The sequence below is a fragment of the Burkholderia sp. TSV86 genome (assembly GCF_001522865.1).
In the GTDB taxonomy this organism is placed as follows: Bacteria; Pseudomonadota; Gammaproteobacteria; order Burkholderiales; family Burkholderiaceae; genus Burkholderia.
Window position 1 is genome coordinate 57,672 of record NZ_LOWB01000024.1, and the last position, 57,671, is coordinate 115,342.

General features: G+C 65.5%; 50 protein-coding genes and 1 tRNA gene (2 of these 51 cut by a window edge). 29 read left to right on the plus strand and 22 right to left on the minus strand.

The window, feature by feature from the left end; all coding sequences use genetic code 11:
• From WS68_RS04465 to WS68_RS04480, 4 genes are all read right to left on the minus strand, one after another.
• A protein-coding gene (locus WS68_RS04465; protein WP_059569705.1) for an NUDIX hydrolase crosses the window boundary here: on the minus strand, window positions 1-583 show its 5' portion. It extends 275 nt beyond the left edge of the window; the window shows 583 of its 858 coding nt (coding positions 1-583); it begins with the start codon at window positions 581-583; the stop codon falls past the left edge of the window.
• A 14-nt stretch (window positions 584-597) separates the two neighbouring features.
• The gene (locus WS68_RS04470) at window positions 598-1,212 is read right to left on the minus strand and encodes a LysE family translocator (RefSeq protein WP_059569651.1); all 615 of its coding nucleotides are present in this window, start codon (window positions 1,210-1,212) and stop codon (window positions 598-600) included.
• A gap of 46 nt (window positions 1,213-1,258) precedes the next feature.
• Window positions 1,259-1,825, minus strand: coding sequence for an adenine phosphoribosyltransferase (locus WS68_RS04475; RefSeq protein WP_059569652.1), 567 nt, complete (start codon window positions 1,823-1,825; stop codon window positions 1,259-1,261).
• Window positions 1,826-1,930: 105 nt separating this feature from the next.
• A complete protein-coding gene (locus WS68_RS04480; RefSeq protein WP_059569653.1) occupies window positions 1,931-3,940 on the minus strand; it encodes a monovalent cation:proton antiporter family protein in 2,010 nt (669 codons plus the stop codon).
• 395 nt (window positions 3,941-4,335) lie between these two features.
• On the opposite strand from WS68_RS04480, the gene kdsD reads away from it, so the two are divergent.
• The 11 genes from kdsD to WS68_RS04535 all read left to right on the plus strand — a co-directional run bounded on the left by kdsD (window position 4,336) and on the right by WS68_RS04535 (window position 13,560).
• Window positions 4,336-5,319, plus strand: a complete 984-nt coding sequence (gene kdsD / locus WS68_RS04485) for an arabinose 5-phosphate isomerase KdsD (RefSeq protein WP_059569654.1) — start codon at window positions 4,336-4,338, stop codon at window positions 5,317-5,319.
• Window positions 5,319-5,876, plus strand: coding sequence for a KdsC family phosphatase (locus tag WS68_RS04490; protein ID WP_059569655.1), 558 nt, complete (start codon window positions 5,319-5,321; stop codon window positions 5,874-5,876). The genes kdsD and WS68_RS04490 overlap by 1 nt, the downstream gene beginning before the upstream one ends.
• Window positions 5,877-5,880: 4 nt before the next feature.
• Window positions 5,881-6,495 carry an LPS export ABC transporter periplasmic protein LptC gene (lptC, locus tag WS68_RS04495; protein WP_059517791.1) on the plus strand — a complete coding sequence of 205 codons (615 nt, stop codon included), beginning with the start codon at window positions 5,881-5,883 and terminating at the stop codon, window positions 6,493-6,495.
• A gap of 18 nt (window positions 6,496-6,513) precedes the next feature.
• On the plus strand, window positions 6,514-7,179 hold the full coding sequence (gene lptA, locus WS68_RS04500; RefSeq protein ID WP_059569656.1) for a lipopolysaccharide transport periplasmic protein LptA: 666 nt from the start codon (window positions 6,514-6,516) through the stop codon (window positions 7,177-7,179).
• The gene (lptB, locus tag WS68_RS04505; RefSeq protein WP_059517787.1) at window positions 7,176-7,952 is read left to right on the plus strand and encodes an LPS export ABC transporter ATP-binding protein; all 777 of its coding nucleotides are present in this window, start codon (window positions 7,176-7,178) and stop codon (window positions 7,950-7,952) included. The genes lptA and lptB overlap by 4 nt, the downstream gene beginning before the upstream one ends.
• Before the next feature lie 147 nt (window positions 7,953-8,099).
• Window positions 8,100-9,596, plus strand: coding sequence for an RNA polymerase factor sigma-54 (locus WS68_RS04510; RefSeq protein ID WP_059569657.1), 1,497 nt, complete (start codon window positions 8,100-8,102; stop codon window positions 9,594-9,596).
• Window positions 9,597-9,747: 151 nt separating this feature from the next.
• Complete coding sequence (gene hpf / locus WS68_RS04515; protein ID WP_059517783.1) at window positions 9,748-10,104, plus strand: ribosome hibernation-promoting factor, HPF/YfiA family; 357 nt, start codon at window positions 9,748-9,750, stop codon at window positions 10,102-10,104.
• A 232-nt stretch (window positions 10,105-10,336) separates the two neighbouring features.
• Entirely contained in the window at window positions 10,337-10,846 is a 510-nt protein-coding gene (gene ptsN / locus WS68_RS04520; RefSeq protein WP_059517781.1) for a PTS IIA-like nitrogen regulatory protein PtsN, read from the plus strand.
• A 120-nt stretch (window positions 10,847-10,966) separates the two neighbouring features.
• Window positions 10,967-11,935: an HPr(Ser) kinase/phosphatase gene (gene hprK / locus WS68_RS04525; RefSeq protein WP_004195225.1), complete on the plus strand. Its 969-nt coding sequence runs from the start codon at window positions 10,967-10,969 to the stop codon at window positions 11,933-11,935.
• Window positions 11,936-12,007: 72 nt separating this feature from the next.
• A complete protein-coding gene (rapZ, locus tag WS68_RS04530) occupies window positions 12,008-12,901 on the plus strand; it encodes an RNase adapter RapZ (protein ID WP_059569658.1) in 894 nt (297 codons plus the stop codon).
• Window positions 12,902-12,927: 26 nt separating this feature from the next.
• Window positions 12,928-13,560, plus strand: a complete 633-nt coding sequence (locus WS68_RS04535; RefSeq protein WP_059569659.1) for an LON peptidase substrate-binding domain-containing protein — start codon at window positions 12,928-12,930, stop codon at window positions 13,558-13,560.
• 233 nt (window positions 13,561-13,793) lie between these two features.
• Here the strand turns inward: WS68_RS04535 and mutY are convergent, their stop codons facing one another.
• The gene (gene mutY / locus WS68_RS04540) at window positions 13,794-14,900 is read right to left on the minus strand and encodes an A/G-specific adenine glycosylase (RefSeq protein ID WP_059569660.1); all 1,107 of its coding nucleotides are present in this window, start codon (window positions 14,898-14,900) and stop codon (window positions 13,794-13,796) included.
• A 4-nt stretch (window positions 14,901-14,904) separates the two neighbouring features.
• On the minus strand, window positions 14,905-15,732 hold the full coding sequence (mutM, locus tag WS68_RS04545) for a bifunctional DNA-formamidopyrimidine glycosylase/DNA-(apurinic or apyrimidinic site) lyase (protein ID WP_059569661.1): 828 nt from the start codon (window positions 15,730-15,732) through the stop codon (window positions 14,905-14,907).
• A 484-nt stretch (window positions 15,733-16,216) separates the two neighbouring features.
• On the opposite strand from mutM, the gene WS68_RS04550 reads away from it, so the two are divergent.
• The 8 genes from WS68_RS04550 (at window position 16,217) to hisC (ending at window position 23,425) form a co-directional block, all read left to right on the plus strand.
• Window positions 16,217-18,037 (plus strand): tetratricopeptide repeat protein, encoded by a 1,821-nt coding sequence (locus tag WS68_RS04550; RefSeq protein ID WP_059569662.1) that lies wholly within the window; start codon window positions 16,217-16,219, stop codon window positions 18,035-18,037.
• Window positions 18,038-18,057: 20 nt separating this feature from the next.
• Complete coding sequence (gene lolB / locus WS68_RS04555; protein WP_059569706.1) at window positions 18,058-18,672, plus strand: lipoprotein insertase outer membrane protein LolB; 615 nt, start codon at window positions 18,058-18,060, stop codon at window positions 18,670-18,672.
• A gap of 32 nt (window positions 18,673-18,704) precedes the next feature.
• Entirely contained in the window at window positions 18,705-19,586 is an 882-nt protein-coding gene (gene ispE / locus WS68_RS04560) for a 4-(cytidine 5'-diphospho)-2-C-methyl-D-erythritol kinase (RefSeq protein WP_059569663.1), read from the plus strand.
• A gap of 53 nt (window positions 19,587-19,639) precedes the next feature.
• Window positions 19,640-19,716 (plus strand) — tRNA-Gln (locus WS68_RS04565).
• 42 nt (window positions 19,717-19,758) lie between these two features.
• Window positions 19,759-20,715, plus strand: coding sequence for a ribose-phosphate pyrophosphokinase (locus WS68_RS04570; protein ID WP_059569707.1), 957 nt, complete (start codon window positions 19,759-19,761; stop codon window positions 20,713-20,715).
• A 162-nt stretch (window positions 20,716-20,877) separates the two neighbouring features.
• On the plus strand, window positions 20,878-21,489 hold the full coding sequence (locus tag WS68_RS04575; protein WP_059569664.1) for a 50S ribosomal protein L25/general stress protein Ctc: 612 nt from the start codon (window positions 20,878-20,880) through the stop codon (window positions 21,487-21,489).
• Window positions 21,490-21,612: 123 nt separating this feature from the next.
• On the plus strand, window positions 21,613-22,221 hold the full coding sequence (pth, locus tag WS68_RS04580) for an aminoacyl-tRNA hydrolase (protein WP_059569665.1): 609 nt from the start codon (window positions 21,613-21,615) through the stop codon (window positions 22,219-22,221).
• 136 nt (window positions 22,222-22,357) lie between these two features.
• Window positions 22,358-23,425, plus strand: coding sequence for a histidinol-phosphate transaminase (gene hisC / locus WS68_RS04585; RefSeq protein WP_059569666.1), 1,068 nt, complete (start codon window positions 22,358-22,360; stop codon window positions 23,423-23,425).
• A gap of 163 nt (window positions 23,426-23,588) precedes the next feature.
• On the opposite strand, the gene WS68_RS04590 is transcribed toward hisC, so the two are convergent.
• From WS68_RS04590 to rsmD, 3 genes are all read right to left on the minus strand, one after another.
• Window positions 23,589-23,843, minus strand: a complete 255-nt coding sequence (locus tag WS68_RS04590; RefSeq protein ID WP_059569667.1) for a YfhL family 4Fe-4S dicluster ferredoxin — start codon at window positions 23,841-23,843, stop codon at window positions 23,589-23,591.
• A 57-nt stretch (window positions 23,844-23,900) separates the two neighbouring features.
• Window positions 23,901-24,401, minus strand: a complete 501-nt coding sequence (gene coaD / locus WS68_RS04595) for a pantetheine-phosphate adenylyltransferase (protein ID WP_059569668.1) — start codon at window positions 24,399-24,401, stop codon at window positions 23,901-23,903.
• Window positions 24,402-24,533: 132 nt separating this feature from the next.
• Complete coding sequence (gene rsmD / locus WS68_RS04600; RefSeq protein ID WP_059569708.1) at window positions 24,534-25,163, minus strand: 16S rRNA (guanine(966)-N(2))-methyltransferase RsmD; 630 nt, start codon at window positions 25,161-25,163, stop codon at window positions 24,534-24,536.
• A 249-nt stretch (window positions 25,164-25,412) separates the two neighbouring features.
• Here rsmD and ftsY point away from each other — a divergent pair, with 249 nt between their 5' ends.
• Window positions 25,413-26,681: a signal recognition particle-docking protein FtsY gene (ftsY, locus tag WS68_RS04605; RefSeq protein ID WP_059569709.1), complete on the plus strand. Its 1,269-nt coding sequence runs from the start codon at window positions 25,413-25,415 to the stop codon at window positions 26,679-26,681.
• Window positions 26,682-26,835: 154 nt separating this feature from the next.
• Here ftsY and maiA read toward each other — a convergent pair whose 3' ends face one another.
• Window positions 26,836-27,483, minus strand: coding sequence for a maleylacetoacetate isomerase (gene maiA, locus WS68_RS04610; protein WP_059569710.1), 648 nt, complete (start codon window positions 27,481-27,483; stop codon window positions 26,836-26,838).
• Between the two features lie 625 nt (window positions 27,484-28,108).
• Here maiA and ybiB point away from each other — a divergent pair.
• Together ybiB and leuA are read left to right on the plus strand one after the other, a co-directional pair.
• Entirely contained in the window at window positions 28,109-29,089 is a 981-nt protein-coding gene (gene ybiB / locus WS68_RS04615; protein WP_059569669.1) for a DNA-binding protein YbiB, read from the plus strand.
• Window positions 29,090-29,483: 394 nt separating this feature from the next.
• Window positions 29,484-31,124 carry a 2-isopropylmalate synthase gene (gene leuA / locus WS68_RS04620; protein WP_059569711.1) on the plus strand — a complete coding sequence of 547 codons (1,641 nt, stop codon included), beginning with the start codon at window positions 29,484-29,486 and terminating at the stop codon, window positions 31,122-31,124.
• Window positions 31,125-31,623: 499 nt separating this feature from the next.
• On the opposite strand, the gene WS68_RS04625 is transcribed toward leuA, so the two are convergent.
• Together WS68_RS04625 and WS68_RS04630 are read right to left on the minus strand one after the other, a co-directional pair.
• Window positions 31,624-32,010: a nuclear transport factor 2 family protein gene (locus tag WS68_RS04625; protein WP_059569712.1), complete on the minus strand. Its 387-nt coding sequence runs from the start codon at window positions 32,008-32,010 to the stop codon at window positions 31,624-31,626.
• A gap of 40 nt (window positions 32,011-32,050) precedes the next feature.
• A complete protein-coding gene (locus tag WS68_RS04630; protein ID WP_059569670.1) occupies window positions 32,051-32,623 on the minus strand; it encodes an acyloxyacyl hydrolase in 573 nt (190 codons plus the stop codon).
• Between the two features lie 371 nt (window positions 32,624-32,994).
• Here WS68_RS04630 and rpoH point away from each other — a divergent pair, with 371 nt between their 5' ends.
• From rpoH to WS68_RS04660, 6 genes are all read left to right on the plus strand, one after another.
• Window positions 32,995-33,930 carry an RNA polymerase sigma factor RpoH gene (gene rpoH, locus WS68_RS04635; RefSeq protein ID WP_059569671.1) on the plus strand — a complete coding sequence of 312 codons (936 nt, stop codon included), beginning with the start codon at window positions 32,995-32,997 and terminating at the stop codon, window positions 33,928-33,930.
• A 397-nt stretch (window positions 33,931-34,327) separates the two neighbouring features.
• The gene (gene cydP, locus WS68_RS04640) at window positions 34,328-34,606 is read left to right on the plus strand and encodes a cytochrome oxidase putative small subunit CydP (protein WP_059569713.1); all 279 of its coding nucleotides are present in this window, start codon (window positions 34,328-34,330) and stop codon (window positions 34,604-34,606) included.
• On the plus strand, window positions 34,593-36,188 hold the full coding sequence (locus WS68_RS04645; protein WP_059569672.1) for a cytochrome ubiquinol oxidase subunit I: 1,596 nt from the start codon (window positions 34,593-34,595) through the stop codon (window positions 36,186-36,188). The genes cydP and WS68_RS04645 overlap by 14 nt, the downstream gene beginning before the upstream one ends.
• Before the next feature lie 37 nt (window positions 36,189-36,225).
• Window positions 36,226-37,362 (plus strand): cytochrome d ubiquinol oxidase subunit II, encoded by a 1,137-nt coding sequence (cydB, locus tag WS68_RS04650; RefSeq protein WP_059569673.1) that lies wholly within the window; start codon window positions 36,226-36,228, stop codon window positions 37,360-37,362.
• A 100-nt stretch (window positions 37,363-37,462) separates the two neighbouring features.
• Complete coding sequence (gene cydX, locus WS68_RS04655; protein WP_059569674.1) at window positions 37,463-37,576, plus strand: cytochrome bd-I oxidase subunit CydX; 114 nt, start codon at window positions 37,463-37,465, stop codon at window positions 37,574-37,576.
• 382 nt (window positions 37,577-37,958) lie between these two features.
• Window positions 37,959-40,448, plus strand: a complete 2,490-nt coding sequence (locus WS68_RS04660; protein WP_059569675.1) for a family 20 glycosylhydrolase — start codon at window positions 37,959-37,961, stop codon at window positions 40,446-40,448.
• 238 nt (window positions 40,449-40,686) lie between these two features.
• Here WS68_RS04660 and nagE read toward each other — a convergent pair whose 3' ends face one another.
• The 10 genes from nagE to WS68_RS04710 all read right to left on the minus strand — a co-directional run bounded on the left by nagE (window position 40,687) and on the right by WS68_RS04710 (window position 56,424).
• Complete coding sequence (nagE, locus tag WS68_RS04665; RefSeq protein ID WP_059569676.1) at window positions 40,687-42,471, minus strand: N-acetylglucosamine-specific PTS transporter subunit IIBC; 1,785 nt, start codon at window positions 42,469-42,471, stop codon at window positions 40,687-40,689.
• A 114-nt stretch (window positions 42,472-42,585) separates the two neighbouring features.
• Complete coding sequence (gene ptsP / locus WS68_RS04670) at window positions 42,586-45,255, minus strand: phosphoenolpyruvate--protein phosphotransferase (RefSeq protein ID WP_059569677.1); 2,670 nt, start codon at window positions 45,253-45,255, stop codon at window positions 42,586-42,588.
• A gap of 17 nt (window positions 45,256-45,272) precedes the next feature.
• A complete protein-coding gene (locus WS68_RS04675; protein ID WP_059569678.1) occupies window positions 45,273-46,280 on the minus strand; it encodes an SIS domain-containing protein in 1,008 nt (335 codons plus the stop codon).
• Window positions 46,273-47,376, minus strand: a complete 1,104-nt coding sequence (nagA, locus tag WS68_RS04680; RefSeq protein WP_059569679.1) for an N-acetylglucosamine-6-phosphate deacetylase — start codon at window positions 47,374-47,376, stop codon at window positions 46,273-46,275. The genes WS68_RS04675 and nagA overlap by 8 nt, the downstream gene beginning before the upstream one ends.
• A 428-nt stretch (window positions 47,377-47,804) precedes the next feature.
• The gene (locus WS68_RS04685; RefSeq protein WP_059569680.1) at window positions 47,805-51,020 is read right to left on the minus strand and encodes an error-prone DNA polymerase; all 3,216 of its coding nucleotides are present in this window, start codon (window positions 51,018-51,020) and stop codon (window positions 47,805-47,807) included.
• A gap of 6 nt (window positions 51,021-51,026) precedes the next feature.
• Entirely contained in the window at window positions 51,027-52,685 is a 1,659-nt protein-coding gene (locus WS68_RS04690) for a Y-family DNA polymerase (protein ID WP_059569681.1), read from the minus strand.
• Window positions 52,618-53,328 (minus strand): translesion DNA synthesis-associated protein ImuA, encoded by a 711-nt coding sequence (imuA, locus tag WS68_RS04695; protein ID WP_059569682.1) that lies wholly within the window; start codon window positions 53,326-53,328, stop codon window positions 52,618-52,620. The genes WS68_RS04690 and imuA overlap by 68 nt, the downstream gene beginning before the upstream one ends.
• Before the next feature lie 297 nt (window positions 53,329-53,625).
• Window positions 53,626-54,420: an ABC transporter ATP-binding protein gene (locus WS68_RS04700; protein WP_059569683.1), complete on the minus strand. Its 795-nt coding sequence runs from the start codon at window positions 54,418-54,420 to the stop codon at window positions 53,626-53,628.
• A gap of 1 nt (window position 54,421) precedes the next feature.
• Complete coding sequence (locus WS68_RS04705; RefSeq protein ID WP_059569684.1) at window positions 54,422-55,318, minus strand: ABC transporter permease; 897 nt, start codon at window positions 55,316-55,318, stop codon at window positions 54,422-54,424.
• A gap of 134 nt (window positions 55,319-55,452) precedes the next feature.
• Complete coding sequence (locus WS68_RS04710; RefSeq protein WP_059569685.1) at window positions 55,453-56,424, minus strand: ABC transporter substrate-binding protein; 972 nt, start codon at window positions 56,422-56,424, stop codon at window positions 55,453-55,455.
• Between the two features lie 959 nt (window positions 56,425-57,383).
• Between WS68_RS04710 and WS68_RS04715 the strand changes: the two genes are divergently transcribed.
• Window positions 57,384-57,671, plus strand: the 5' portion of a protein-coding gene (locus tag WS68_RS04715) for a hypothetical protein (RefSeq protein WP_156429334.1). 48 nt of this gene lie beyond the right edge of the window; only the first 288 of its 336 coding nucleotides appear in the window; it begins with the start codon at window positions 57,384-57,386; its stop codon lies off the right edge, out of view.

The following is a 57,671-nucleotide window of genomic DNA, read 5'->3' on the forward strand; positions in this document are numbered from 1 at the left end:
GCACGTGCGCAACGCGGCCGGGAATCGCGCGCGCCGCAAGCTCGGGCGCAATGCCCGCCTCTTCCCAGCACTCCTTCGCGAGCGTGTCCTCGATGCCCAGGCCCCAGCCGATGCCGCCCGCGACGACGTTGTCGAGCATTCCGGGGTCGGTCGCCTTTGTCGCGCTGCGCCTGCCCAGCCACATTCGAAACGGCTCGGCGGGCGCATATTCTACGACGCCGTTCAAATGCACCGCGTATGTCAGCGTACCGAAGAAGCGCGACGCCGCACGCTCGATGTACGCGAGCGGCGGATCGTCGAAGCGGTTGCGGATCGCATAGATCTCGTCGCGCCAACCGACGATCGCGCCGTCGGCCGCGAGCGCGCCGATCGGCCCTGCCAGCGCCATGCTGCGCGCGTCGACGCTGTCATAGCGCGCGGCAAGCTCCACACGCCCCGCCGGAAACTCGAACACGTCCGGCCAGCGCGCGAGCCGCGCGACATCGCAGCGGCGCAGCCAGCCGATCTGCCGCCCGGCGATCCAGAACGGTATGTGCGCCGATGGATCGAAACGGCGCGCGGCGGCGATGCACGGAAAGGTCATCATCGCGCGCCGCGTCAATCGTTGAACGCCACGCGCAGGCCGAGCGCGACAAACGTCGCGCCGGCGAGCCGGTCGAGCCAGACGCCCGCACGCGGCCGGCGCTTGAGCCATCCGCCGATCGCCCCCGCGCCAAGGCCGAACGCAGAGAACACGATGGCCGCCTGGGTCATGAATAGCACACCCAGCTCGAACATTTGCAGCGCAACGGGCTGCGTGCCGCCCGGATCGACGAACTGCGGCAGGAACACGACAAAAAACAGCGTCACCTTCGGATTCAGCATACTGCCGATCACACTCTGGCGGAAGATCGCCGCAACCGGCTGCGGCGCGCGTTCGTGCGCGGCCGCGAGCCCCTTGCTCGCCAGCGCCTTCACGCCAATCCAGATCAAATACGCGCCGCCCGCGAGCTTGAGCAGATGGAACGCGACGGGCGACGAACTCAGCAGCGCGGCGATCCCGAACGCGGCAAGCGTCGTGTGAAACAGCACCCCGGACGCGAAGCCGAGCGCTGCGACGACAGCAGCCATCCGGCCCTGCGAGATGCCGCGCGCAAGCACCTGCAGGTTGTCCGGACCGGGCGCAATCGTGATCGCCAACGAAGCGGCGAGAAACAACATGAAATTCGGCATCGCAAGCTCGCTTGATGATTCGAAGCAGACGCGGCGCGCAACGCGCTCAGTGCCCGGAAAATTCGGTGACCGTATAAAGCGGCAAACCCGCGCCGCGCAGCCGAGCCGAGCCGCCGAGATCCGGCAGATCGACGATCGCCGCGCCCTCGACGACCTGCGCGCCGAGCCGCTCGAGCAGGTTCTTGCCCGCCATCATCGTGCCGCCCGTGGCGATCAAGTCGTCGACGATGATGATCCTGTCACCGGCCTTGCACGCGTCCTCGTGAATCTCGACGGTCGATGTGCCGTATTCAAGCGCATACGACTCCGAGCGCGTCTTGTACGGCAGCTTGCCGACCTTGCGGATCGGCACGAAACCGACATTGAGTTCGTATGCGACGATCGGCGCGATGATGAAGCCGCGCGCATCCAGCCCCGCGACATAGTCGAGCTTCGCGTCGACATAACGCTCGACGAACAGATCGACGAGCACGCGCAGCGCCTTCGCGCTTTGCAACAACGGCGTGATGTCGCGAAACATCACGCCCGGCTGAGGCCAATCGGGCACCGTGCGGATCCGGCTGCGGATGAATTCGACGGGACCGGGCTGCGCGTCGTGCGACGAGGCAATCATGAAACTCTCCAAAACTGAATGAATGGCGCGAATGACGTCGGGCCGCGCGCGACGCGGGGCTCGATCCGGACGGTGGCCCGAACCCGGCGAAAAAATCGCGCGGCGTCAAACCGCCGCGGCCGGCCCGCTGTCGCGCCTGAGCCGCGACAGCCGCTCCTCGGCGATCGCGAGCGACTCCGGCAAGCCGCGCAGCACGACAATGTCGCTCGCGCGCAGCAACGTGCCCGGATCAGGCTCGACGCCGCGAATCCCATGTCGGCGGATCGCCGTCACCTCGAGGCCGAGCGCGAACAGACCCAGATCGGCAAGCGAGCGGCCGACCGCCTCCGAACGCGCGTCGACGGGCACCGATTGTAGCCGCACCTGCTCGTGATCGTCGTCGTCCGCATCGTCCGCGCCGTGGAAGTAGCCGCGCAGCAGGCTGTAGCGCGCATCGCGCATCTCCTCCACGCGCCGCACCACGCGCCGCATCGGCACGCCCATCAGCACGAGCGTATGCGACGCGAGCATCAGGCTGCCTTCGACGATCTCCGGGATCACCTCGGTCGCCCCCGCCGCGAGCAGCTTCTCGAGATCGGCATCGTCGACCGTGCGCACGATCGCGGGCAGCGTCGGCTCCAGTTCGTGAACGTTGTGCAGCACGCGCAGCGCGGACGGCGTGTTCGCATACGTGATCGCCACCGCCGCCGCGCGATGAATGCCCGCCGCGACGAGCGACTCGCGCCGCGCCGCGTCGCCGAACACGACCGATTCGCCGGCGGCCGCCGCCGCGCTCACGCGGTCCGGATCGAGGTCAAGCGCGACATACGAGATCCCCTCCTGCTCCAGCATCCGCGCCAGGTTCTGCCCCGCGCGGCCGTAACCGCAAATGATCACGTGGCCTTGCTGCTTGAGGCTTTGCGTCGCGATTCGCGTCATTTGCAGCGACTGCTGCATCCATTCGGTGGACGACAGCCGCATCACGATCCGGTTCGCGTTCTGGATCAGGAACGGCGCGGCAAGCATCGACAGCAGCATCGACGCGAGAATCGCCTGCAACAGCGTGGGATCGACGAGATGCCGATCGAGAATCAGATTCAGCAGCACGAAGCCGAACTCCCCGGCCTGCGCAAGCCCGAGCCCGGTGCGCATCGCGACGCCCGGCGCCGCGCCGAACGCACGCGCGAGCCCGGTGATCATCATGCTCTTCAACAGAATCTGGCCGACGAAGAAACCCAGGACCACGAACGGATGCCGCCAGATCACGCTCGGATCGAGCAGCATGCCGGTCGTCACGAAGAAAAGGCCGAGCAGCACGTCGCGAAACGGCTTGATGTCCTCCTCCACCTGATGGCGGTATGGCGTCTCGGCGATCAGCATCCCGGCGATGAACGCGCCGAGCGCGAGCGACAGCCCGAAGCGGTCGGTGACGAACGCGGCGCCGAGCGTGACCAGCAGCAGATTCAACACGAACAGCTCCTGCGAGCGCCGCCTCGCGACAACGTCGAGCCAGCGGGTCATGAAGCGCTGGCCGACGATGAGCAGCAGCGCGAGCGCGACGACGATCTTCACCGACGCAAGCCCGAGCGACATCGCGAGATCCTTCGACGACTCGCCGCCGAACGCGGCGATCACGATGAGCAGCGGCACCACGGCAAGATCCTGGAACAGCAGCACGCCAAAGATGTTGCGGCCGTGCTCGGTCTCGATCTCGAGCCGCTCGGCGAGCATCTTCGAGACGATCGCCGTCGACGACATCGCCAGCGCGCCGCCGAGCGCGATGCAGCCTTCCCACGTGATGTGCACCCAGCGCTCGAAGATCGCGCCGAGCACGAGCGCGACCGCGATCGTGCCGACCACCTGCGCGAGCCCGAGCCCGAACACGAGCCGGCGCATCGCGCGCAGCTTCGCGAGCGAGAACTCGAGGCCGATCGAGAACATCAGGAACACGACGCCGAATTCGGCGAGATGCTCGGCGCGCTCGAGGTCGGCCGCGAAGCCCGCCGCGTGCGGGCCAACGAGGATGCCGACGGTCAGATAGCCGAGCATCGGCGGCAGATTCAGCGACCTGAACACAACGACGCCCACCACTGAGGCGAGCAGCAGGAGAAGCGTCATTTCGAGCGGAGAAATCACGGGCGAAGCGTCCTCGTTCGTCGGCGGCGCGGTACAAGCGCCGGTTGGGCCGGGAGATGACTACGGGAGATGGGCGCCAAGGCCTGCTCTTGCTGATGACGGGCTGCGCGCACCGAGCGCGGCGACCGAACAAAGCCCCGGCGGGGCCACCGAAGGCAGCCCCGCGGGGTGCCCAAGGGCCGGCTTCGAAGCGACGCGAATGCTCGACGCATTCACAACGGGCATGACGCGGCGATCGACCTTTGCGCTCCGCGGGACGCCCCCGCAGGCGCCGTGGCCGGCTCCGCGAGCGGATTTTCGAATCCGCCGCGAATGTGCGCTGCCAGCCCGTTATCAGCGTGAACAGGCCCCAGGGGCCCGGCACGGCGAACAAACGCCTTTGCTATACTCCGCGCATGATAGCGAAAATCAATGATGATCGGGCGCTCGCGCTCGCTCGCGACGTGCTCGACATCGAGGCGAACGCCGTTCGCGCACTCGCCGATCAGCTCAACGGAGATTTCGTCAGCGCAGTCGGCTTCCTGCTGAATTGCCGGGGCCGCGTGGTCGTCTCCGGCATAGGCAAATCGGGGCATATCGCCCGTAAAATCGCCGCGACGCTCGCGAGCACCGGCACGCCTGCGTTCTTCGTGCATCCGGCCGAAGCAAGTCACGGCGATCTCGGCATGGTCACCGCGGACGACGTGTTCATCGCGATCTCGTATTCCGGCGAATCGGCCGAGCTCGTCGCGATCCTGCCGGTCGTCAAGCGGCTCGGCGCGAAGTTGATCGCGTTGACCGGCCGTCCCGCATCGAGCCTCGCCAAGCTCGCCGACGTCCATCTGAACGCGGCCGTCGCGAAAGAAGCCTGTCCACTGAATCTCGCGCCGACAGCCAGCACCACGGCCGCGCTCGCGCTCGGCGACGCACTCGCCGTCGCGGTGCTCGACGCGCGCGGCTTCGGCCCCGACGATTTCGCGCGCTCGCATCCCGGCGGCGCACTCGGCCGGCGTCTGCTGACCTACGTGCGCGACGTGATGCGCACCGGCGACGAAATGCCGCTCGTCACGCTCGACGCGACGCTCTCCGACGCCCTCTTCCAGATCACCGCGAAGCGCATGGGGATGACGGCCGTCGTCGACGGGCAACGCCGCGTCGCGGGCATCTTCACCGATGGCGACCTGCGTCGCGTGCTCGAGCGCGACGGCGATTTCCGCCGGCTGCCGATCGCCGACGTGATGACGCGCCACCCGCGCACGATCGCGCCGAACCATCTGGCCGTCGAGGCGGTGGAGCTGATGGAGCGCCACCGGATCAACCAAATGCTCGTCGTCGACGAAACGGGCGTGCTGGTCGGCGCGCTCAACATGCACGACCTGTTCTCGAAGAAGGTGATTTGATGTCCACGTCCCCCGCGTCCCCTTCATCTCCCGCGTCCACGGCCGAGCGCGCCGGTCGCGTGAAGCTGATGATTTTCGACGTAGACGGCGTTCTCACCGACGGCAGCCTGCACTTCACGGCCGCCGGCGACGCGATGAAGTCGTTCAACTCGCTCGACGGCCACGGCGTCAAGCTGTTGCGCGAAGCCGGCATCGCAACGGCGATCATCACGGGCCGCCGCTCGGACATCGTCGCCGCGCGTGCGGCCGAGATGAAGATCGCGCATCTGTTTCAGGGCGTCGAGCACAAGCCCGCCGCGTTTGCCGAACTGTTGCAGAAGACCGGCATCGCCGCCGAAGCGTGCGGCTACATGGGCGACGACTGGCCCGATCTCGCGGTGATGCTGCGTTGCGGTTTCGCGGCCGCGCCGGCGAATGCCCATCCGGAGGTGATCGCGCGCGCGCATTGGGTGGCCGAGGCGCGGGGCGGACACGGCGCGGTGCGCGAAGTGTGCGATGCGGTCCTGCGCGCGCAGCATCGCTACGACGCGCTGCTCGCAGCCGCTTGTGGAGTCTGAACGAATGGACGGCAAATCCCGGCTGACTTCGCTGATCCCACTCGTCGCGATGGCGGCGCTCGCGGGCGGCACGTACTGGCTGCTGCAAGCGACGCTGCCCCCGCCCGGCGAAGAGATCAAGCATTCGAAATCCCATACGCCCGATTATTTCGCCAACAACTTCTCCGTTACCGAACTCGACCAGACGGGCTCGACCCAATACCGGTTGACGGCCGAGGGGCTGGTTCATTACGAAGACGACGAAACCAGCGATCTGACGCTGCCCGCGCTGCGCGCGTTCCAACCGGGCAAGCCCACCGTGACCGCGACCGCCAAACGCGGCGTCGTCAACGGCGACGTCTCGATCGTCGATCTATACGACAACGCGCAGATCGTGCGCGCGGCAGGCCCGAACGATCCGCCGATGCAGGCGGATTCCGAGCATTTCCGGGTGTTGGTCAACGACGATGTGATCGAGACCGAAAAGCCGGTTAAACTTCAGCGCGGCCTGTCGATCGCAAACGCCACGGCCGGCATGAAGTACAACAACGTCACCCGGGTCATCGAGCTGTATGGCAACGTGCGCGGCATGATCGCCGCGTCCGACACGTCGGGCGGCGCGCGAAGCCAACCCAAGTAACTCACCATGCGGAACTGCATGAACGAATCGTTCCCCTGTTTATTGCCGAACGGCGCCCATCGCGCCGCTCGCGCCGCACTCGCGGCAGCGCTCGTCGTGCTGCCGCTCGCGGGCGTGGCGCCTGCGGCGCACGCCGAAAGAGCCGACCGCGACAAGCCGATCAACGTCGAGGCGGACAACCTGACCTATGACGATCTGAAGCAGGTGACGGTCGCCACGGGCAACGTCGTCATCACGAAGGGCACGATCATCATCAAGGGCGATCGCGTCGAAGTGCGCCAGGACCCGCAAGGCTATCAGTACGCAACCGCGACGGCGTCCGGCAAGCGGCACGCGTCGTTCCGCCAGAAGCGCGAAGGCCTCGACGAATACATCGACGGCGATGCCGAGCGCATCGACTACGACGGCAAGCAGGATCTCACGACGCTGACGACGAACGCGACCGTGCGCCGGCTGCAAGGGCAGTCCACCGTCGCCGACACCGTGCACGGCAGCGTGATCACTTACGACGGCCAGCGCGATTTCTACACCGCCCGAGGCGGCAAGGACGTCATCGCGCCGGGCAACCCCGGCGGCCGCGTGCGCGCGATGCTGACGCCGAAAAGCGGCGGCGCCGCGCCGCTCGTCGGCGGCCCGGCCAAACTCGCGCCGTCGACCGATCTGCAGGGAGCGCCCGCCCAATGAACGCCCTCCCGAACCGTCAGCCGGCTGGCACGTCGAGTTCGCTCGTCGTGCGCAACCTGAAAAAGCGCTATGGCTCGCGCACCGTCGTCAAGGACGTGTCGCTCGACGTGAAAAGCGGCGAAGTGGTCGGCCTGCTCGGCCCGAACGGCGCCGGCAAGACCACGTCGTTCTACATGATCGTCGGCCTCGTGCCGCTCGACGCGGGCGATATCTCGCTGAACGGCAGCCCGATCAGCCTGATGCCGATCCACAAGCGCGCATCGCTCGGCCTGTCGTATTTGCCGCAGGAGGCGTCGGTGTTCCGCAAGCTGAGCGTCGAGCAGAACATCCGCGCGGTACTCGAATTGCAGCACGGCGACAACGGTAAGCGGCTCACGAAAGACGAGATCGGCGCGCGCACCGAGGCGCTCCTCGACGAGCTGCAGATCGCGCACCTGCGCGAGAATCCGGCGCTGTCGCTGTCGGGCGGCGAGCGCCGCCGTGTCGAGATCGCGCGCGCGCTCGCGAGCAACCCGAGTTTCATCTTGCTAGACGAGCCGTTCGCGGGCGTCGATCCGATCGCGGTGCTCGAAATCCAGAAGATCGTGAAGTTCCTCAAGCAGCGCAACATCGGCGTGCTGATCACTGATCACAACGTGCGCGAAACGCTCGGCATCTGCGATCACGCGTACATCATCAGCGACGGGTCGGTTCTCGCCTCCGGCGCGCCGCAGGAAATCATCGAAAACGAAAGCGTGCGGCGCGTCTACCTCGGCGAGCACTTCCGCATGTGAGCGGCGCGGAATCCCCCGCCCGCCCTTTCGCACGCCGCCGCGCTTCGCGCGGTGCGCGCTCCCGCGCCCCTTCCGCCGCCGCGCGTCATTCGATTGCCTCAATGCGCCGCCCTCGTGGCAAACTGCCGGTATGACTCCCTCTTTGCCATGAAAGCCAGTCTCCAACTCCGCCTGTCGCAGCATCTCGCGCTCACGCCGCAACTGCAGCAATCGATCCGGTTGCTGCAGTTGTCGACGCTTGAACTGCAGCAGGAAGTCGCGATGGCGGTCGCGCAAAATCCGCTGCTCGAAAACGACGACTGGATCGCGAGCCCGCTGCGCGTTGCGGCCGACGGCTCGTTGATCGCGCACACGCCCGCCCCGTCCGCGCCGGATCCGCAACCCGGCCTGTCGAACGGCACCAGCTCGACGAGCGAGCACACCGAACCTGCGGGCGTCGATGAATACGATAACTATTCGTCCGACAGCAGCGACACAAGCCCGTGGAATCTCGACGAATTCGGCCGCTCGAGCGCCGCCTCCGACGACGACGATCTGCCACCGCTGCAAATCCACGAAACGACGACGTCGCTGCGCGATCATCTCACCGCGCAATTGCGCGTCACGCAGGCAAGCCCACGCGATCGCGCACTCGTAACGTTCCTGATCGAATCGCTTGACGACGACGGCTATTTGACGGCATCGCTCGACGAAATACTCGCCGATCTGCCGGCGGAACTCGAAGTCGACGCCGACGAGCTGAACGCGGCGCTCGCGCTGCTGCACAGCTTCGATCCGGCGGGCGTCGGCGCGCGGTCCCCGGCCGAGTGCCTGAAGCTGCAATTGCTGCGGCTCGATCCGTCCCCGACACGCGCGCTCGCGCTCGACATCGTGTCGCAGCATCTGGAGCTGCTCGCCGCGCGCGACTTCACGCGCCTGCGCAAGCAATTGAAGACGGGCGACGACGAGCTGCGCGATGCGCACGCGTTGATCCGCTCGCTCGAACCGTTCCCCGGTGCGGCATACGGTAAGGCCGAAGCGGATTACGTGGTGCCCGACATCATTGTGAAGAAAACAGGCCAAGGCTGGCAGGCCGAACTCAATCCGGACGTGGTGCCGCGGCTGCGGATCAATCATCTGTACGCGAATATTCTGCGCAATAGCCGCGGTGATCCGGGCACGGGTTCGCTCAAGCAGCAATTGCAAGAGGCGCGCTGGCTGATCAAGAACATCCAGCAGCGCTTCGAGACGATTCTTCGCGTTGCACAAGCGATTGTCGAGCGTCAAAAGAATTTCTTCGCGCACGGCGAAATTGCCATGCGCCCCTTGGTTTTGCGGGAAATAGCTGATACGCTGGGCCTACACGAGTCGACTGTCTCCCGTGTGACAACCGGCAAGTACATGTTGACCCCGTTCGGGACGCTCGAATTCAAGTACTTCTTTGGATCGCACGTATCGACGGACACCGGGGGCGCCGCGTCATCCACTGCGATCCGCGCCCTCATCAAACAACTGATAGGAGCCGAAGACCCTAAATCTCCTCTTTCGGACAGCCGCATAGCCGAGCTGCTGGCGGAACAGGGGTTCGTGGTCGCGCGCCGCACGGTTGCCAAGTATCGCGAAGCCCTGAAAATCCCCGCGGTGAATCTGCGCAAGTCTCTGTAGCCCGTCGTGCTCGGCGGGCATTTTCCGGCCGCCGCACCGTCGACGGCAAAGCCGGCCGATCCATCCGCTCGCCACCGCGAGCACCGGCATACGCGATCGGCAGGCGCTGCCGCCTCTACGCGGAAGGTGGTCATCAGCATGGAGAAGCACTATGAACCTGAAGATCAGTGGACACCATCTCGAAGTTACGCCTGCTATTCGCGAATACGTGATCACCAAGCTCGACAGGGTGCTACGACATAGCGATCAGGTCATCGATGGCGCTGTGATCCTCACGGTCGACAATCACAAGGAAAAGGACAGACGGCAGAAAGCGGAAATCACGCTGCATCTAAAAGGTAAGGATATCTTCGTCGAAAGCGCGAACGGCGATATGTATGCAGCGATCGATCTGCTGATCGACAAGCTCGACCGGCAAGTCGTCAAGCACATGGAGCGCTTGCAAGCGCACGTTCACGAACCGATCAAGCATCATCAGTCGGCCGAAATCGAGTTGCCTCCACAATGACCGACGGCGCATCCGCGCCAACCAAGCGGCCCGCCTCGCGCGGGCTTTTTCATGAGCCGAACGCCGCCGCACGATGCGCGCGGGCCGTATCCGGCAAGCGACGGCCCGTGTTTGGCACGATGCGCGGCACCGCTTACAGTGCTCTATAATGTCCGAATTATCATCGGGGGCGTGAACCGGTTCGCCGCGTTTTCTCCAGTCTCCGTCGCCTAACGCCGTCTTTTTGACCGATATGGAAAATCAGTCCGCCGCGAGGAGACCCCAGGCCGCCCTCATGCTTGCCAACATGAATCGCCTAGCCAAAATCCTGCCTCCGGAGAATGTCGTCGTCGACCTCTCCGTCACCAGCAAGAAACGCGTCTTCGAACAAGCCGGCCTGATCTTCGAGAATCAGAACGGTATCGCCCGCAGCACCGTCACCGACAATCTCTTCGCACGCGAGCGCCTCGGCTCGACGGGCCTCGGCGAAGGTGTCGCGATTCCGCACGGCCGGATCAAGGGGCTCAAGCACCCGCTCGCCGCGTTTGTACGGCTCGCGGAACCGATTCCGTTCGAAGCGCCGGACGGTCAGCCCGTCTCGCTGCTGATCTTTCTGCTCGTGCCGGAGCAGGCGACACAGCAGCATCTCGAAATCCTCTCCGAAATCGCCCAACTCCTGTCCGACCGCGACACGCGAGAGCGTCTGCACACCGAAACGGACCGCGACGAGTTGCATCGGCTGCTGACTCAGTGGCAACCTTGAGGGAACGGTTCGCGCCCCATTGCCGCGGCATGCGCCGCCAGACCGAGTCGCCCACCGCCGGGCCCGCGCCGCAACCGCCGTTGCGGCATCGGCGTGCCGATCCCTTGGAGTGACGGACTCATGGATACGTCCAGCATCAACGCCCAGAGCATCTTCGACGACAACGCCGCCATGCTGAAACTCAGCTGGCTGACGGGGCATGAAGGCTGGGAGCGCGGATTCTCCGCCGACACGGTCGCGAACGCGACGTCGAGCGCCGATCTCGTCGGCCACCTGAATCTGATCCACCCGAACCGGATCCAGGTGCTGGGCGAAGCGGAAATCGACTACTACCAACGCCAGACTGACGAGGATCGCTCTCGCCACATGGCCGAGTTGATCGCGCTCGAACCGCCGTTTCTCGTGGTCGCGGGCGGCGCAGCTGCGCCGCCGGAGCTTGTTTTGCGCTGCACGCGCTCGTCGACGCCGCTTTTCACCACGCCGATGTCGGCCGCCGCCGTGATCGACAGCCTGCGCCTCTACATGTCGCGCATCCTCGCGCCGCGCGCCACGCTGCACGGCGTGTTCCTCGACATCCTTGGCATGGGCGTGCTGCTCACCGGCGATTCGGGGCTCGGCAAGAGCGAACTCGGGCTCGAATTGATCAGCCGCGGGCACGGGCTCGTCGCCGACGACGCCGTCGATTTCGTTCGCCTTGGCCCCGATTTCGTCGAAGGGCGCTGCCCGCCGCTGCTGCAAAATCTGCTCGAAGTGCGTGGCCTCGGCCTGCTCGACATCAAGACGATCTTCGGCGAAACCGCGGTGCGCCGGAAAATGAAGCTCAAGCTGATCGTTCAGCTCGTGCGCCGGCCGGACGGCGAATTCCAGCGGCTGCCGCTCGAAAGCCAAACGGTCGACGTGCTCGGCCTGCCGATCAGCAAGGTCACGATTCAAGTCGCGGCGGGCCGCAACCTCGCGGTGCTCGTCGAGGCGGCGGTGCGCAACACGATCCTGCAATTGCGCGGCATCGATACCCTGCGCGACTTCATGGACCGCCAGCGCCTAGCCATGCAAGACCCGGACAGCCAGTTCCCCGGCAAGCTCGTCTAACCCGCGCCGGCTGCGCGACGATGCGCGCACGCGAGCCGGTGCTATGATGAAACGTCACGATTCCCTCTGCTCATGCGCATTGTCCTCATCACCGGCATTTCCGGCTCTGGCAAGTCCGTCGCGCTGAACGCGCTCGAGGACGCAGGCTACTACTGCGTCGACAACCTGCCGCCGCGCGTTCTGCCCGAGCTTGCCCGCTATCTGGCCGACGAAGGCCAGCACCGGCTCGCCGTGGCGATCGACGCGCGCTCGAGCGCATCGCTCGACGAAATGCCCGGCTTGATCCGGGCGCTGTCGCACGCGCACGACGTGCGCGTGCTGTTTCTGAATGCCAGCACGCAGGCGCTGATCCAGCGCTTCTCCGAGACGCGCCGCCGCCACCCGCTGTCGGGCTCGCCGTCGCAGGACGCGGACATCGGCCTGCTATCGTCGCTGGAGGAAGCCATCGAGCGCGAGCGCGACCTCGTCGCCCCGCTCGCCGAGTTCGGTCATCAGATCGACACGAGCAATCTGCGCGCAAACGTGCTGCGCACGTGGGTCAAACGTTTCATCGAACAGAAAAACGACGATCTCGTGTTGATGTTTGAATCGTTCGGCTTCAAGCGCGGCGTGCCGCTCGACGCCGATTTCATGTTCGACGTGCGCGCGCTGCCCAATCCGTACTACGATCACGAGTTGCGCCCGCTTACCGGGCTCGACAGACCGGTCGTCGCGTTTCTCGACGCATTGCCCGTCGTCCATCAGATGCTGGACGACATCGAATCGTTTCTCGTCAAATGGCTGCCGCATTTTCGCGAAGACAACCGCAGCTATCTGACGGTCGCCATCGGCTGCACGGGCGGCCAGCACAGGTCGGTGTTTCTTGCGGAGACGCTTGCCGCCCGTCTTTCGCAACAGGCCAATGTGATCGTGCGGCATCGTGACGCGCCCGTCGATGTGGACGCGTCGTCGCGGCTAGTCACCTAGCGCCGCTCCTGCACCCCGGCCCCGCCATGTCCTCCCTGTCGACCACGCTAATCGATTTGCCGCTTTTCCCGCTGCATACGGTGCTGTTCCCCGGCGGACTGCTGCCTCTGAAAGTGTTCGAGGCGCGTTATCTGGACATGGCGCGCGCGTGCCTGCGCGACAATGCGCCGTTCGGCGTATGCCTGCTGAAAAGCGGCCCCGAAGTCGCTCAGGAAGGCGAAATATCGGTGCCGGAAACGATCGGCTGCATGGCGCGGATCATCGAATGCGACACCGGCGAATTCGGCATGCTCTACCTGCGTACGCTCGGCACGCAGCGCTTCGAGCTATTGTCGCACCGGGTCGAATCGAACGGCTTGCTGGTCGGAATCGCCGAGCCGATGCAAGACGATCTCCCGCTCGACGGCGACGAGGCGCTTGCCCGCTTCGGCGCGTGCTCGGAAGCGCTTGAGCGGATCATCGAGGCGCTGCGCAAATCCGGGACCGAGCTGCCGTTCATCGAGCCGTTTCGTTTCGACGACCCTACTTGGGTGTCGAATCGGCTTGCCGAAGTGCTGCCGCTCGATTTACGCGCGCGGCAAAAGTTGATGGAATTTCCCGATGTCGGCGCACGCATCGACGCGGAGCATCGGGAATTGCGTCGGCATGGATGGCTGTAGGTAACGCCGGGATCGCCATTCCAGGAGTGCCCGCCGCGCCCTGCCGCCCTGCTATCCCCGCCAGCACCGGTAAGGTCATGCCTCGGCGCTGCTTGCCGATGCCCTTCGGCGCAGGCAAGACCAGCCACTCAGGTCAGCCCGCCCGAGCAGCCTTTTTCGTTTCGACCCGGCCCGACGCCGGATAAACACCCAAGCAAAGCGTGCCTAAGCGGCATTGCCGCCATCGCACCACCCTAAAGCAACGACCCGGCCAACCCGTCAAGCAGCTTGCGCACCGGCGCGGGCACGCCGTAAGCATCGAGCTTGTCGAGCGGCACCCATGCGGTCTCGTCGTCGGCCGCTTGCGGCGCGTCCGCCGCCGTGCCGTCGAGTTGCGCGAGCCGCGGCTCGATCTCGAGCTTGAAGTGTGTAAACGTATGGGTGAGCGGCGCGAGCGGCACCGGCTTCGCGCCGCCGAATTCGCGCGCGCGGCGCGCGAGCGCCGCATCGCCGTCCGCCTCGGGCAGGCTCCATAAGCCGCCCCAGATACCTGCGGGCGGACGCCGCTGCAACAGCACCGCGTCGCCGTCACGCAGCACCAGCATCCACGTGCGGCGCGTGGGCACCGCCTTCTTCGGGCGCGCGGCCGGCAGCTCGCGCTGTCTGCCAGTGCGCTGCGCGGCACAATCGCCCGCGAACGGGCAGCGCGCGCAATCAGGCTTGCCGCGCACGCACAGCGTCGCGCCGAGGTCCATCAAACCCTGCGTGTAAGCGGTCACGTCGGCCGGGTTGGCCGCATCCGGCAACAACGCCTCGGCAAGCGCCCACATCTCGTTCTCGACACGCTTGTCGCCCGGAAAACCCTCGACGCCAAACACGCGCGCGAGCACCCGCTTCACATTGCCGTCGAGGATCGTCGCACGCGCGCCAAACGCAAACGACGCGATCGCCGCGGCCGTCGAGCGGCCAATGCCCGGCAATTCGGCAAGCGCGTCGGGCGTCCCAGGAAATGCGCCACCATGCTGCTCGATAACCGCCTGCGCGCAACGATGCAAATTGCGCGCGCGCGAGTAGTAGCCAAGCCCGGCCCATAACGCCATCACGTCATCGATCGGCGCGGCCGCGAGCGCGGCGACGTCCGGATAGCGCTCAAGAAAGCGCACATAGTACGGCACGACCGTCGACACCTGCGTCTGCTGGAGCATGATCTCGGACAACCAGATCCGGTACGGATCACGCGTGTTCTGCCACGGCAGATCGTGACGGCCGTGCTTGCGCTGCCATTCGATCAGCGTCGGCGCAAAGCTCCGGTGAAGCGGCGTGACGGCGGGGGCTGGGGGAAGAGTGCGAGGTGGTTTCAAGATTTCAATGCTGGCAATTCGGACAAAAATAGGTCGACCGCTGACCCTGGACGATCTGCCGGATCGGCATGCCGCAAACCCGGCACGGCTTGCCCGCGCGGTCATAGACGAAACAGTCGAGTTGGAAGTAGCCGCTCTCGCCGCTGCTGCCGACGAAGTCGCGCAACGTGCTGCCGCCCCGGTCGATTGCATCGGCAAGCGTGGCGCGCACGGCGTCGGCCAAACGCTCATAACGCGGCAACGACACACGCCCGGCCGCGACAGTCGGCCGGATGCCCGCGCGAAAGAGGCTCTCGGACGCGTAGATATTGCCCACGCCGACGACGATATCGCCCGCGAGCAGCGCCTGCTTGACCGACACTGTACGCCCGCGCGTGCGCACATGCAGCAGCGTGCCCGAAAAAGCTTGAGAGAACGGCTCGACGCCCAGACTCGCGAGCAGCGGATGCGCGCTCACGTCGCCAGCGTCGCGCGGATGCCAGAGCACGGCGCCAAAACGGCGCGGATCGCGAAAGCGCAACACGAATTCGTCAAAAATCCAATCGACGTGATCGTGCTTTTCAGGCGCTGGCGGCTTGCCGGTCGGCAGCACGCGCAGCGTGCCCGTCATGCCGAGATGGACGATGAACCATCCCGCATCGACTTCGAACAACAGATATTTGCCGCGACGCGTAACGCCGCGCACCTCGCGCGCCTTCAGCAGATCGGCAAGATCGGCTGGCACCGGCCAGCGCAACATCGCGGTGCGCACGTCGACGCGCCTCACGCATCGGCCTGCGACGAACGGCTCGATACCGCGGCGGGTAACCTCGACTTCCGGCAACTCTGGCATGGCTGACTGATCTCTATCTCACTGAGCAAAGGCTGCTGACATTCACGACGGCATGCACGCGCAGGCCGCGGCGATGCCCGCTCGCGCGGCGCCGAGCCGCCGCATCCGCCTACTTGTGGCACACGAGCCGCCGGAAATCCCGCCACCGCGACGGACGGCGCAAATGCCCGCGGGATGCGGCACGAATACCGCCGTCACATCCCGGCGGCAAGCGCGAACCGAAAACGGCCACTGCAAGCATGCCCGAAATCGCCCGTATGACGGCACGGCCCGTCGCGGCGAGGCCAGCTGGGCCGACGCCGTGGCATCGGACACCGTCCGCCGTCAAACCACCCGCCCGCGCGCGGAGGAAATTTTCCGCCGGGAACGGGCGGTTTCGGGCGTTCGCGCGCATGTTTCAGGCGTAACAGACGCTAGCAAATGGCAACAGTGCGCGTATTGTAGCGAGCGCGTTACAATCGACTGAAACATTGAACGGATTTCCATGACCTTGCCCTCGAAGCTGTTCCCGAAGCGCGTTGCCGCTGCGCGCAGCCCGCGCACCGCCCCGGTACGCCATGCGATCGGCGCCGCGCTCATCGCGGCGTGGACGTTGGCCGCGTTCCCCGTCCATGCGCAAGACCAGGCAGACGACGACGCATCGCAAGAAGCCTTCGCACCGACGTTGCCGGAAGAGCAGAAAAATCTGCCGAATGCCCTGTTGACAAGCCAGATCGTCTATCAGGTGCTCGCGGCCGAGGTCGCCCTGCAGCGCAATCTGCCCGCGCCCGCGTACCAGACTTACCTGGCGCTCGCGCGCGACACGCGCGATCCGCGCATGGCGCAGCGTGCGACCGAAATCGCGCTCGCCGCGCAGAGCCCGGCCGATGCGCTGTCCGCGGCGAATCTGTGGCGCGAGTATGCACCGAATTCGCAGCGCGCCGGGCAAGTCGACGCCGCTTTGCTCGTGCTCGGTGGCCGGCCCGCCGATGCCCAGCCAATGCTCGCGCAAGAACTCGCGCGCACGTCGCCCGACACCCGGGGCGACGCGATTCTCGCGCTGCAAGCGCTGCTGTCGCGCGGGCCGGACCGCGTCGGCGGCCTGACCGTTCTTCAGGATCTGCTGAAGAACGACATGAACCGTCCGCAAGCGCGGCTCGCGATCGCGCGGCAGTTGCTCGCGACCGACGACAAGGCCGGCGCGGTGCAGTCGCTGAAGGAAGCGCTGCGCATCAAACCCGACTATCTGCCCGCGACGCTGATGCTGTCGCAAATGGGGCCGGCCGAACGTGCGAGCGGCATCGCGTCGTTCGAAAAGTTCGTCCAGCAGAATCCGAAGTCACGCGACGGCCGTCTGGCGCTCGCCCAGCTCTATCTCGCCGACGATCGCCTGAGCGACGCGCAAACGCAATTCGACGCGATGCGCAAGAACGACTCGCGCGACCCGACGCCGCTGATGGCGCTCGCGCTCATCAAGATCCAGCAGAAGCATCTCGACGAGGCAAGCGCGTACCTGAAGGATTATGTGCGGGTCGCGCAGAAGAAATCCGGTGCGGACGTCGGGCAGGCTTACGTCTATCTCGCGCAGATCGCGCTCGACCAGAACAACGATGCGCTTGCCGCGCAATGGCTCGACAAGGTCGACGAAGCGAGCCAGCAATACCTGCCCGCGCAGGTCACGCGCGTGCAGTTGCTGCAAAAGCAAGGCAAGACCGATGAAGCGCGCAAATTGCTCGCGAACCTGCAGCCGTCCGACCCGCGCGATGCCGCAATGGTCGTGCGCACCGACGCATCGCTCCTCTTCAGTGCGAAGCGCTACAAGGAAGCGGCGGACCGGCTCGCGCAGGCCGTCAACGATTTCCCCGACGATGCCGATCTGCGTTACGACTACGCAATGGCGTGCGAAAAAATCGGCCAATACACGACGATGGAACAGCAATTGCGCCTGCTGATGCGTGTGCAGCCGGACAATCCGCAGGCGTACAACGCGCTCGGCTATTCACTTGCCGATCGCAATCTGCGCCTGCAGGAAGCGAGCAGGCTGATCGAAAAGGCCAACATGCTCGCACCGAACGATGCGTTCATCATGGACAGCCTCGGCTGGGTCAAGTATCGCCTCGGCGACACCGCCAACGCCAAGCAGATCCTGCAGCGCGCGTATGATCTGCAGCCGAACGCGGAAATCGGCGCACATCTCGGCGAAGTGCTGTGGAAAAGCGGCTCGCAGGACGAAGCGCGCGCCGCGTGGCGCGCCGCGCGCAAGCTCGAGCCAGACAACGACACGCTCGTGCAGACGCTCAAACGTTTTCAGGTGAACGGGCTTTGATCGCGCTGAAGCGCTTCGTCATGCCACGCACGGCGCGCGGCTTTGCACTCGCCGCATCGGTCTGCGCCGCGCTCGCGCTTGCCGGCTGCGCGTCGCCGCCGCGCACGAACGCGCCCGGCGCGGCCGCCACCGCTTCGGACGCACTGCGCACCGCGTCGAGCCGCGCATATGTGGGCCGCTTCGCGGTGCAATACCATGATGAACTCGGCACGGCGCGCAACGTCTACGGCAATTTCGACTGGCAGGAGCAAGGCGCGAGCGTGACGCTCGAATTGCGGAATCCGCTCGGGCAAACGCTCGCGATCGTCAAATCGGCGCCTAACGGCGCATCGCTCGAGCTGCCGAACCGCGAGCCGCAGTATGCATCGGACGTCGGCGAGCTGATGCAAAAAACGCTCGGCTTCTCGCTGCCGCTCGACGGGCTGCGCTACTGGCTGCAGCCGTCCCCCGCTCCCGCGACGCCCGCCGAAACCGTGCGCGACCCGCAAGACGGCACACGCATCAAGGAGATCCGCCAGGACGGCTGGACCATCGATTATCTCGCATACGCCGACGCGCCCGCAGTCGGCGTCAAGCGTGTCGACCTGATGCGGCAAGAGCCCGCCCTCGACATCAAGCTCGTGCTCGAGCACTGAGCGCGTGCATTTTTGTTCGAAAAAGTTTTCGCATGACCGATACCACCCGCTCGCTGCGCAACTGCCTCGCCCCGGCGAAACTGAACCTGTTCCTGCATATCACGGGCCGCCGTCCGGACGGCTACCATCAACTGCAAAGCGTGTTCCAATTGCTCGACTGGGGCGACACGCTGCACTTCACGTTGCGCGACGACGGCCAAGTGTCGCGCAAGACCGACGTGCCAGGCGTGCCGGCGCAAGCCGACCTCGTGGTGCGCGCGGCCTTGCTGCTTAAGGCGCACACCGGCGTCGCGGCCGGCGTCGACATCGAAATCGACAAGCGCCTGCCGATGGGCGCGGGTTTGGGCGGTGGCAGCTCCGACGCGGCAACGACGCTGCTCGCGCTGAACCGGCTCTGGCGCCTCGATCTGCCACGCGCGGAATTGCAGGCGCTGGCGGTCAAGCTCGGCGCGGACGTGCCGTTCTTCGTATTCGGAAAAAATGCATTCGCAGAGGGTATCGGAGAAGCACTCCAACAGGTAGAATTACCGCCTCGTTGGTTCTTGGTTGTGACACCACCGGTTCACGTTCCGACCGCAGCGATTTTTTCCGATAAATCGTTGACAAGGGATTCAAAGCCCGTCACAATTACGGACTTTCTTGCACAGCGTAGCAGCGTAGCAGGATGGCCAGACAGCTTTGGCCGGAATGATATGCAAGCTGTTGTGACAAGGCAGTACGCGGAAGTTGCAAAGGTGGTCGATTGGTTTTATAATCTGACCCCCGCTCGGATGACGGGCTCTGGCGCAAGCGTTTTTGCGGCGTTCGGCAGCAAAGACGAGGCAAAAGCGGCGCAAGCCAAATTGCCGGATGGCTGGAGCAGCACAGTTACCGAGAGCTTGAGTGAGCATCCACTCTACGCTTTCGCGTCATGAAGTTTCGCGGCATCGGATGGCCTACACTTCCGGTGTTGCTCAAAGTTGAGTGTAGGGGAGTCGCCAAGTTGGTCAAGGCACCGGATTTTGATTCCGGCATGCGAGGGTTCGAGTCCTTCCTCCCCTGCCAAACATTCCCGCATTTCCCGCCTAAGCCCGAAGCAGGTGCATGATGAGCAGCCATGACGGCCTGATGGTTTTTACTGGCAACGCCAATCCCGCGCTTGCACAGGAAGTCGTCAAAATTCTCGGTATTCCCCTCGGCAAAGCAATGGTCAGCCGTTTCTCCGACGGCGAAATCCAAGTCGAGATCCAGGAAAACGTGCGGGGCAAGGATGTTTTCGTCCTTCAATCCACGTGCGCGCCGACGAATGACAACCTGATGGAGCTGATGATCATGGTCGATGCGCTGAAGCGCGCATCCGCCGGCCGGATCACCGCCGCCATCCCCTACTTCGGCTACGCGCGCCAGGATCGCCGCCCGCGCTCCGCGCGCGTCGCGATTTCCGCGAAGGTCGTGGCGAACATGCTGGAAATCGCCGGCGTCGAGCGGATCATCACCATGGATCTGCACGCCGACCAGATTCAAGGCTTCTTCGACATTCCGGTCGACAACATTTACGCCACGCCGATCCTGCTTGGCGATCTGCGCAAGCAGAGCCATCCGGATCTGCTCGTCGTATCGCCGGACGTCGGCGGCGTCGTGCGCGCCCGCGCGCTCGCGAAGCAGTTGAACTGCGACCTTGCGATCATCGACAAACGCCGTCCGAAAGCAAACGTCGCCGAAGTGATGAACATCATCGGTGAAGTTGAAGGCCGCACGTGCGTGATCATGGACGACATGGTCGATACCGCCGGCACGCTCTGCAAGGCCGCGCAGGTGTTGAAGGAGCGCGGCGCGAAGCAGGTGTTCGCGTATGCGACCCACCCCGTCCTGTCGGGCGGCGCGGGCGACCGGATCGCCGCGTCGGCGCTCGACGAACTCGTCGTCACCGATACGATCCCGCTTTCCGCCGAGTCGCTCGGCTGCCCGAAGATTCGCGCGCTGTCGAGCGCCGGCCTGCTGGCCGAGACGTTCTCGCGGATCCGCCGCGGCGATTCGGTGATGTCGCTGTTCGCGGAATCGTAAAACGAACCGCCGCTGCAAAGCATGCGCAGAAAGCGAAGCGTCGAGCTTCGCTTTTTGCATAATCGGCCGGGACTGACGAACCCCCGGCCGTTCGTCGAAGGCCCTATGCAATAGCGGGGCCCTGTTTTACTGCCTGGTCGCGGGCAGTCATTGGAGAAAGTCATGAAAGTCGTCGCTTTCGAGCGCAAACAGCAAGGTACGGGTGCGAGCCGCCGCCTGCGTAACGCCGGCAAGACCACGGGTATCGTCTATGGTGGCGAAGCCGCGCCGCAAATGATCGAGATCGATCACAACGCGCTGTGGCACGCGCTGAAGAAGGAAGCCTTCCACTCGTCGATCCTCGATCTCGAAGTCGAAGGCAAGTCGCAACGCGTGCTGCTGCGCGACGTGCAATATCATCCGTTCCGTCAGCTCGTGCTGCACGTGGACTTCCAGCGTATCGACCCGAAGAAGAAGCTGCACACGAAGGTGCCGCTGCACTTCCTGAACGCGGAAACGAGCCCGGCCGTGAAGTTGTCGAGCGCGGTCGTGTCGCACGTCGTCACAGAAATCGACGTCGAGTGCCTGCCGGCCGACCTGCCGGAATTCCTCGAAGTCGATCTGTCGAAGATCGAAGCGGGCCAGTCGCTGCATGCGAAGGACATCGCGCTGCCGAAGGGCGTCACGCTGACCCCGCACGTCGACGCGGAAAACCCGGTGGTTGCCTCGGCGACGATTCCGGCAGGCGCCGTGTCGGAAGAAGCGGCGGGCGAAGGCGAAACGCCGGCTGCTTAAGCGCGCTTCAGCGCCTTCCCGTACCGTTTCACAACGGTCGACGACCCGCCGCGGCTTGCCCGGCGGGTTTTTCTTTGTTGCGACCCACCAGGGCGGCGGCGCGTCCTGACAGGCGAGTACATCATGATCAAGTTGATCGTCGGCCTCGGCAATCCCGGGGCAGAATACACGGCAACGCGCCACAACGCGGGCTTCTGGCTCGTCGATCAGCTCGCGCGCGAAGCCGGCGCGTCGCTGCGCGACGAGCGGCGCTTCCACGGCTGCTATGCAAAGGCACGGCTCTTCGGCGAAGAGGTGCACCTGCTTAAGCCGCAGACATACATGAACCGCTCTGGCCAATCGGTCGTCGCGCTCGCGCATTTCTTCAAGATCCTGCCGGATGAGATCCTGGTCGCGCACGACGAACTCGATCTGCCGCCCGGCGCCGTCAAACTGAAGCTCGGCGGCGGCAGCGGCGGACACAACGGCCTCAAGGACATCTCCGCACATCTGTCGTCGCAGCAATACTGGCGGCTGCGGATCGGTATCGGCCATCCGCGCGAGCTGATTCCCGAAAGCGCGCGCGCCGGCGCAAAACCCGACGTCGCGAACTTCGTGCTGAAGCCGCCGCGCAAGGAAGAGCAGGATGTGATCGACGCGGCGATCGAACGCGCGCGCGCGGTGATGCCGCTCATCGTCAAGGGTGAACTTGAGCGCGCGATGATGCAGTTGCACCGCAACGGCGGCGCGTGATAGGCCGCGGATATCCGCGTCAGCGCGCGGGTTTGGCGGGTTGCGCCGGTTTGGTCTTTTCCTGGGCTTGCCCATGCCGCGCGCACGGAGTGCGCATCGGTTAAGCTCGTTGTTTTATCGCGTCAGGAGCCCAGTAGTGAGCCGTTATTGGAGCGACATCGTTCATCGACTCGAGCCCTACGTGCCGGGCGAACAGCCCGCGCTCGCGCATCCCGTCAAACTGAACACGAACGAAAACCCCTATCCGCCGTCGCCGCGCGCGCTCGACGCGATCCGGCGCGAGCTTGGCGAGACGGGCGACGCGCTGCGCCGCTATCCCGATCCCGTCGCGCGCCGGCTGCGCGAGACGGTGGCCGCGCACCACGGGCTCGCGCCCGAGCAGGTGTTCGCCGGCAACGGCTCCGACGAGGTGCTCGCGCACGCTTTCCAGGCGCTGCTACAGCACGAGCGGCCGCTGCGCTTTCCGGACATCACGTACAGCTTCTATCCGACATATGCGCGGCTCTATCGAATCGCCTACGAGACGATACCGCTTGCCGACGACTTCTCGATTCACGTCGACGACTATCTCGACGATTCTGGCTGCGTGCTGTTCCCAAACCCGAATGCGCCGACGGGCCGCGCGCTGCCGCTCGCCGATATCGAGCGCATTGTCGCCGCGAATCCGAGTGCCGTCGTCGTGATCGATGAAGCGTATGTCGACTTTGGCGCGCAATCGGCGGTATCGCTGATCGCACGCTATCCGAACCTGCTCGTCGTGCAAACGGTATCGAAGGCGCGCTCGCTGGCTGGAATGCGAGTCGGTTTTGCATTCGGCGACACGGGGCTGATCGACGCGCTCACGCGCGTCAAGGACAGCTTCAACTCGTATCCGCTCGACCGTCTCGCGCAGGCCGCGGTGCAAGCGTCTTATGAGGATGATGCTTGGTTCGAGAAAACGCGCGCGCAGGTGATCGTAAGCCGCGAGCGGCTCGTCGGCGCGCTCGCGGCGCTCGGTTTCGACGTCGTGCCGTCTGCCGCGAACTTCGTGTTCGTGCGCCATCCGCGCCACGACGCGGCGGCGCTCGCGGCGCGGCTGAAAGAACGGGAGATTTTCGTGCGGCACTTCAAGCTGCCGCGAATCGATCAGCATCTGCGAATCACGATCGGCACCGACGCCGAGTGCGATACGCTCGTCGCGGCGCTGCGCGAGCTGCTCGCCTGAACCCATGCCCACGGCGAGCCGGTCAACCGGCTCGCCCGCATCGGCCAGTGTGCGAAAACCGCGCCGGATCGCATACCAGCCGCATCGCGGCTGTTTCGCACCGGCAGCCCGCGGCCGAAAATTCATTCCGGTCACGCCCCGCCCGCGCATGTCCTGCGCCGCCTTACTCCTGCGGCGCGATCAACGCGCGATACTTCGCCATCAATTGATCCTTCGTCTCCGGATGCCCCGGATCCTGCGGGATGCATTCGACCGGACACACCTGCTGGCACTGTGGCTCATCGAAATGGCCGACGCATTCGGTGCATTTGTTCGGATCGATCACATAGATTTCCGGCCCCATCGAAATCGCGCCGTTCGGGCACTCGGGCTCGCAAACGTCGCAATTGATGCATTCGTCGGTAATCATCAAAGCCATACTGATCTCACTTGCGCCGACGCGCGGCCGGCCAGAGCCGCCGCCGCGCGCGGCCGCTCACGCGGATGGCCCGTTGGACATCGCGGTCACCTTCTCCGTCAGCCATTTCTCGACCGACGGGAACACGAACTTGCTGACATCGCCGCCCAACTGCGCGATCTCACGCACGATCGTGCCCGAGATGAACTGGTATTGGTCCGACGGGGTCATGAACATCGTCTCGACATCGGGCAGCAGATAGCGGTTCATCCCCGCCATCTGAAACTCATACTCGAAATCCGACACCGCGCGCAGCCCCCGCACGATCACGCGCGCCTCGTTCGCCCGCACGAAATCCTTGAGCAAACCGGTGAAGCCCATCACCTTCACGTTCGGGTAATGGCCCAGCACCTCATTCGCGATCTGCAGACGCTCCTCGAGCGAGAAGAACGGCTTTTTTGCACGGCTGTCGGCAACGCCGACGACGAGCGTATCAAAAATACTCGATGCACGCCGCACAAGATCCTCGTGGCCGCGCGTGAGCGGATCGAACGTACCGGGATACACAGCGACTACCATGTCGCGCCTCCTGTCATCGGGCAATTGGGGTCGCGGTCTTGCGCTTCGCGCGCCAGCCGCCGACATGGGCGCACGTCACGTTGTGCGGCGCCTCGGTAACACGCATCTGGCTCGTGTCGTTTGGAACGCGCATTATTCATCATTTTCGCGTTGCAGCAAATGATAGTGAACGGCGCCCGCCTTGCCGCGCCGGCACACCTGCCAGCCGGCGAGCGGTGCGTGCGCGGCCGGATCGAGCGGCGCGCCCGTCTCGACATACAGGCGCCCGCCCGGCGCGACGAGATCCGGCGCAAGCGCAAGCGCGCGTGCGAGTGCGGCCGCATCGCCGAACGGCGGGTCGATGAACACGACATCGAACGAGCCGGGCGCAAGGCCGGCGGCGATGCGCAACGCGTCGGCCTCGGCGATCTCGATCGCGCGCGCGGCGAGTTTTTCCTTGAGCGCGCGCAGCTGCTGCGCGGCGCGCGGATGGCGTTCGACCATCACGACGCTCGCCGCGCCGCGCGACGCCGCCTCGAAACCGAGCGCGCCGCTGCCCGCGAACAGATCGAGGCAGCGGCGGCCTTCGAGATCCTGGCCGAGCCAATTGAAGAGCGTCTCGCGCACGCGGTCCGGCGTCGGGCGCAAGCCGTCGACATCCAGCACCGGAAGCGGCGTGCGCTTCCAATCGCCGCCGATGATGCGGATCGTGTGCGGCTTGCCTCGGCCTGCCGCTGCCGCAGCGCGTGGCGCGGAAGGCCGCGCCGGAGAAGTACGGGACATACGAAGAATTCGATACGAACGAAAAATGCTGGAAACGGCCCGCGCCGCGCACAAGCTGCGCACTGCGCACTGCAATGACGCGCACGTTACCACAAGCGGCACGCGCTCTTTGCCGCGCGCGAGCGGCAAACAGCATGCGCCTGATAAAATATCGCGCTTCAGGCGCGCTTGGCGGCGCGCCTTCAGATGCTCGCATCGGGCCGGCCGACCGGTGCCGCGCCCGCCCCGCCTCTTTCCGCAAGCAAAACCATGTTCAGCTTTTTCAAACGATTCAGGAAAGCGCCCGAAGCCACATCGGCCGAGCCGCAATCAGCGCCCGACGCGGACCATCCGGCAGACGAGCTTGCGCAACACGACGCGCGCGACGAAGCGGCGCCGGCAGCAGCGGCACCCGAAGCGCACGCGGATGCCGCCACCGCGCGCGAAGATACGCCGGCAGCCGGCTCCGTGCCGCCAACACCCGCCGCCGCCGCTCCAGCGCCCAGCGCAGGCGGGTCGGCCGCCATGCCCGCCGCCGCAACGCCGTCCGTCGTGGTGACGGTCACGCCGTCCGCGGACCGCGACGGCGAAGTGGTCGAAACGGTCGAAATCGTACCGCCGCCCGCTGCCGAGCCGGCCGCGAAAAAATCGTGGCTGACGCGGCTGAAATCGGGCCTCGCGAAAACGAGTTCGAACATCACCAGCGTGTTCGTCAACACGAAAATCGACGACGCGCTCTACGAAGAACTCGAAACGGCGCTGCTGATGTCCGACGCCGGCATCGACGCGACCGAGCATTTGCTTACCGCGCTGCGCGAAAAAGTGCGCTCGGCTCGCCTGACCGATCCGCAGCAAGTCAAGCGCGCGTTGCGCGACCTGATCGTCGAGCTATTGGCGCCGCTCGAGAAATCGCTCGTGCTCGGCCGCGCGCAGCCGCTCGTGATGATGATCGCGGGCGTCAACGGCGCGGGCAAGACGACGAGCATCGGCAAGCTCGCGAAGCATTTGCAGCGCTTCGACCAATCGGTGCTGCTCGCGGCGGGCGACACGTTTCGCGCGGCCGCGCGCGAGCAGCTCGCAATCTGGGGCCAGCGCAACAACGTGACCGTCGTCCAGCAGGAAAGCGGCGATCCGGCCGCGGTGATCTTCGACGCGGTCGGCGCGGCGCGCGCGCGCAAAATCGACGTGATGATGGCCGACACGGCGGGCCGCCTGCCGACGCAGCTCCATCTGATGGAGGAACTGCGCAAGGTCAAGCGTGTGATCGGCAAAGCGCACGACGGCGCGCCGCACGAAGTCCTGCTCGTGATCGACGCGAATACCGGCCAGAATGCGCTTACGCAGGTCAAGGCATTCGACGATGCGCTCGGCCTGACGGGCCTGATCGTCACCAAGCTCGACGGCACCGCGAAGGGCGGCATCCTCGCCGCGATCGCGCGGCAACGGCCGATTCCGGTGTATTTCATCGGCGTCGGCGAGAAGGTCGAGGATCTGCAGCCGTTCAGCGCGGAAGAATTCGCGGACGCGCTGCTCGGCTGATACCGCGCAGTCATGCCGGCGCATACACTGGAACGGGCGCTCCGCTTCGGGGCGCCCGTTTTCCGTTTTTAATCCGGCCAGTAATCCGACGATCCGGCAAACCAGCTAATCGGCCGCCCACGGCTTGCCACGCGCGGGCGAAAGCCGCGCTCGGCTACTGCTCCGCGTCCGGCTGCGCAGCGGGCACCGACGCCTTGAACGCATCGAATGTCATCGCGCAGTCGAAAATGCGCTGGATCGTCGGATAACGCGTAGTGTCGATCGCGAAGCGGTGCGCATTGAACACTTGCGGCACGACGCAGAGATCGGCAAGCGTCGGCGTGTCGCCAAAGCACAGCTTGCCCGTGCGCGGATCGTGCGCGAGGCGCGCCTCGAGCTTCGCGAATCCGTCATCGATCCAATGGCGATACCACGCCTCCTTTGCCTCGTCGTCGATCTTCAGCGTGTGCTTCAGGTACTTCAGCACGCGCAGGTTGTTGAGCGGGTGGATCTCGCAGGCCACCAACAGCCCGATCGCGCGCACGTATGCGCGATCGAGCGGCGCGTGCGGCAGCAACGGCACATCCGGATACTTTTCGTCGAGATACTCGATGATCGCGAGCGACTGGTGCAGCGGCGAATCGCCGTCGACGAGCGTCGGCACGAGCGCGTCCGGATTCAGTGCACGATAATCGTCCTTCAATTGCTGGCCGCCGTCGCGCAGCAGATGCACCGGCACGTAATCGAACGGCAGCCCCTTCAGGCGCAGCGCGATGCGCACGCGAAACGACGCCGAGCTGCGGAAATAACTGTATAGCTTCATCGTGATCCTCATTGCGTCGGCCGCCGATCGGCCGTTGCGACTGACACTGTCCGGCACTTGCCGCGCGACTGAAACGATGCTCCGCCCGTTGCGCAACGGCGAACGCGATTCGATAACCGGTAACGGCCGAAAGTGTAACGTGCCGCCTGCGTGCCCGGCAGCCACGCGGGCCGCGTGACGTGACGGATGCCGCCGGGCCGGCCGGCGCGGCGCGCGGCCTGTGCCCCGGCCGGACACGCAGCTAAAAAACGAACACCGCGTCTGCCGGCGGATCGGCAAGCGCCCGATTTAGCGCCAGATCGGGCGCGAAGCCCGGCTCGCTTGTCCGGCGCAGCGGCCTTCACGAGGCTCGCTTGCTAAATTCGCGCACCATCCCGATGCGCACCCGCCGCCCGGCATCCAGCCGCCATTGCCGTGCGATAGGGATAGCAAATGCGCCACAAACAACCCGCGTCACGCCTGTGGCCATCCATAAACGGAGTGCCAAGCCGCCGATAGCCGCCCGAAAAACGCTTGCGCTTGCAAGAATCACGCAAATGCGGTACTCAGTGATTTCCCTGCATACCGAGTTGCGCGTTGCCGTTCGACCAAAGAACCCAGTCCCGGCCGCCGCTCCCGCTCCTCAATGACCGATTCCGACGCCAACGCCCCGCTACCCGAACCTTTTGCGTGCGCCCGCTTCATCAAAGAGATCGGGCGCGGCCCCAACGGCGCCCGCCCGCTGTCCTTCGACGACGCACTCGCCCTCTACCGCGCGATACTGGACGGCCACGTATCGGACGTCGAACTCGGTGCGATCCTGATCGCTTATCGGCTCAAAGGCGAAACGCCCGCCGAGCTGGCGGCGATGCTCGCCGCCGCGCACGCGTCGTTCGAGCCGCTGCACGTGCAGGACGGCGTCTTCCGCCCGGTATCGATCCCGAGCTATAACGGCGCGCGCAAGCAGCCGAACCTCGTACCGCTTCTCGCGCTGCTGCTCGCGCGCGAGGGCGTGCCCGTGCTCGTGCACGGCGTCGCCGACGATCCGGGCCGCGTGACGAGCGCGGAAATCTTCAACGAACTGTCGATCCCGCCCGGCGGCACGCACGACGAGATCGAGGATACGCTCGCCGAGCGCCGCGTCGCCTTCGCGCCGATCGGCGTGCTCGCGCCGAAGCTCGCGCGCCTGATCGCGCTGCGCCGCGTGCTGGGCGTGCGCAACTCGACGCACACGATCGTCAAGCTGCTGCAGCCGTTCCAGCCGGCCGGGCTGCGTCTCGTCAACTACACCCACCCGCCGTACCGTGACAGCCTCATCGAACTGTTTCGCGACCATCCGCCGGCAGCCGCCGGCGGCGCACTGCTCGCTCGCGGCACCGAAGGCGAGGCAGTCGCCGACACGCGCCGCCAGGTGCAGATCGACTGGCTGCACGACGGACAGTACGAGACGGTCGTCGAGCCGGTACGCTCTTCGCCCGATGCGCCGCCCGCCGAGTTGCCCGAATCGCGCGACGCGGCAACGACGGCCGCCTGGACCGACGCCGTCATGCGCGGCGAAATCCCGGTGCCGGTCACGATCGCCACGCAGGTCGAGACAATCGTGCGGCTCGCGCGAATCGTCGAATAAACGCCAAGCGCACCGCAAGGCGCCGCCGCACGGCGCTTTGCGCGCATGATTGACAGCCGCCGTGAACTTCGCATAGAGTTGTCGCCATGCGTTCCTATCAGAACACCCTCCGAATTACTTCCGGCCGCCTAGCGCGGCCGCTATCGCTACGACTAGCGTAAAGCTGTCGTGGCGCCGTGCCGCACCGGCGCGGTCCCGCCTTAGCAGTTCCCGCAGTTTCCTTCTCGCTGTTTTTTACAACCCATAGTCGTCAGCCTTCGTCCGTCGATCCGCCGGGCGAAACGCGAAGATTCCCGCGTGCGTCGTGCAATCCGGCATGAGCGTGCGCAGGCGGCGCCTACCGGCGCGTCATGCCGTCACTGTCTTCGCTCGCGACTCGACACTCGAGGTCACGATGCAACGCAATCCCGCCGACAAATACCGACCGTTCGAACCCGTGCGCATCAACGCACGCCGATGGCCGAGCCGCACGATCGAGCGCGCGCCGGTCTGGATGAGCACCGATCTGCGCGACGGCAATCAGGCACTCATCGAGCCGATGAGCATCGACAAGAAGCTCGAGTTTTTCGAGAGGCTCGTCGCGATCGGCTTCAAGGAAATCGAAGTCGGGTTTCCGTCGGCTTCGCAGACCGACTTCGATTTCGTGCGCAAGCTGATCGTCGAAAACCGCATTCCCGACGACGTGACGATCGAAGTGCTCGTGCAATCGCGCGAGGATCTGATCGCGCGCACGTTCGATGCGCTCGAAGGCGCGCCGCGCGCGATCGTCCATCTGTACAACGCAATCTGCCCGTCGTTTCGCCGGATCGTATTCGGCGCGTCGAAGGAAGAAGTGAAGGCGCTTGCCGTCGACGGCACCCGGCTCATCAAGGAGCACGCGCGGGCGCGCCCCGGCACGCATTGGACCTTTCAATACTCGCCCGAGACGTTCAGCATGACCGAGCTGTCGTTCGCGCGCGAGGTGTGCGACGCGGTTGCGCAAACATGGCGGCCCACGCGCGAGCGCAAGATGATCGTGAACCTGCCCGCGACCGTCGAAGCAGCCACACCGAACGTGTTCGCCGACCAGATCGAGTGGATGGACCGCCATCTCAGCTACCGGGACAGCATCGTGCTGTCCGTGCATCCGCACAACGATCGCGGTACCGCCGTGGCCGCGGCCGAACTCGCGCTGCTCGCGGGCGCGGAGCGCATCGAAGGCTGCCTGTTCGGCAACGGCGAACGCACCGGCAACGTCGATCTCGTCACGCTCGCGCTGAACCTGTACACGCAGGGCATCGATCCGGGCCTCGATTTCTCCGATATCGACGCAGTACGGCACACCGTCGAGCGCTGCAACCAGATTCCCGTGCATCCGCGCCATCCTTACGCGGGCGATCTCGTTTTCACCGCATTCTCAGGCTCGCATCAGGATGCGATCCGCAAGGGCTTCGCACAGCAGCAGCCCGACGCGCGCTGGGAGGTACCCTATCTGCCGATCGATCCCGCCGATCTCGGCCGCAGCTATGACGCGGTGATTCGCGTGAACAGCCAATCAGGCAAGGGCGGCGCGACCTATCTGCTCGAGCGCGGGATGGGGTTCACGCCGCCGCGCCGCGTGCAAATCGAATTCAGCCACGCCGTGCAGGCCTCGGCCGACGCTTCGGGCGAGGAAGTGACCGCGGACGCGATCTGCACGCTGTTTGCCAGCGAATATCTGCAAACGACCGGGCCGGCCGCGCGGGCAGGCGCATCGGCGAGCTGGCTCGATCGCGAGATCACGCTTGCCCCCGCCGGTGACGCGCAAAGCGCGGTGCGGCAGTCGGCCGCCGCATTCGCCGCGGCGGCAGGCGTGGCAATCGAGGTGATGTCGTGCGAGGTCGAGCGCACCGCGCAAGGCGACATCGCGGTGTTCGTCAGCGCGAAGGTCGGCGGCGCGACGCTGCGGCATGGCGTGGGCGTGCACCGCGATCCGGCCGCCGCGGGCACGGATGCGGTTGTGAGCGCGATCAACCGCTCGGCATGGAGCCATGACAAGCGGCGGGCGGCTGCCTGAGCGGCACGGACGCACGCCGGTCACCATAGAGCACGAGCGAGCCGGCCAGTACGGCTGCAACGCGCGGCGCACCAAGGCGCGCGTTGCCGGCGCAAGCGAGATCCGCGGCGCCGGCACGAAATCGCGGCTCACGAAGCCGCTGCAAATGAAAAGGCCCCGATCAGGGGCCCGTCAATCCTTCCTGCTTCGATTGAAAATCCACCCAAAGACTCGAAACCCAATCAAATAAAAATAATCGGCAATAAGCAACACGCACGGCGGGAAAAATAGCGGCGCCGGATATGCAGCGCGTGTGCATCCCCATAGCGGGCGTGCATGCGCACGTTTGCGCCCGCAATAGCGATACCGTGCCGGCACAGCAAGCACGATAGCCACGAATGACGATCGCAGCGATGAGCGGCGCCGGCGGGCATAGGCAGGCGCAAACGCACGTTTCCCGAATGGAATGTTTTCGCCGACCTGGCCGCCCGCGCAAGCCCGCCACGAGCATGAGGGGCTTCTAGCCCTCGGTCGCGCAGCGTGTTGCCTGCCACGCGAAAAGGCGCCAGCGGCCTTTCTCCTGCGTCTGCACCGCGGTGTACGCGATCGGAAACACCAAGCCGCCGTTGTTCGTTTCCATTTCGATCAGCGCACGCCCGACGATGACGAAAGTGGCCTCGCCGATCGGCAGCACGTCCTGCGACTGAATCTCGATCTGCCGATAGCGGCGACGGCCGGTCGCGATCGCGTCGATGAACTGCTGCTTGGTTTCGCGCTTGCCGTTCGTGTGCACGAAGTAGACATCGTCGGACAACAACGCATCGAGCGCCTCGCCGTCGCCGTCGACCATCGCACGAAACCGGTCGCGCTCGAGCGCGCGAATCGCATCGATCCCCTTCGCCACCATCGCCATACTCCTCAACTGCGTGCGCGCATTCGCGCGCCGGTCAGAAGTTGTACTGCACGTAGAGTTGGCTGAAATTTATACCAGGATTCGGATGTTTGATACCTGCGTTGGATTCGTGCTGAAAGCGAAAACCAGCCTGATACTGCTGACGATCCCCGAATTGTGCGCCGATGCCCACCATGTCGGCGAACTGGAACGCCGTCGACATCGAGTAACGGCTCGAAATCGTCGGATGCGTGAGAAGGCGCACGCCGACGCCCGCCTCAATGAATGGCCGCACGTAGCCCGAACCCTTGATGAAGCGCAACACCGGCGTCGCGCCGAATTCCCAGACGTTGCTGTGAATCGCCGCGTCGCCCGTGTACCGCCAGTACGATACGTGCCCCTCCGCAACGAACGCGAAATGCCAGCCGCCGATTTCCCACCAAGTCCAATTCGGATCCCAGACCACGGCGATGTCGCCCTTCTTCACATCATGGTCGCCGATGCCGCCGCCGAGCTGCACACCCCAACGGTCCGCGCAGGCGACGCTGGAAACCCCCAGCAATGCGGCCGCGACGGCAATCCGCGCAACGGCCCGCCCTGTCCGAGCGCGATTCTTCTTATAGTTCATTTAGTCACTCCAACTTCTCAGGTTGAATAGAGCCTCGCCGCCACCGATCGGTGGATGACGGCCGGCTCGAGCGAACAGCATCTTATGGTAAAGGACTTTTTCGGTTGGCATCGTCAGACGAAATGGTTTTCTTCTGTTTCCACAAGAATCAGCAGCATTTGTTTGAATCGTTCGCAAAACAATAGCTTACGTATGCCAGCCAGAATGGCATCTCAAGAACAGCTATCAATTTAAAAAACCGATAGCGAAATGGGAACTCTGGCGGGCACAAGCTTTCTAAGAATTAGCACTCTGGTTGATGGAGTGCTAAGATTAAGCCTGGAATCGTCTCACTAACGGGGCTTGTCCCTGATTCCAAAGGAGTTTTTTACGTGAGCAACGCATTGACCCTTCCGAATACCCTGTGCCCGGCGTCCGCTAAGGCCGCATCGGCAGGCTCGCTGATGCTCGCATCCCATTCGATGCTGCCCGGCCAGCTTGGCAACATCGACGCGTATATCCAGGCCGTCAACCGGATTCCGCTGCTCACGCCCGACGAAGAGCGCCAGTACGCAACCGAGTTCCGCGAGCACAACAACCTTGACGCCGCGCGCCGGCTCGTGCTGTCGCACCTGCGGCTCGTCGTGTCGATCTCGCGCAACTATCTCGGCTACGGCCTGCCCCACGGCGACCTGATCCAGGAAGGCAACATTGGCCTGATGAAGGCGGTCAAGCGCTTCGACCCCGCGCAGAACGTGCGGCTCGTGTCGTATGCGATCCACTGGATCAAGGCCGAGATTCACGAATACATCCTGCGCAACTGGCGGATGGTGAAGGTCGCGACGACGAAGGCGCAGCGCAAGCTGTTCTTCAATCTGCGCAGCCACAAGAAAGGCGCTCAGGCGTTCACGCCGGAGGAAATCGACGGCCTCGCGCAAGAACTGAATGTCAAGCGTGAGGAAGTCGCCGAGATGGAAACCCGTCTCGCGGGCGGTGATATCGCGCTTGAAGGCCAGGTCGAAGACGGCGAGGAGTCGTATGCGCCGATCGCCTATCTTGCCGATTCGCATAACGAGCCGACCGCCGTGCTCGCCGCGCGGCAGCGCGACATGCTGCAGACGGACGGCATCGCGCAAGCGCTCGATTCGCTCGACGCGCGCAGCCGCCGAATCATCGAGGCGCGCTGGCTGAACGTCGACGACGACGGTTCGGGTGGCTCGACGCTGCATGATCTCGCCGCCGAATTCGGCGTGTCGGCGGAGCGTATTCGCCAAATCGAGGCGAGCGCAATGAAAAAGATGCGCACGGCGCTCGCCGCATACGCATAGAAAGACCGGCCCAACCGGGCCGCCAAGTCTTCGGCGCAAGCCCGCTGTCGCTCGGCAGCGGGCTTTTTTATTTGCGGCTGCTACTGCGGTTCGCCTCTTCCGCCATCTGGCTGCGCCAAGCACTTTCCGTGATTTTTTTATGGCGCCTGCGCGCGGATTCGCGGCTGGTTCAGTGGCCAATGCGGCGCAAAATTTCACCCGACCCCGCCCGATTCGCTCACTTATTGAGCCAACTCAAATTTCCACGCGCATTTAGCGACGGTGTGCCGCAGCGCCATACACCGAGTTGGCAAGGAGTCCTCCTACAATTGGGATGACCGGCCAAGCCATGCCGCGCGCGCCCGAGCGCATCGCGAAGCCGGCGCAGATCCATGCCTATCACGTCATTCTGGACATCATGGCTTCGACCCTCGCCGACAAAAAAACGCCGCATCCCCCAACGCCGCCCGGCCGGCGCAGCCGGATCGTCGAATGGGCCCAAGGCCCGAGCTTCGCGCGCGACATTACGCTCGTGCTAACCGTCAAGCTGATCCTGCTCGTCGCGCTCAAGTACGCATTCTTCAACCATCCGCAGGCCGAGCACATGTCGCTGCCGCCTGCCGCCGTCGCCGCGCAACTGCTGTCGGCGGCGCCGCCACACGCATCCACCCACGGAGACCGCCATGATAAGCAGTGAAGTCGTCGAACTGTCGCGTCTGCAGTTCGGCATTACCGCGCTCTACCATTTTTTATTCGTCCCGCTCACGCTCGGCCTGTCATGGCTGCTCGTCATCATGGAAGCGGTTTATGTGATGACCGGCAAGGAAGTCTACAAGGACATGACCCAGTTCTGGGGCAAGCTCTTCGGGATCAACTTCGCCATGGGCGTGACCACCGGCATCACGCTCGAATTCCAGTTCGGCACGAACTGGTCTTACTACTCACATTACGTCGGCGATATCTTCGGCGTGCCGCTCGCCGTCGAAGGGCTGATGGCGTTCTTTCTCGAATCGACGTTCGTCGGGCTGTTCTTCTTCGGTTGGAAGCGCCTGTCGAAAGTCCAGCACCTGATCGTCACGTTCCTCGTCGCGCTCGGCTCGAACCTGTCGGCGCTGTGGATTCTCGTCGCGAACGGCTGGATGAACAACCCGGTCGGCGCCGAGTTCAACTACCAGACGATGCGCATGGAGCTGACGAATCTCTTCGACGTGATCTTCAATCCGGTCGCGCAGGTGAAGTTCGTGCATACCGTGTCGGCCGGCTACGTGACCGCGTCGATGTTCGTGCTCGGCATCTCGGCGTGGTATCTGCTCAAGCGCCGCGACATCGATTTCGCGCTGCGCTCGTTCGCGGTGGCGGCGGGCTTCGGGCTCGCGTCGACGCTGTGCGTGATCGTGCTCGGTGACGAATCCGGCTATACAACGGGCGAAGTGCAAAAGATGAAGCTCGCCGCGATCGAATCCGAATGGGAGACGCAGCCGGCGCCCGCATCGTTCACGTTGATCGGCATCCCTAACCAGCAGGCCGAACGGACCGATTACGCCATCCGCATTCCGTATGCGCTCGGCCTGATTGCAACGCGCTCGATCGACGAGCCGGTGATCGGCTTGCGCGATCTCGCGAAGTACAGCGAAGCGCATATCCGGAGCGGCATGATCGCTTACGGCGCGCTGCAGAAGCTGAAGTCGGGCGATACCAGCGCCGAGACGAAGGCGGCCTTCGACGCGCACAAACAATATCTCGGCTACGGGCTGATGCTCAAGCAATTCACGCCGAACGTGACGGACGCGACTCCCGAGCAGATCAAGGCAGCCGCGAAGCGAACCATCCCGCCCGTTGCGCCCGTGTTCTTCTCGTTCCGCATCATGGTGTTCCTCGGCCTGCTGTTCCTCGCGACGTTCATCGCCGCGTTCTGGTTCTGCGCGCGCCGGCAGTTGCTGCAAGACAAGCGCCGCTGGTTCCTGCGCTGGGCCGTGTGGGCGATTCCGCTGCCGTGGCTCGCCGCCGAGTTCGGTTGGGTCGTTGCCGAAGTGGGCCGCCAGCCGTGGACGATCGCCGGCATCCTGCCGACGCACCTGTCCGCGTCGAGCCTCACCCCCACCGATCTGTACCTGAGTCTCGCCGGCTTCATCCTGTTCTACACGGTGCTGTTCATCGTCGAAATCACGCTGATGTTCAAGTACGCGCGGCTCGGCCCGTCTTCGTTGCACACCGGCCGCTATCACTATGAGCAGGCCGTACACGGGCTTGGCAACGCCGTCGGCAAGACGGCCGCGTGATGCGCGCCGCACGATCGAATTCGGACAAGGAATCGCTATGGACTACGCAACTCTCAAGGTGATCTGGTGGGTGCTCGTCGGCGCGCTGATCATTGGCTTCTCGCTGACCGACGGCTTCGACATGGGCGCGACCGTGCTGCTGCCGTTCATCGGCAAGACCGACGACGAGCGCCGTATTGTCGTCAACACCGTCGGCGCGACCTGGGAAGGCAACCAGGTGTGGCTCATCACGGCGGGCGGCGCGATGTTCGCCGCGTGGCCGCTCGTCTATGCGGCGTCGTTCTCGGGCTTCTACTTCGCGATGCTGCTCGTGCTGTTTGCGCTGTTCTTCCGCCCGGTCGGCTTCGACTATCGGAGCAAGCGCGACGATCCGCGCTGGCGCGCATGCTGGGACTGGGGACTGTTCGCCGGCGGCTTCGTGCCCGCGCTGGTGTTCGGCGTCGCGTTCGGCAATCTGCTGCAAGGCGTGCCGTTCGCATTCGACAGCGACCTGCGCGTCAGCTATCACGGCAGTTTCTGGGCGCTGCTGAATCCGTTCGCGCTACTGTGCGGGCTGGTGAGCCTGGCGATGTTCGTCGCCCACGGCGCCGCGTTCGTCAAAATGAAGACGGACGGCGCGATCGCCAAGCGCGCCGCGTTCGCGCTGCGCGTATCGGCGCTCGCCGCGGCCGTGCTGTTCGCGATCGCGGGCGTGCTCGTCGCGTCATTCGTCGACGGCTATCGGATCACGCAGGCTGCGCCCGTCGATACTGTCGCGAACCCGCTCGTCAAGCAGGTCGCGGCCGGCTCGGGCCTCTGGTTCGCGAACTACGGCCAGTATCCGTGGATGCTCGCCGCCCCCGCTGTCGGCATCGCGGGCGGCTTGATCGCAGCATGGCTGGCCGGTTCGAAGCGCGAGAAGACCGCGTTCGTTTGCACCGGCCTCATGATCGTCGGCGTGATTCTGACTGCGGCCTTTTCGATGTTCCCGTTCATCATGCCCTCTTCGCTCGACCCGAAGAGCAGCCTCACCGTTTGGGATTCGACCTCCAGCCGCCTAACGCTCGAGGTGATGCTCGGCGCCGTGATCGTGTTCCTGCCGCTCATCCTGCTCTATACGGGCTGGGTGTACCGCGTGGTGCGCGGCAAAGTCACGCCGGACGTGCTCAACGAAAACCGGCATTCAATGTATTAACGTTGCGCTCGACCGGCGCCGGTCCGCTTGGGCGGCAGCGCCGGATTCGCGCAGCGTTGGAACCGTTCGCAAGAAGCAAGAAATCGGAAGGAGTCGAATCATGTGGTACTTCAGTTGGATTCTCGGCATCGGCGTCGCGCTCGCATTCGGCACGATCAATGCAATGTGGCTCGAGGCGCGTCAGAAACGCGGCTCGGGCGTGACGCGCGCATGACGGGCACCACGACGCGGCGTAAGCAGCCAAGCTGCCCCGCGAACGTCCGCGCTCCACCGCCTCACGCAATCAACGATCGATCGCTTGCAACAAACCACGCTCTCGCCTCACGCGAGAGCTTTTTTTTCGCCAAATTAAATGCCAATACAAATCCAAATTAATACCACTTGAACACCAATAAAAGGTTTCATAAGATCCTCTGGAGGCCGTCGACAGGCCGCATCCCATTGGCGGAGGAGACATCCCAGTTCCCGTTCGGCCTGCGCTGTCGCTTTCGCCACGGCCCGCTCGCGGCGGCCTTTTTCCCGCTTCCTTGAAAGACCCGATTGCAGCGACGTAATCCAACGGCGTCGTATCGCCGTACCTTTCCCAAGGACTCCACATGAACCTGATTCCCCGTCTTTTTGGTGCCGGCTGGCTGGCCGTGGCCACTTTGCTGCCGGTCGCCGCGCACGCGCAGCTTGCCGCGCCCGAAACCGCCGGCCCGACGGCGAGCCCCGCACGCCCCGTCGTGCCCGGCACGCTTGCGGCTCTACTGTCGAACAGCCTCGCGCTGCGTGTCGCCATCGACAACAACCACGCCGCATCGGCCGGCGTGCCGTGCACGAATCTCGGCGCCGACTGGGCAAGCTGCGCGACCGGCCGCTTGATCCTGCAAAATCGCGGCCGCCAGCTCATCACGGACGGCAACTGGCGGCTCTATCTGCACAGCATCCGCCGGCTCTTCAAGATCGATCGGCCAGGCTTCACGCTGCGCCACCTGACGGGCGATCTGTATGAGCTGACGCCGCAAGCCGGCACCCTCAAACTCGCGCCGGGCGAGCGCGTCGAGCTGCCGTTCGTCGCCGAGTACTGGTTCCTGCGCTACAGCGACGTGCTGCCTCGGCCGTATGTCGTCGTCGCGGGCGCGGCGCCCGCGGTGCTCCGCTACAACGACACCGACGACGAGACGCGCTACGTCGAATCCCTGCCGGCCGATGCGCAGAGCAATTCGGCCGGCAACGCGCCAGCCGTGGCCGCGCAGCCGGTCGCGAACCGCGCGCTGCCTAGCGTGAAGCGCCAGCGCGCGCTCGGCGGCGCGCTCGAACTGCGCGGTGTCGCGCTGATGCTGCCGGATCTTGCGCCCACGCACGTCGCCGCGCTGCGCGAACGCGCCGGCACGCTGGGGCTCGACAGCGCGACCAGCGCGCCGGTTGCGGGCGTGCTCGCGCCGCGCCGGCTGCCCGCCGATATCGCGGTGCCGGGCGGCTACCGGCTCACGATCGGCCCGCGCGGCGCATTTATCGAAGGCTACGATACGGCCGGCCTCTACTATGGCGTGCAGACGCTCTTCTCGCTCGCGCCCGCAGGCGGCGGACGGATTCCGGCGATGCTCGTCGAAGACGCGCCGCGCTTCCCGCATCGCGGAATGCACGTCGATCTCGCGCGCAATTTCAAGCATCCCGCGACGCTGCGCCGCCTGATCGACCAGATGAGCGCGTACAAGCTCAACCGGCTGCACCTGCATTTGTCCGACGACGAAGGCTGGCGAATCGAGATTCCGGGGCTGCCGGAGCTGACCGAGATCGGCGCACGCCGCTGCCACGATCCGAGCGAAACGCGCTGCCTGCTGCCGCAACTCGGCTCAGGGCCTGATAACCGCTCAGGCGGCGGCTATCTGACGCGCGACGACTATATCGGCTTGCTGCGCTATGCGGCCAGCCGCTTTGTCGAAGTGATTCCCGAAATCGACATGCCCGCGCACTCGCGCGCGGCCGTCGTGACGATGGAAGCGCGCTATCGGCGCCTGCACGCCGCAGGCCGCGAACAGGAGGCGAACGCATACCGTCTGCTCGATCCGCAGGACAGGTCGCGGCTCACGACGGTTCAGTTCTACGACCGGCGCAGCGATCTGAATCCGTGCGTGCCCGGCGCGCTGAACTTCGCGTCGAAGGTGATCCGCGAAATCGCGGCAATGCACGCCGACGCGCAAGCGCCGCTCGCCACCTGGCACTTCGGCGGCGACGAGGCGAAGAACATCCTGCTCGGCGCCGGATTCCAGGCGCTCGACGGCACCGATCCCGGCAAGGGGCGCGTCGACCTCGCCGCTCAAGACAAGCCGTGGGCCCGCTCACCGATATGCAACGCGCTGTTGCAGCGTGGCGAAATCAAATCGATCGACGAGTTGCCGACGCGCTTCGCGAAACAGGTCAGCGCGATCGTTGCCGCCAACGGCATCGGCACGATGGCCGCTTGGCAAGACGGTCTCAAGCATGCGAATGGTCCGCAGGACTTCAGCACGAAGCATGTGATGGTGTCGCTGTGGGACACCGTGTTCTGGGGCGCGGCCGACAGCGCGCGCGACTGGAGCACGAATGGTTACGAGACGGTGCTCGCGCTGCCCGATTATTTGTACTTCGATTTCCCATACACGACGAACCCGCGCGAACGCGGCTATTACTGGGGCTCGCATGCGACCGACGAGTACAAGGTGTTCTCTTTCGCGCCGGAAAATCTGCCGCAAAACGCCGAGTTGTTCGGGGATCGCGACGGCAATCCGTTCGACGTGACGGGCACCGGCGCCGCACCGCGAATCGAAGGCATCCAGGGGCAGGCTTGGGGGGAAGTGATGCGTAACGACCGGCTGCTCGAATACATGGCATACCCGAGGCTTCTCGCGCTCGCCGAGCGCGCGTGGCACAAGGCGGACTGGGAGTTGCCCTACGCGGCGGGCGTGCGCTACAAGCTCGGCGACACCCATCACGTCGACAAGGCCGCGCTCGAACACGACTGGGCCGGTTTCGCGACGGTGCTGAAGCAGCGCGAACTCGCCAAGCTGCAGCGTGCGGGCATTGGGTATCGGGAGCCGACGTTCGTGCTGACGAACGAGTGAAAGTGATGCATGGATGCACGGTACACGGGCCGAGCCGGGCCGATAAAAGGCTCGGCCTGCGCCGGCAGGGGCCAGCCGATCGAGACGTCAGGGGCGGCCGGACGCCGGAACCGCCACGCTGCCCCGGCTGAAAAACAAAAGAGCGGTAACGGGCCTCGGATGGCCGTTACCGCCCTTGCTCACTGCTCGCGGCCCCTGCGCCCCACTCGCACGAGGACCGCGCCCTACTCGCGCGACATCAAGCCGGCTGAGCCGCCGCACCGCCGCCCGTCGACGGCAGACGCGCCGCCAGATACTGCGCATAGCGCGACGCCGACTGTCCGCAGACGATATGGAACGTGTCGGCCGCCACCCACGCAACGTCGAGCGCCGCGAGACGCTGACGGTCGACCGCCGACGGATCGCGCACGACCACGCGCAGCCGCGTCGCCGCAATGGCGTCGAGCGCCGCCACGTTGGTTGCACCGCCAAACACCGCGAGCCAGCGCGCCGGGTCCGGATCGAGCGGCCCAGTCTGCCCGCTCGCGGATGCGCCGGCCGTCGGCGCCGAGTCGGCCGCCGCAGCCGGGACCGCCGCCGAAGCCGCGGCACCGGCAACGCCCGCGCCGCCGCTAACGGCCGTGCGGATCTCGTCGGCGATGAGATCCGCCTCCGGCCCGATGATCACCTGCACGCTGCTGCCGCCACGCTTGAGCACACCACGCGCGCCGATTGTCCGCAGATCGGCTTCCGACACCTTGTCCGGATCGACGACCGACAAACGCAGGCGCGTCGTGCATGCATCGACGACCGAGAGATTCGCCGCACCGCCAAGCGCCGCGATGTAGCGCTGCGCACGCGGCACGGCCGCCCCCGCCGTCGGCGCGACGAAGCCGCCCGCCGCGAACGACTGGGCTTGCGCATCGGCGCCGGCCGGCTCGCGGCCCGGCGTCGCCATATTGAATTTGCGGATGAACCAGCGGAACAACCCGTAATACACGGCGCCATACGCCAGGCCGAGCGGAATCGCCACCCAGCCCTTCGTCGACAGCCCGTAATTCAGCACGTAGTCGATCGCGCCGCCCGAGAACGTGAAGCCGAGCTTCACGCCGAGCAACTGGCAGATCGCGAGCGACAAGCCCGTCAGCACCGCATGAATGACGTAGAGCACCGGCGCGAGGAACATGAAGCTGAACTCGATCGGCTCGGTCACGCCCGTCAGGAACGAGGTCAGCGCCATCGAGAACAGCAGCCCGCCGACGATCGCGCGGCGCTCCTTCGGCGCCTCATGAAACATCGCAAGGCAAGCGGCGGGCAGGCCGAACATCATGACCGGGAAAAAGCCCGCCATAAAGCTGCCCGCGCCCGGATCGCCGGCGAAGAAGCGGTGCAGATCACCCGTCACCGCCGCGCCGCCGGCCGGAGTGAACGTGCCGAACACGAACCAGACGAGCGAGTTGATGATGTGATGCAGGCCCGTGACGAGCAGCAGGCGGTTCAGGAAGCCGTAGACGAACGTGCCGATCGCGCCCGCGGTCAACAGCCACTGGCCGACCGCGTCGATCGCGTGCTGCACCGGCTGCCACACGTAGCCGAACACGATCCCGAGCACCACGCACACGAGCCCGGTGATGATCGGCACGAAGCGCTTGCCGCCGAAGAACGCCAGGTAATCGGGCAGCTTGATGTCCTTGTAGCGGTTGTACAGAAGCCCCGCGACCACGCCCGCGATGATCCCCGACAGCACGCCCATGTTCAGCTTCGGATCGATGTCCTTCATGACCGCGACTTCGATCAGATAGCCGATCACGCCCGCGAGCGCCGCAACGCCGTTGTTGTCCTTCGCAAAGCCGACTGCAACGCCGATCGCGAACAACAGCGGCAGATTGTCGAAGATGGCGCCGCCCGCGTCGGCGATCATCTTGATGTTGAGCACGTCCTGCTGCCCGAGACGCAGCAAGATGCCCGCCACCGGCAGCACTGCGATCGGCAGCATCAGCGCTCGGCCTAGGCTTTGTATTTTCAGAAACGGATTCCCGTCCATTCGATCCTCCAATCCTTTGATGTCTCGTCGTCGAATAATTTATTCAGTCATGCTGATTGATGCTGAAATACCCCGCAACACCACACCCGCGATCAACGCAACGCCGGACGCTGTTCAGTCCGCCGGCCAGATCTCGCGGCTTGCCGCTCTCACCGCCTGCGCCGATTCGAGCGCGAGCAAATCCTGCGCGCGCTGACGGCACAATGGGTAATCGAGACCGCGCACGCGCGCCTTGATGCCCGGCACCGACACCGGGTCCACCGACAGCTCCGTCACGCCGAGGCCGACCAGGATCGGCACCGCAACGGGATCGCCGCCGAGCGCGCCGCACACGCCGACCCATTTGCCGTGCTTGTCCGCGCCGCGCACCGTCACGTCGATCAGCCGCAGCACGGCCGGATGCAGGCCGTCCGCGAGCGCGGCGAGATCCGCCTGGCACCGGTCCATGGCGAGCGTATATTGGGTCAGGTCGTTGGTGCCGATCGACAGGAAATCCGCGTGCTGCGCGAGCTGATCGGCGAGCAGCGCCGCCGACGGCACCTCGATCATCACGCCCACCTCGACCGGTGCCGTGCGGCCCATTGCGTGCGCGAACGCGTCGATGCGCTTTCTGATCCTCACCAGCTCGCCGACATCGGTGACCATCGGCAGCAGGATTCGCACCGAGCCGTATGGTTGCACCGCGAGCAGGCCGTGCAACTGATCGTCGAGCAGATCGGGGCGCACCTGCGCGAGCCGGATTCCGCGCAGGCCCAGCGCCGGATTCGGCTCGGGCGGCAGCGTCAGGTAATCGACTTCCTTGTCGGCGCCGACGTCCAGCGTGCGGATGATCGCCGTGCGGCCCTGCAACGCATCGACGATCGATTGATAGCTGTCCCGATGCTCGGCCGTCGTCGGTGCGGCCTGCCGGTGGATGAACATCAGTTCGGTGCGCAACAGGCCGATCGCGTCGGCGCCGTTGTCGAGCGCGATGCGCGCATCGTCGAGCGTCGCGATGTTCGCGGCCACCTCGATCTTGCGGCCGTCGCGCGTCACCGCAGCCTCGCCCGACATCTGGCGATTCGCCTCGCGCACGCCGGCAAGCCGCTTGCGCTCGAGCCGCGCGCGCTCGACGTCGAGATCGGTCGGCGCATATTCGAGGCGGCCCGCGCTCGCATCGACGACGACCTGCGTGTGTTCCGGAATCGCGAAAAGCGCGTCACCAACCGCGACGAGCGCCGGAATGCCGAGCTGCCGCGCGATGATCGCCGCGTGTGATGTCGCGCCGCCGCGCGCCATCACGAGCGCCGTCACGCGCTCGCGATCAAGCGACGCGAGATCGGACGGCGTGAACTCCTCGGCCGCAAGCACCGCTTCGGCAGGCAATTCGCGCGCGGTTGCGCTCGTATAGCCGAGCGCGCGCAGCACGCGCTTGTCGATGTCGCGCAGATCAGCCGCGCGCTCGGCGAGCAACGCGTCATCCACGCCGGACAGCACCGCGATTTGTGCGTGGATCGTCTCGCGCCACGCGTGGCCCGCGCTCTTGCCGAGGCTGATCAAGTCACGCGCGGCATCGACAAGCGCCGGGTCCTCGAGCAGCACGCGATGCACGGAGAAGATGCCCGCCTCGCCGACCGCGCCGCGCTGCGACGCTTCGCGCACCGTCGCCTCCAGCTCCGCGTCGACAGCGGCGAGCGCCCGGTCGAGCAGGCGGCTTTCGGCGGCCGGCGTACCGGCCGCGAGTTCGGGCGGTGCGACGTCGGCGTCGTCCCAACGCACGAGCGCGCCGACCGAGATGCCTGGCGACGCGCATACGCCCGCGAGCGTGTTCGGATCGAGCGGCGCACGTGCCGCCGCAAAGGCAGGCGTGGCGGCGGGCGCCGGCGACGCCGCGCGCGCCGGCTTTTCCTCGGCCTCGCCATGTGCTTCGCGCAACAGCTCGTGTGCGACGAGTTCGACCACCCGCGCCGCATCGCGGCCCGTGCCGACCAGCTCGATCGTCGCGTTTTCTCCCGCGCCGAGGCCGAGCAGCCCGACGACGCTTTGCAACGCCGCGCGGCGCCCGTCGAAGTGCACGTCGACCTGCGCATCGAGCCCGCGCGCGGCTTCGCGCGCGCGCGCGGCCGGGCGCGCGTGCAGGCCGCCCGGCCGCGTGAGCGTGATCGACCGACGCACCTCGGGCAGTTCGGCCGTGGCCGGCTGGCCGCCACGCGCAAGCGCGCCGGCAACCGGGCCGGCCGCCACGCCGGCATCGCTTGCAGCTGCCGCGCTGCCCGCCGCGTCCGCCGAGACTGCCGCGCCGCCGCGCGCGCGCAGCGTGAGGAGCGGCACCGCGCCTGCCTTCACGACACCCGCGCCTGCGCGCTCGACGATTTCGAACGCGTCCGAATTGGCGATCGCGACCACCGACACGAGGCTCGGCGCCGAACGCGCGACCAGATCCTGATCGAACTCGATCAGCAGATCGCCCGCCGCGACGCGCGCGCCTGCGGCCACTTTCGCGGTGAAACCGAGCCCGTCAAGCTCGACCGTGTCGATGCCGATGTGCAACAGGATTTCAGCGCCGCTGTCGGAGGTGACCGTCACCGCGTGGCCCGTGCGCGCGACGTGCGACACGATGCCCGCGCACGGCGCGACGAGCCGGCCCTCGAGTGGATCGATGCCGATGCCGTCGCCGAACATGCCGCCCGAGAACACCGGATCGGGTACGTCGGCAAGCGGCACGACAGGGCCTGTCAGCGGAGCGAGCAGGATGGTCTGGTCGTGGGGCGGCTGCTTCAACTGGAACTCCTCGGCGCGTCTCATGGGGCGGTCTCGTCTCGTCAATGTGTTTCGGTGACTTTATGCAGATGGCGCGGCGTGTCCGGATCGCGGCCACGCGCGGCGGCCAACTCGGCCGCCATTACGTAAAACGACAGGATCGCGGCGATCGGATCGAGCGCCGGATGCGCGGCACCCGCGAGCGGCAGCGTCGCCTCGGACGTGCCCGGCGGCGCCGCGACGAGCACGCGCGCGCCGCGCGCGCGCATGTCCCGCGCAAGCTGCAACAAGCCCTGCTGCTCGGGGCCTGGCAACGCGAACACCAGCAGCGGATAGTCGCGATCGATCAGCTCCATCGGACCATGCCGCACTTCGGCGCTCGAGAACGCCTCGGCCTGGATGCCCGACGTCTCCTTCAACTTGAGCGCCGCCTCCTGCGCGATTGCCAGCCCAAGCCCGCGGCCGATCACGATCATCCGCTCGATGTCGCGCAATTCTCCGACAGCGCACGACCAATCGAGCCGGCCCGCCTGAGCGAGCACGTCGGGCAGAGCCCGCAGCGCGGTGACGAGCGCGGCGTCGCGCTGCCAGAACGCGACGAGCTGCGCGGCGATCGACAGCATCGCGATATAGCTTTTCGTCGCGGCAACCGACAGCTCGGGGCCGGCCAGCAACGGCAGCCGATACTCGCAGGCATCGGCGAGCGGCGACGGCAGCACGTTGACGGCGGCGACCGTCAGCGCACCCGCGTCGCGCAGCGCGGACATCGTATTGACGAGATCGGGGCTCTTGCCCGATTGCGAGAACGCGAGTGCAAGCTGGCCTTGGACCTTCAACGGCGCCTGCTGCAGCGTGGCGACCGACATCGGCAGCGACGCGACCGGCACGCCGACGCGGCTCATCGTCAGGCTTGCGAAATAGCTCGCCGCGTGATCGGAGCTGCCGCGCGCCACGCTCAGCGCGACTTGCGGCGCGCGTTCCGCAAGCCGCCGCGCAAGCGCCTCGACGAGGCTCGTGTCCGCGAGCTGCGCGGCGACGACCTGCGCGGACTCGCGCGCCTCGTTAAGCATATTCGACAATCGATTCTCCTTCGACGTAGGTCGCGGTAAGGTTCAAATCGCGATCGAGCGCGACGAGATCGGCCCATGCGCCGCGCGCGATGCGGCCGCGATCGGCGAGGCCCAGATAATCGGCCGCATAGCGCGACATCCGGTTCGACACGTCGGCGATCGGCAAGCCGAGCGACACGAGGTTGCGCAGCGCCTGGTCCATCGTCAGCGTGCTGCCGGCCAGCGTGCCGTCTGCAAGCCGCACGCCGCCCAGGCACTTCGTCACGTGCTGGCTGCCGAGCCGGTATTCGCCGTCGGGCATGCCGGTGGCCGACGTGCTGTCGGTGACGACGTACAGGCGCGGAATCGCGCGCAGCGCCGCGCGAATCGCGCCCGGATGCACGTGCAGCAGATCGGGAATGATCTCCGCGTACTCCGCATGCGCGAGCGCCGCGCCGACGAGCCCCGGATTGCGGTGATGCAGCGGCGACATCGCGTTGAACAAATGCGTGAAGCCGCAAGCGCCGTGTTTGAGCGCGGCGACGGCGTCGTCATAGGTTCCGAGCGAATGGCCAAGCTGTACGCGCACGCCGCGCGCGGCCATCTCCGAGATGATCTCGATATGGCCGGCGATCTCCGGCGCGAGCGTGACGACGCGGATCGGCGCGATCGACAGGTAATCGAGCACTTCGTCGAGCACCGCCGAGACGGCGGCGTCCGGCTGCGCGCCGAGCTTGCCGGGATTGATGTACGGGCCCTCGAGGTGCACGCCGAGCACGCGCGAGCCGCCCGGCGTGCGTGCGCGCGCGACGCCGCCAAGCTCCGCGACGACGCGTTTGAGCTCGTCGCGTGGCGCGGTCATCGTCGTGGCCAGCAAGCTCGTCGTGCCATAACGCGCGTGCGTGCGGGCGATCGTCTCAATCGCATCGCCGCCTTCCATGACATCGGCGCCGCCCGCGCCGTGCACGTGCAGATCGATGAAACCGGGCAGGATGTAAGGCGCGTCGTTCTTCGACGGGTCCGTCGCGGCGCCCAACAGCGCCGTGATTCGGCCGTTCTCGAACTCGATCGTGCCGTGAATCCAGCCTTCGGCAGTGAGTATGTTTCCGGTCAGCATGATGTTCTCTTCAGGATCGGGTCGGCGTGCGTCAGATGTGCGAGAGGAAGAAAACCGGCCGCACGCCCGTATGCTCAGTCTCGCACATCGGCACAACAGCTCGGCTGACGAAATCGCGATGGCAGACGCCGCCCGTCGAAAGGCGAGGCCATTATATAACCAAAATAATACCAGTCAATTTGATCCCGGCGCGTGCCGCACGCGGCCGTAAAGCGTTGCTGCACAAGGGTTTGAACAGGCTTTAACCCTTTATTTACAGGGGATTGCAGACTAGGTATTTACCCGAACACATAAAAATATGCATTCCCGGCGCGATCTCGAAGGGCGGGATTTTTACGGGATAGCGAGCGGAATGCACCGATATTGGAGCACTGGTATTAATTGGTATGCTCCATGCTCCGGCCGCCACATCGGCCGATACGGCGGCCTCAATGGAACTCGCGGCTCGACGTCCGTAAGTCGCCCAGCAGCGCCGTCAGATCCTCGAGATATTGCGCAACCAGATGCGCGACGCCATGATCGCTCTGCCAGACGCCCGACACCGCCAACAGCTGCGAATCGAGCGTCTCGCGGCGCTGCCGCTCAAGCAGCTCGGGCTTGACGATCACGTTTACACACCCCGTCTCGTCCTCCAGCGTGACGAACAGCACGCCTTTCGCGGTGCTGGGCATCTGCCGCGCCGTCACGAGCCCGCACGCGCGCGCAAGCCGGCCATCGCGGCACGCGCGCAGCGCCTGCGCGGAAGACAGCCGCCGCGCATCGAGCACTGCGCGCAACAATGCGAGCGGATGCCGGTTCAGCGTGAGCCCTATGGTTCGATAATCTGCGTAAATGTCGTCGGCCTCGGTCGGCACGCCAAGCGCAGGCCTCACCGGCTCATCGATCGGCGCGGCGGCAAGCAGGCCGCGCTCCGGCACCGCGGCCACCGCCTGCCACAGCGCGTCGCGGCGATTGCCGGCGAGCGTCGCGAACGCGTTCGCGGCAGCCAGCGCCTCGAGGTCGCGGCGTGTCAGGCTCGCGCGGCGCGCAAGCTCGTCCACGCTCGCAAACGGCCCCGCCGCGCGCGCCGCCTCGATCCGCCGCGCCGCGTCCTCGCCTAGCCCGTGCACGAGCGACAGCCCGAGCCGCACCGCCGGTTGACCGTCGGGCGGCGGGCTGCCGGGCAGCGCCTCGAGCGACGCGTGCCAGCCGCTTTTCGTCGCATCGACCGGCAGTACCGTCACGCGATGGCGCTTCGCGTCCTGCACGAGTTGCGCAGGCGGATAAAAGCCCATCGGCTGACTGTTCAGCAGCGCGGCAAGAAAGATCGCCGGCTCGTGGCACTTGAGCCAACTGCTCGCATAGACGAGATGCGCGAAGCTCGCCGCATGACTCTCCGGAAAACCATATTCGCCGAAGCCCTTGATCTGCTCGAAGATCTGCTCAGCGAATTCGCGCGAATACTGGCGCTCGAGCATGCCGTCGATGATTTCCTTCTGATATTTGGCAATATCGCCCTTGCGCTTCCACGAAGCCATCGCGCGGCGCAGTTCGTCTGCCTCGCCGGGGGTGAAGCCGGCCGCGACGATCGCGATCTGCATCACCTGTTCCTGGAAAATCGGGATGCCGAGCGTGCGCTCAAGCACCTTCTCGAGATCGGCGCTCGGATACGTGATCTGCCCCGGCTCCTCGCCGGACTCGATCCGGCGCCGCTGCAGATACGGATGCACCGCGCCGCCCTGGATCGGGCCAGGCCGCACGATCGACACCTCGACGACCAGGTCGTAATACTTGCGCGGCCTGAGCTTCGGCAGCATCGCCATCTGCGCGCGCGATTCGATCTGGAATACGCCGACCGTATCGGCGCGGCAAATCATGTCGTAGGTCGCCTTGTCGTCCTGCACGATGCTGTCCATCGCGAACGGCTTGCCGTTGCGCTTGCCGCGCCACGCGTCGATCATGTCGAACGCTCGATGCAGCGCCGACAGCATCCCAAGCGCGAGCACGTCGACCTTCATCAGGCCGAGCGACTCCAGATCGTCCTTGTCCCACTGAATCACGCGCCGCCCGTCCATCGCCGCGTTCTCGACCGGCACGAGCCGCGTGAGCTTGCCGCGGCTGATCACGAAGCCGCCCGAATGCTGCGACAGATGGCGCGGAAAACCGAGCAGCCGCGCGGCGAGCGCAGCCCAAGTCCGAATCAGCGGCGTATCCGGATCGAGCCCCGCCAGCGCGAACTGCGCGAGCAGATCGTGGCTGCCGTCGAACCAGCGGTGCGCTTTGGCCACCTGCTCGATCAGCATCGGATCGACGCCGAGCGCCTTGCCGGTCTCGCGCAACGCGCCGCGCGGGCGGTACGTCGCAACGGCGGCGGCAAGCGCGGCGCGATCGTGACCGTATTTCTCGTAGAGATACTGGATGACTTCTTCGCGGCGCTGATGCTCGAAATCGACATCGATATCGGGCGGCTCGCCGCGCTCGCGGCTGATGAAGCGCTCGAACAGCGTCGTGCTCCGGTCGGGGTCCACCTCGGTCACGTGCAGGCAATAGCAGACGACCGAATTCGCCGCCGAGCCCCGGCCCTGGCACAGGATGTTCCGGCTGCGCGCATATTGGACGATGTCGTAGACCGTCAGGAAATAAGGCTCGTATTCCAGCTCGGCGATCAAGCCGAGTTCGTACTCGATGCTTCGGCGCACCCTGTCCGGTATGCCCTCAGGATAGCGCCTGCGCGCGCCCGCCCAGGTTTGCTGCTCCAGATAGCTCGCGGGCGTGTGCCCTGCCGGCACGATCTCGTGCGGATACTCATAGCGCAATTCATCGAGCGAGAAATGGCACGCGTCCAATATCCGGCACGTTTGCGCAAGCTCGGCGGCGTCGAACAACTGCGCCAGCCGAGGGCGTGCACGCAAATGCTGCTCCGCATTCGGTGCAAGTGCGTAGCCACATTCCGCGATCGGCATGCCGAGCCGGATCGCCGTCATTGCGTCCTGCAACGGTTTGCATGAGCGCGCGTGCATCGTCACGTCGCCGAGCGCGACGACGTGCATCCCGCGCCGCGCGCCGGCCGCGCGAACCTCGTCGCGATGCACGCCGTCGAGCGCGCGCTCCAGCCGCACGAGCCCGAGCCGCGCGCGCGCGCCGAACAGCGCGTCGAACCAGGCAACTTGCATATCGAGCACGTCGGCACGCGCCGGATATGTCGGCACGAGGATCGCGAAGCAGTCGGGCACGCCGCGCAAATGCGCGAACGCCGGTGGCGGCGTGACCAGCATGCTCGGCGTCAGGCGATATGTGCCCTTCGGCGCGCTCATCCGCCGCCATGAGATCAACTCGGACAAATTACCGTACCCCTCGCGGTTCTGCGCGAGCAGCACGAGGCCGAACGCGCCGGGCCCCGGATCACGGCCGGGCTCGACATCGTCCTGCGTCACATCGAAGTACGCGCCAACGACGAGCTGCAGATTCTTTCCCTTCGCCGCGACATGCATGCGCGGCGCGCCCGCGAGCGAGCACTCGTCGGTAATCGCGATGCCGCGATAGCCGAGATTCAATGCGCGCTCGACGAGCTCCTCCGCATGCGACGCACCGCGCAGAAACGAAAAATTCGACCAGCAGAACAGCTCCGCGTAGTCGGGCAAGCCATGGAACGGGGCTCCATCCATCGCTGCTCACCCAAAAAGGCCGTGCAGGAACCAGCGCGGCCCGGCGCCGCTGCGGCTGCTCACGCGTTCCTGGTAGATCCAGTAGCACGCGCCTGCGGCGTCCTGCGCGACATAGTAGTCACGTTCGACCGACTGACCATCGAACCAGCCTGCCTCGATGCGCTCGGCCGACGACATGATCCTGAGCGGCGTGCGGTAAACCGGCCGGTTCTCTTGCGTTGCGAGCGGCAACGGCTCGACCAGCAGCCATGCGGGACGCAGCGGCGCGGCGCGCGATGCGGCAAACGCCGCAGCAGGCGGGCCCGCCGACGTTCCGGCTGACTTGGCTACCGGCGCATGCAGCGGCACCCAGCGGTTGGCCGCCTCGGGCCGATAATCGGCAGTGGGCGCCGCGCGCAGCACGCTGTCCGCACCGAGCCGCGCGCTCAGCAACTCGACAAGCCGCGCCCGCGCCTCGCGTGTGCCGCCCGGCTCAGGAAACAGATCACCGGCGCTCAGCGCGACCGATTCAACGCGCGTGACAGTCAACCGCACCGCAATCACCGCGGCAGGCAGGGTGAGCCGCGCGAGCCGTTCTCCGAGCACGCGCATGAAGTGCATCTCGTCGCGCGCGGGTTCGGCAAACGCGAGCGTCAGCGATGTCGGCGGCACTGCCTGCCGGCCGCGCTCGTGCTCGAGCGCAAATGTCATTGCCGCCAGTGACAATTGCCGCGCGGCAAGCCATCCGCATAACTGCACGACGAGCCGGCGTGCGACGAACAATACCGCCTGCGCATAGTCGACGCGCTCCGGCAACTCGATCCGTGCATCGAAGACAGGCGGCACCGGCAGCCACACATGCAGCTCCACGGCATCGCCATAAGCACGATCGAGCGCGGCAACGAGCGCGGGGCCGCAACGGCGCTGCAGCCCCGCACGCGGCAAGAGGCGCAGATCGGCCAGCGTGCGGCAGCCGAGGCCGTCGAACCAGCTCGCATATGGGCGCGCACCGGGCAGCAGCTCGCATGGCAGCGCATCGAGCGCGCGCACGAGCGACGCAAGACGCGTGACGCGGCGCCGTGCGCGCCCGCCATCCGGCGCTCGCGCGAGCAACCACGCGCCGCCTCCGGTCGGCGCGACCGCGAGGCGCGACGCATAACCGAGCGTGGAGAGCGTCGCACGCACCTGCCGACACAACGACGGCAAACCGCCGAACAAACGCAAGCTCGCCCCGACATCGACGATCAGCGTTGCTTCGTCTTCGAGCGCCACGCAGGGCGAAAACCTCAACAACGCGAGTGCGGCGGCGCGCAGCGCATCAGCCTCGCGCAGTGGATCGCGCTCGATGAGCCGCGTGCCGGGCGATAACGTCAGCACACCGCCGCGCTTCATGCCCACGCGCACGCCATGCGCACCGGCGCGGGCATCGGCGATCAGCACGACGCCTTGCTCGAGCACCACGCAGCCCGCGGCACGCTGGCTTCCTGTATCGTGCCCAGGCCCGGCAGGTTCGCGTTTTGCCGCTTGCCCATGCTTGGTTGCATGCTCGCGCGCGCGCCCATGCTCACGCTTTGCAGCCGCCCCGTCATCGACGCCGCGCCCGCAACCCGCATCGCACTCAAGCGACTGCGGTACGCACACGTCGAGCGGCAGACGAGGCAAATGGATAGCGAGCAAGACGCGCATAGCGGCTCTCCACGATGGGCGACGGCAATTCGAGCGCGAGCGGCACGCCGTGCGCCGGCCCGCGACGCTTGACGATCTCGACCGACACGCCGCCCGCAGCCGGATGAAGCGCGACGCGCAGCACCGCGGGCGACGGCTGCCGCGCCGCCGACCGCGGCCGGAACACCACGCACAGCGTGTCACCCGCGCGGGCGGCGGCAAGGTGCAAGCGACGCAGCGCCTCGGCGCGCACGTCCTGCTGCCAAAGCAAAAGCGCTCCGCAGCAGCCGGTCTTGAGCGCCTGCTCGGCCGCCCACAGCGCGTCCCCGCCGCGTTCGGCGCGCAGCCATAGCAACGCATCGAGCGGTATGCCGAGGCTGGCAAGCGCGCATGCATGCGGCACATGCGGCGGCGCGACGAGCACCAGCGGCCGCCGTGCGCTGCCGGCGGCCGCTAACGCGGGCGCAAGCACGCGCAACTCGCCGCAACCCGCGTGCGGCACGAGCATTTCGACGAGCCCGTCAACGGGCCAGCCGCCTCCCGGCAGCTCGGCGGACAACGACGCAAAACCGGTATCAAGCGTGCGCGGCCCGCCGCGAGCAAGCTGGGAGCCGCGCCAGAGCGAAGGATGGAGCGATTCGAGGGAGGCGGAGGAAACGGACATCGCATCACCGATAACTGTATATATATACAGTATATGGCAACGCGCTCGCGACGCACAGCGCCGATGCGAAACTAACCGTTCGTCAGAGGATAGGCGGCGGAAAACCGGCGCGGACGCTGGCAGGCATCCACGTGCGCGCCCACGAAAAGCCCGCTCGCACGCGATTGCCGCCCAACCGGCGCACCGCAACCACCCGCCGTCGCCGAGCCACGGCAAGCAGCTTCTCACGCGACACGCCAGCCCCACGCGCGGCCGGCGGCACGGCCTCACGCCATGCCGCCGGCCCGCGTGCGGATCTCAGCCAAGCAGCAACGCATCATCATCGAGCTGCTCACGCCGCGTCTGCTCGAACATCTTCAGCAGATCGGGCACGTCGAGCCCGCGCCGCGCATCGCCGGCTACGTCGAGCACCACCTGCCCTTGGTGCAGCATCACCGTGCGATCGCCGTAATCGAGCGCCTGCCGCATGCTGTGCGTGACCATCATCGTCGTCAGTTTGCCGTCGGCGACGATCCGCGCGGTCAACTCCAGCACGAACGCGGCCGTCTTCGGATCGAGCGCGGCCGTGTGCTCGTCGAGCAGCAGAATCCGCGACGGCCGCAGCGACGCCATCAACAAGCTCACCGCCTGCCGCTGCCCGCCCGACAGCAAGCCGATCCGATCGGTCAGGCGGTTTTCGAGCCCGAGATTCAGCAGCCGCAGCTTGTCGCGAAACAGCTCGCGCGACGCGCGGTTCAGCGCCGCCCGAAAGCCGCGCCGCTCGCCCCGCGCAAGCGCGAGCGCCATGTTTTCCTCGATCGTCAACGCCTCGCAGGTGCCCGCCATCGGGTCCTGGAACACGCGCGCGACGAGCGGCGCGCGATCCCACGCGGGCTTGCGCGTGACATCGGCACCGTCGACCGTGATACGCCCCGAATCGACCATCTGGTCCCCGCTGACCGCGTTCAGGAACGTCGACTTGCCAGCGCCGTTCGAGCCGATCACGGTAACGAACTGGCCGTTCGGAATCTCGAGCGAAAGCCCGCGCAGCGCACGCGTCTCGATCGGCGTGCCGGGGTTGAACGTCAGCTTCAAATCTTGCGCCAGCAGCATTTCACGCCCCTCCCGTCTTGCGGGCGAACAGCTTCTTGCGCGTCGCGGGCAACACGAGCGCGAGCGTCACCAGCACGGCCGTCACGAGATTCAGATCCTGCGCCTTCAGCCCGATGAAATCGCTGTTGAGCGCGAGCGCGATAAAGAAACGATAAAGAATCGCACCGAGCACGACGGCGAACGTCGTAAACACGAGCCGGCGTGCGGACACGAGCGTCTCGCCGATGATCACCGCGGCCAGACCGATCACGATCGTGCCGATCCCCATCGAGATATCGGCGCCGCCTTGCGTCTGCGCAAACAACGCGCCGGCGAGCGCGACGAGCGCGTTGGACAACGCCATCCCGGCGAGCGTCGCGCGGCCGGTCGCGATGCCCTGCGCACGCGCCATGCGCGGATTCGCGCCGGTCGCGCGCATCGCGAGGCCCAATTGCGACGAGAAGAACCAGTCGAGCCCGAGCTTCGCGACCACCACCACCACGAACAACAACGCCGGCCGCAGCACGTAATCGGGCAGCCAGCCAGGCTGGAGCGCCGTGAAAAGCGTCGGCTCGGTGATGAGCGGCACGTTCGGCCGGCCCATGATCCGCAGGTTCACCGAGTAGAGCGCGATCATCATCAGAATGCTCGCGAGCAGATCCATGATTTTCAGGCGCACGTTCAGCCAGCCGGTGACGAAGCCCGCGCACGCGCCGGCGAATATCGCGGCCAGCGTCGACGTGAACGGATCGTGGCCTGCCGCGATCAGCGTCGCGGCCACGGCGCCGCCCAGCGGAAAGCTGCCGTCGACGGTCAAATCGGGAAAGTTGAGGATGCGAAACGAGATCAGCACCCCGAGCGCGACGAGGCTGAAAACGAGGCCGATTTCGAGCGCGCCCAGCAGAGAAAACAGAGACATGATTGAAGAAATCCTATTGCTGCAAGCGGCGACCCTGCGATGCATGCGGCCGGCCGGCGTCGCGCCCGGCCGCATGCATCGCCCGCGCCGCCGCCGCGCCCGCGAGGGCGGCCACGGCGGCGCGCGTCATGCGATCACTTGATGACCGTCTTCGCCTCCTTGACGAGATCGGGCGAGAGCGTCACGCCCTGTTTCGCGGCCGCATCGGTATTGACGAACAGCTCGAGGTTGCTGCTCGTCTCGGACGCGATCGCGCCCGGCTTCTCGCCCTTCAGAATGCGCGCGACGATCTTGCCGGTCTGCCGCCCGAGATCGCCGTAATTGATGCCGAGCGCCGCGATGCCGCCGCGCTTCACACTGTCGGTGTCGCCGGCGACGAGGGGGATCTTCGCGTCGTTGGCGACCTTCACCAACGATTCGTAAGCGGACACGACGTTGTTGTCGGTATTCGTGTAGATCACGTCGACCTTGCCGATCAGGCTCTTCGCGGCCGGCGCGATGTCGACCGTGCGCGGCGCGGCCGCCTCCTTGAGCGTCATCCCCTGCTTCGCGAGAATCTCCTTGAGTTCCTTCACCACGACCACCGAGTTCGCCTCGCCGGGGTTGTAGACCATGCCGACCGTCTTCGCCTTCGGCACGACGCGCTTGATCAGCGCGACCTGCCTGTCGAGCGGCAGCTTGTCGGACACACCCGTCACGTTGGTGCCCGACGGCCCCCAGCCCTTGATGAGCTGCGCGGCAACGGGATCGGTCACGCCCGAGTAGACGACGGGCACGCTCTTCGTCGACGCGACGACCGCCTGCGCGGCAGGCGTCGCAATCGCGACGATCACGTCCGGCTGATCGCCGATGAACTTGCGCGCGATCTGCGCGGCGGTGCCCGCGTTGCCCTGCGCGCTCTGATATTCCCACTTCAGCTTGTCCTCGCCGTAGCCTTCGGCTTTCAGTTCCGCGCGCACGCCGTCGCGAATCGCGTCGAGCGCCGGATGATCGACGATCGACAGCACCTTGACGGTCTGCGCATGCGCGGCCGCACCGCCGAGCATCGAAAATGCCGCGACGCCTGCGGCGATCGCGTGAACGGCAACGAACTTGAATCGTTTCATGAGTCTTGTCTCCCCCGGTTCGGTTCTGCATGACGCTGCGAGCCGCGTTCTCCGGAGCGCACGCGGCTCGCGCCGGCCCCGAAAACGGGGAACGACGGCCAATTTTCAAGGATATTGCGCTTGCCAATATCCGTTACCCATCAAGGCTTTGAAGCGATCGCCTGCATCGGCGGCCGAACCAGCGCCGGCACCCCGCCGGCAGCGCCCGGCCCTACTTCCGCCTCAGCCGCGCGTCATTCTAGCCCGGCAAATTAAGGCGTCGTGGGAGATTTGAAGGTATCCGCATCAATCGATTGTTATACAAGGGATTTTTATCTGCGAACACTTCTCCGGAACCCGCACGGGCGGGAATGCGCCGGGCAGGACTAATGAAGAATGAACAAGCAGCGGATGCAGTCGACTAGCGGGGCATCCATCAACGACCGCGCAACCGAAACAGCGCAAGCAACAAGTATCTGCACATGGCCGCTGCACCCGCATGCTGGCTGCTGGCGTGCGACGCAAGCCTACCCATTTTTGCCAAATTCGCAGGCACATGAATCGATGTAAATCAATTTCACACATCGCCTCAATGCGGCCCAATGAATACGATTTCCCGCTTACCGAATCACCGGCATGAAAGATCCGGATAATGAACCCTCCTTTCCGGCCACTGTTGCGGGATTTTAAAATTCCAGAAAAACAATCTTCACAAACAAATTTATCACCTATCCCATTGAATTATCCCTTCATCCTTCCTAGACTGAAGACGTTTAAAAAGTCACCGCAACCACTTAACCGAAACACTCTTCATTCACGAAAAATCATCCTCACGAGCCTTCCTCAAGCATAAACTCGAAACAGCAACCCATTTTCGCCATGCAAACCAAAACAAAAGGCCCTCATTTTATCTTCCGCTCAGAACAAGACATTCGAAATCCCTAAACTCACCACCAAGCAGACTCAAAGGAGCAAATGAAATGAAAAAATCATGGAGGGCCATTGCCCAATTCAGCGCCATGCTATTTATATTTACCATCGGAATGCGCCATTGCTACGCAGAAGACGCCGGCTGCCCAGCTCAGAATGTAACGATCTCCGCCATCTCATACGATATAGGCGACTGGACACCGCGCATTCTGTTCAGCGGTCAAGACATGTCCAAAAACTGGAATACACTTGGTTATGCACACGGCATGGACACATTCAATGGAAAAGCCATGCTCGAGATCGCCGCGCTGGCTTACACCACTGGCGCAACGGTACAA

What these genes read in the sequence shown, in the direction of transcription:
- WS68_RS04470 (WP_059569651.1), bottom strand. Translation starts at nt 1,212, where the DNA reads ATGCCGAATTTCATGTTGTTTCTCGCCGCTTCGTTGGCGATCACGATT.
- WS68_RS04475 (WP_059569652.1), bottom strand. Translation starts at nt 1,825, where the DNA reads ATGATTGCCTCGTCGCACGACGCGCAGCCCGGTCCCGTCGAATTCATC.
- kdsD (WP_059569654.1), top strand. Translation starts at nt 4,336, where the DNA reads ATGATAGCGAAAATCAATGATGATCGGGCGCTCGCGCTCGCTCGCGAC.
- WS68_RS04490 (WP_059569655.1), top strand. Translation starts at nt 5,319, where the DNA reads ATGTCCACGTCCCCCGCGTCCCCTTCATCTCCCGCGTCCACGGCCGAG.
- lptC (WP_059517791.1), top strand. Translation starts at nt 5,881, where the DNA reads ATGGACGGCAAATCCCGGCTGACTTCGCTGATCCCACTCGTCGCGATG.
- lptA (WP_059569656.1), top strand. Translation starts at nt 6,514, where the DNA reads ATGAACGAATCGTTCCCCTGTTTATTGCCGAACGGCGCCCATCGCGCC.
- lptB (WP_059517787.1), top strand. Translation starts at nt 7,176, where the DNA reads ATGAACGCCCTCCCGAACCGTCAGCCGGCTGGCACGTCGAGTTCGCTC.
- WS68_RS04510 (WP_059569657.1), top strand. Translation starts at nt 8,100, where the DNA reads ATGAAAGCCAGTCTCCAACTCCGCCTGTCGCAGCATCTCGCGCTCACG.
- hpf (WP_059517783.1), top strand. Translation starts at nt 9,748, where the DNA reads ATGAACCTGAAGATCAGTGGACACCATCTCGAAGTTACGCCTGCTATT.
- ptsN (WP_059517781.1), top strand. Translation starts at nt 10,337, where the DNA reads ATGGAAAATCAGTCCGCCGCGAGGAGACCCCAGGCCGCCCTCATGCTT.
- hprK (WP_004195225.1), top strand. Translation starts at nt 10,967, where the DNA reads ATGGATACGTCCAGCATCAACGCCCAGAGCATCTTCGACGACAACGCC.
- rapZ (WP_059569658.1), top strand. Translation starts at nt 12,008, where the DNA reads ATGCGCATTGTCCTCATCACCGGCATTTCCGGCTCTGGCAAGTCCGTC.
- WS68_RS04535 (WP_059569659.1), top strand. Translation starts at nt 12,928, where the DNA reads ATGTCCTCCCTGTCGACCACGCTAATCGATTTGCCGCTTTTCCCGCTG.
- mutM (WP_059569661.1), bottom strand. Translation starts at nt 15,732, where the DNA reads ATGCCAGAGTTGCCGGAAGTCGAGGTTACCCGCCGCGGTATCGAGCCG.
- WS68_RS04550 (WP_059569662.1), top strand. Translation starts at nt 16,217, where the DNA reads ATGACCTTGCCCTCGAAGCTGTTCCCGAAGCGCGTTGCCGCTGCGCGC.
- lolB (WP_059569706.1), top strand. Translation starts at nt 18,058, where the DNA reads ATGCCACGCACGGCGCGCGGCTTTGCACTCGCCGCATCGGTCTGCGCC.
- ispE (WP_059569663.1), top strand. Translation starts at nt 18,705, where the DNA reads ATGACCGATACCACCCGCTCGCTGCGCAACTGCCTCGCCCCGGCGAAA.
- WS68_RS04570 (WP_059569707.1), top strand. Translation starts at nt 19,759, where the DNA reads ATGAGCAGCCATGACGGCCTGATGGTTTTTACTGGCAACGCCAATCCC.
- WS68_RS04575 (WP_059569664.1), top strand. Translation starts at nt 20,878, where the DNA reads ATGAAAGTCGTCGCTTTCGAGCGCAAACAGCAAGGTACGGGTGCGAGC.
- pth (WP_059569665.1), top strand. Translation starts at nt 21,613, where the DNA reads ATGATCAAGTTGATCGTCGGCCTCGGCAATCCCGGGGCAGAATACACG.
- WS68_RS04590 (WP_059569667.1), bottom strand. Translation starts at nt 23,843, where the DNA reads ATGGCTTTGATGATTACCGACGAATGCATCAATTGCGACGTTTGCGAG.
- coaD (WP_059569668.1), bottom strand. Translation starts at nt 24,401, where the DNA reads ATGGTAGTCGCTGTGTATCCCGGTACGTTCGATCCGCTCACGCGCGGC.
- rsmD (WP_059569708.1), bottom strand. Translation starts at nt 25,163, where the DNA reads ATGTCCCGTACTTCTCCGGCGCGGCCTTCCGCGCCACGCGCTGCGGCA.
- ftsY (WP_059569709.1), top strand. Translation starts at nt 25,413, where the DNA reads ATGTTCAGCTTTTTCAAACGATTCAGGAAAGCGCCCGAAGCCACATCG.
- maiA (WP_059569710.1), bottom strand. Translation starts at nt 27,483, where the DNA reads ATGAAGCTATACAGTTATTTCCGCAGCTCGGCGTCGTTTCGCGTGCGC.
- ybiB (WP_059569669.1), top strand. Translation starts at nt 28,109, where the DNA reads ATGACCGATTCCGACGCCAACGCCCCGCTACCCGAACCTTTTGCGTGC.
- leuA (WP_059569711.1), top strand. Translation starts at nt 29,484, where the DNA reads ATGCAACGCAATCCCGCCGACAAATACCGACCGTTCGAACCCGTGCGC.
- WS68_RS04625 (WP_059569712.1), bottom strand. Translation starts at nt 32,010, where the DNA reads ATGGTGGCGAAGGGGATCGATGCGATTCGCGCGCTCGAGCGCGACCGG.
- WS68_RS04630 (WP_059569670.1), bottom strand. Translation starts at nt 32,623, where the DNA reads ATGAACTATAAGAAGAATCGCGCTCGGACAGGGCGGGCCGTTGCGCGG.
- cydP (WP_059569713.1), top strand. Translation starts at nt 34,328, where the DNA reads ATGGCTTCGACCCTCGCCGACAAAAAAACGCCGCATCCCCCAACGCCG.
- WS68_RS04645 (WP_059569672.1), top strand. Translation starts at nt 34,593, where the DNA reads ATGATAAGCAGTGAAGTCGTCGAACTGTCGCGTCTGCAGTTCGGCATT.
- cydB (WP_059569673.1), top strand. Translation starts at nt 36,226, where the DNA reads ATGGACTACGCAACTCTCAAGGTGATCTGGTGGGTGCTCGTCGGCGCG.
- cydX (WP_059569674.1), top strand. Translation starts at nt 37,463, where the DNA reads ATGTGGTACTTCAGTTGGATTCTCGGCATCGGCGTCGCGCTCGCATTC.
- WS68_RS04660 (WP_059569675.1), top strand. Translation starts at nt 37,959, where the DNA reads ATGAACCTGATTCCCCGTCTTTTTGGTGCCGGCTGGCTGGCCGTGGCC.
- nagE (WP_059569676.1), bottom strand. Translation starts at nt 42,471, where the DNA reads ATGGACGGGAATCCGTTTCTGAAAATACAAAGCCTAGGCCGAGCGCTG.
- ptsP (WP_059569677.1), bottom strand. Translation starts at nt 45,255, where the DNA reads ATGAGACGCGCCGAGGAGTTCCAGTTGAAGCAGCCGCCCCACGACCAG.
- WS68_RS04675 (WP_059569678.1), bottom strand. Translation starts at nt 46,280, where the DNA reads ATGCTTAACGAGGCGCGCGAGTCCGCGCAGGTCGTCGCCGCGCAGCTC.
- nagA (WP_059569679.1), bottom strand. Translation starts at nt 47,376, where the DNA reads ATGCTGACCGGAAACATACTCACTGCCGAAGGCTGGATTCACGGCACG.
- WS68_RS04685 (WP_059569680.1), bottom strand. Translation starts at nt 51,020, where the DNA reads ATGGATGGAGCCCCGTTCCATGGCTTGCCCGACTACGCGGAGCTGTTC.
- WS68_RS04690 (WP_059569681.1), bottom strand. Translation starts at nt 52,685, where the DNA reads ATGCGCGTCTTGCTCGCTATCCATTTGCCTCGTCTGCCGCTCGACGTG.
- imuA (WP_059569682.1), bottom strand. Translation starts at nt 53,328, where the DNA reads ATGTCCGTTTCCTCCGCCTCCCTCGAATCGCTCCATCCTTCGCTCTGG.
- WS68_RS04700 (WP_059569683.1), bottom strand. Translation starts at nt 54,420, where the DNA reads ATGCTGCTGGCGCAAGATTTGAAGCTGACGTTCAACCCCGGCACGCCG.
- WS68_RS04705 (WP_059569684.1), bottom strand. Translation starts at nt 55,318, where the DNA reads ATGTCTCTGTTTTCTCTGCTGGGCGCGCTCGAAATCGGCCTCGTTTTC.
- WS68_RS04710 (WP_059569685.1), bottom strand. Translation starts at nt 56,424, where the DNA reads ATGAAACGATTCAAGTTCGTTGCCGTTCACGCGATCGCCGCAGGCGTC.